67 protein-coding genes and 1 tRNA gene are annotated in these 53841 nt (G+C 62.1%); 36 read left to right on the top strand and 32 right to left on the bottom strand.

What is annotated here, in order from left to right; translation table 11 throughout:
* Nucleotides 1-337: 337 nt before the first annotated feature.
* The 4 genes from AC3WJD_RS13165 (at nt 338) to rplI (ending at nt 3043) form a co-directional block, all read left to right on the top strand.
* Entirely contained in the window at nt 338-1471 is a 1134-nt protein-coding gene (locus AC3WJD_RS13165; RefSeq protein ID WP_492747120.1) for a hypothetical protein, read from the top strand.
* A 294-nt stretch (nt 1472-1765) separates the two neighbouring features.
* Nucleotides 1766-2191 (top strand): 30S ribosomal protein S6, encoded by a 426-nt coding sequence (rpsF, locus tag AC3WJD_RS13160; RefSeq protein ID WP_492747119.1) that lies wholly within the window; start codon nt 1766-1768, stop codon nt 2189-2191.
* A 14-nt stretch (nt 2192-2205) separates the two neighbouring features.
* Nucleotides 2206-2430 (top strand): 30S ribosomal protein S18, encoded by a 225-nt coding sequence (gene rpsR, locus AC3WJD_RS13155; RefSeq protein ID WP_119759194.1) that lies wholly within the window; start codon nt 2206-2208, stop codon nt 2428-2430.
* 13 nt (nt 2431-2443) lie between these two features.
* Nucleotides 2444-3043, top strand: a complete 600-nt coding sequence (gene rplI / locus AC3WJD_RS13150; RefSeq protein WP_492747118.1) for a 50S ribosomal protein L9 — start codon at nt 2444-2446, stop codon at nt 3041-3043.
* A gap of 211 nt (nt 3044-3254) precedes the next feature.
* Here the strand turns inward: rplI and yczR are convergent, their stop codons facing one another.
* Entirely contained in the window at nt 3255-4712 is a 1458-nt protein-coding gene (gene yczR / locus AC3WJD_RS13145) for a MocR-like transcription factor YczR (RefSeq protein WP_492747117.1), read from the bottom strand.
* Nucleotides 4713-4772: 60 nt separating this feature from the next.
* On the opposite strand from yczR, the gene yczE reads away from it, so the two are divergent.
* Nucleotides 4773-5384, top strand: coding sequence for a membrane protein YczE (gene yczE, locus AC3WJD_RS13140; RefSeq protein WP_492747116.1), 612 nt, complete (start codon nt 4773-4775; stop codon nt 5382-5384).
* On the opposite strand, the gene folE is transcribed toward yczE, so the two are convergent.
* Entirely contained in the window at nt 5378-5995 is a 618-nt protein-coding gene (gene folE / locus AC3WJD_RS13135) for a GTP cyclohydrolase I FolE (RefSeq protein ID WP_492747115.1), read from the bottom strand. The two genes, yczE and folE, sit on opposite strands and share 7 nt — an antisense overlap.
* 306 nt (nt 5996-6301) lie before the next feature.
* On the opposite strand from folE, the gene AC3WJD_RS13130 reads away from it, so the two are divergent.
* On the top strand, nt 6302-9247 hold the full coding sequence (locus AC3WJD_RS13130) for a TonB-dependent receptor domain-containing protein (RefSeq protein ID WP_492747114.1): 2946 nt from the start codon (nt 6302-6304) through the stop codon (nt 9245-9247).
* Between the two features lie 621 nt (nt 9248-9868).
* Nucleotides 9869-10225, top strand: a complete 357-nt coding sequence (locus AC3WJD_RS13125; protein WP_492747113.1) for a hypothetical protein — start codon at nt 9869-9871, stop codon at nt 10223-10225.
* A 255-nt stretch (nt 10226-10480) separates the two neighbouring features.
* On the opposite strand, the gene AC3WJD_RS13120 is transcribed toward AC3WJD_RS13125, so the two are convergent.
* Nucleotides 10481-10906, bottom strand: a complete 426-nt coding sequence (locus tag AC3WJD_RS13120) for a contact-dependent growth inhibition system immunity protein (protein ID WP_492747112.1) — start codon at nt 10904-10906, stop codon at nt 10481-10483.
* Between the two features lie 322 nt (nt 10907-11228).
* On the opposite strand from AC3WJD_RS13120, the gene AC3WJD_RS13115 reads away from it, so the two are divergent.
* Nucleotides 11229-11870 carry a DUF3800 domain-containing protein gene (locus tag AC3WJD_RS13115; protein ID WP_492747110.1) on the top strand — a complete coding sequence of 214 codons (642 nt, stop codon included), beginning with the start codon at nt 11229-11231 and terminating at the stop codon, nt 11868-11870.
* A 304-nt stretch (nt 11871-12174) separates the two neighbouring features.
* On the opposite strand, the gene AC3WJD_RS13110 is transcribed toward AC3WJD_RS13115, so the two are convergent.
* Complete coding sequence (locus AC3WJD_RS13110) at nt 12175-13143, bottom strand: tyrosine-type recombinase/integrase (protein WP_492747109.1); 969 nt, start codon at nt 13141-13143, stop codon at nt 12175-12177.
* Between the two features lie 181 nt (nt 13144-13324).
* Complete coding sequence (locus tag AC3WJD_RS13105; protein WP_492747108.1) at nt 13325-13939, bottom strand: hypothetical protein; 615 nt, start codon at nt 13937-13939, stop codon at nt 13325-13327.
* Between the two features lie 98 nt (nt 13940-14037).
* Between AC3WJD_RS13105 and AC3WJD_RS13100 the strand changes: the two genes are divergently transcribed.
* From AC3WJD_RS13100 to AC3WJD_RS13040, 13 genes are all read left to right on the top strand, one after another.
* The gene (locus AC3WJD_RS13100) at nt 14038-14220 is read left to right on the top strand and encodes a helix-turn-helix domain-containing protein (protein ID WP_492747107.1); all 183 of its coding nucleotides are present in this window, start codon (nt 14038-14040) and stop codon (nt 14218-14220) included.
* 77 nt (nt 14221-14297) lie between these two features.
* Nucleotides 14298-14630, top strand: coding sequence for a hypothetical protein (locus AC3WJD_RS13095; protein WP_492747106.1), 333 nt, complete (start codon nt 14298-14300; stop codon nt 14628-14630).
* Nucleotides 14630-14989, top strand: a complete 360-nt coding sequence (locus AC3WJD_RS13090; protein ID WP_492747105.1) for a hypothetical protein — start codon at nt 14630-14632, stop codon at nt 14987-14989. The genes AC3WJD_RS13095 and AC3WJD_RS13090 overlap by 1 nt, the downstream gene beginning before the upstream one ends.
* A 158-nt stretch (nt 14990-15147) precedes the next feature.
* Entirely contained in the window at nt 15148-16185 is a 1038-nt protein-coding gene (locus tag AC3WJD_RS13085) for a hypothetical protein (protein WP_492747104.1), read from the top strand.
* Entirely contained in the window at nt 16155-16475 is a 321-nt protein-coding gene (locus tag AC3WJD_RS13080) for a helix-turn-helix domain-containing protein (protein ID WP_492747103.1), read from the top strand. Before AC3WJD_RS13085 ends, AC3WJD_RS13080 begins: the two co-directional genes overlap by 31 nt.
* A 1-nt stretch (nt 16476) precedes the next feature.
* Nucleotides 16477-16698: a hypothetical protein gene (locus AC3WJD_RS13075; RefSeq protein ID WP_492747102.1), complete on the top strand. Its 222-nt coding sequence runs from the start codon at nt 16477-16479 to the stop codon at nt 16696-16698.
* The gene (locus tag AC3WJD_RS13070; RefSeq protein ID WP_492747100.1) at nt 16695-16922 is read left to right on the top strand and encodes a hypothetical protein; all 228 of its coding nucleotides are present in this window, start codon (nt 16695-16697) and stop codon (nt 16920-16922) included. The genes AC3WJD_RS13075 and AC3WJD_RS13070 overlap by 4 nt, the downstream gene beginning before the upstream one ends.
* Nucleotides 16923-16960: 38 nt before the next feature.
* Nucleotides 16961-17686 (top strand): hypothetical protein, encoded by a 726-nt coding sequence (locus AC3WJD_RS13065; RefSeq protein ID WP_492747099.1) that lies wholly within the window; start codon nt 16961-16963, stop codon nt 17684-17686.
* A 105-nt stretch (nt 17687-17791) separates the two neighbouring features.
* Nucleotides 17792-18394, top strand: coding sequence for a hypothetical protein (locus AC3WJD_RS13060; protein WP_492747097.1), 603 nt, complete (start codon nt 17792-17794; stop codon nt 18392-18394).
* Between the two features lie 27 nt (nt 18395-18421).
* Nucleotides 18422-19183 carry a hypothetical protein gene (locus AC3WJD_RS13055; protein ID WP_492747096.1) on the top strand — a complete coding sequence of 254 codons (762 nt, stop codon included), beginning with the start codon at nt 18422-18424 and terminating at the stop codon, nt 19181-19183.
* Nucleotides 19184-19398: 215 nt separating this feature from the next.
* Nucleotides 19399-19662 (top strand): hypothetical protein, encoded by a 264-nt coding sequence (locus AC3WJD_RS13050; RefSeq protein WP_492747095.1) that lies wholly within the window; start codon nt 19399-19401, stop codon nt 19660-19662.
* 93 nt (nt 19663-19755) lie between these two features.
* Nucleotides 19756-20289, top strand: coding sequence for a DUF2939 domain-containing protein (locus tag AC3WJD_RS13045; protein ID WP_492747094.1), 534 nt, complete (start codon nt 19756-19758; stop codon nt 20287-20289).
* Between the two features lie 873 nt (nt 20290-21162).
* Entirely contained in the window at nt 21163-21519 is a 357-nt protein-coding gene (locus tag AC3WJD_RS13040) for a hypothetical protein (RefSeq protein ID WP_492747093.1), read from the top strand.
* Nucleotides 21520-21827: 308 nt separating this feature from the next.
* Here the strand turns inward: AC3WJD_RS13040 and AC3WJD_RS13035 are convergent, their stop codons facing one another.
* The 3 genes from AC3WJD_RS13035 to AC3WJD_RS13025 form a co-directional block, all read right to left on the bottom strand.
* Nucleotides 21828-25340: a hypothetical protein gene (locus AC3WJD_RS13035; protein ID WP_492747092.1), complete on the bottom strand. Its 3513-nt coding sequence runs from the start codon at nt 25338-25340 to the stop codon at nt 21828-21830.
* Between the two features lie 81 nt (nt 25341-25421).
* Entirely contained in the window at nt 25422-26123 is a 702-nt protein-coding gene (locus AC3WJD_RS13030) for a hypothetical protein (protein ID WP_492747091.1), read from the bottom strand.
* 421 nt (nt 26124-26544) lie between these two features.
* Nucleotides 26545-27573, bottom strand: a complete 1029-nt coding sequence (locus AC3WJD_RS13025) for a hypothetical protein (RefSeq protein ID WP_492747090.1) — start codon at nt 27571-27573, stop codon at nt 26545-26547.
* 206 nt (nt 27574-27779) lie between these two features.
* Between AC3WJD_RS13025 and AC3WJD_RS13020 the strand changes: the two genes are divergently transcribed.
* The 3 genes from AC3WJD_RS13020 (at nt 27780) to AC3WJD_RS13010 (ending at nt 29383) form a co-directional block, all read left to right on the top strand.
* Nucleotides 27780-28202 (top strand): thermonuclease family protein, encoded by a 423-nt coding sequence (locus AC3WJD_RS13020; RefSeq protein WP_492747089.1) that lies wholly within the window; start codon nt 27780-27782, stop codon nt 28200-28202.
* A 695-nt stretch (nt 28203-28897) separates the two neighbouring features.
* Nucleotides 28898-29053, top strand: a complete 156-nt coding sequence (locus AC3WJD_RS13015; protein WP_492747088.1) for a hypothetical protein — start codon at nt 28898-28900, stop codon at nt 29051-29053.
* A 33-nt stretch (nt 29054-29086) separates the two neighbouring features.
* Nucleotides 29087-29383: a hypothetical protein gene (locus AC3WJD_RS13010; RefSeq protein WP_492747087.1), complete on the top strand. Its 297-nt coding sequence runs from the start codon at nt 29087-29089 to the stop codon at nt 29381-29383.
* 397 nt (nt 29384-29780) lie between these two features.
* Here the strand turns inward: AC3WJD_RS13010 and AC3WJD_RS13005 are convergent, their stop codons facing one another.
* From AC3WJD_RS13005 to AC3WJD_RS12990, 4 genes are all read right to left on the bottom strand, one after another.
* Nucleotides 29781-30059, bottom strand: a complete 279-nt coding sequence (locus AC3WJD_RS13005; protein WP_492747086.1) for a beta/gamma crystallin-related protein — start codon at nt 30057-30059, stop codon at nt 29781-29783.
* Nucleotides 30060-30488: 429 nt separating this feature from the next.
* Nucleotides 30489-31004, bottom strand: coding sequence for an HIRAN domain-containing protein (locus AC3WJD_RS13000; RefSeq protein ID WP_492747085.1), 516 nt, complete (start codon nt 31002-31004; stop codon nt 30489-30491).
* A gap of 2 nt (nt 31005-31006) precedes the next feature.
* Nucleotides 31007-31504 (bottom strand): hypothetical protein, encoded by a 498-nt coding sequence (locus AC3WJD_RS12995; protein ID WP_492747084.1) that lies wholly within the window; start codon nt 31502-31504, stop codon nt 31007-31009.
* Between the two features lie 120 nt (nt 31505-31624).
* Nucleotides 31625-32815, bottom strand: coding sequence for a DUF6161 domain-containing protein (locus AC3WJD_RS12990; RefSeq protein WP_492747083.1), 1191 nt, complete (start codon nt 32813-32815; stop codon nt 31625-31627).
* Between the two features lie 107 nt (nt 32816-32922).
* Here AC3WJD_RS12990 and AC3WJD_RS12985 point away from each other — a divergent pair, with 107 nt between their 5' ends.
* Together AC3WJD_RS12985 and AC3WJD_RS12980 are read left to right on the top strand one after the other, a co-directional pair.
* Nucleotides 32923-33369, top strand: coding sequence for a helix-turn-helix domain-containing protein (locus tag AC3WJD_RS12985; protein WP_492747123.1), 447 nt, complete (start codon nt 32923-32925; stop codon nt 33367-33369).
* Between the two features lie 71 nt (nt 33370-33440).
* Complete coding sequence (locus AC3WJD_RS12980; RefSeq protein WP_492747082.1) at nt 33441-33737, top strand: hypothetical protein; 297 nt, start codon at nt 33441-33443, stop codon at nt 33735-33737.
* 249 nt (nt 33738-33986) lie between these two features.
* Here AC3WJD_RS12980 and AC3WJD_RS12975 read toward each other — a convergent pair.
* The 4 genes from AC3WJD_RS12975 to AC3WJD_RS12960 form a co-directional block, all read right to left on the bottom strand.
* Nucleotides 33987-34063, bottom strand: a tRNA-Met gene (locus tag AC3WJD_RS12975).
* Between the two features lie 71 nt (nt 34064-34134).
* Nucleotides 34135-34623, bottom strand: a complete 489-nt coding sequence (locus AC3WJD_RS12970; RefSeq protein WP_492747122.1) for a 2'-5' RNA ligase family protein — start codon at nt 34621-34623, stop codon at nt 34135-34137.
* A gap of 11 nt (nt 34624-34634) precedes the next feature.
* The gene (locus AC3WJD_RS12965) at nt 34635-36554 is read right to left on the bottom strand and encodes a potassium transporter Kup (RefSeq protein WP_492747081.1); all 1920 of its coding nucleotides are present in this window, start codon (nt 36552-36554) and stop codon (nt 34635-34637) included.
* Between the two features lie 121 nt (nt 36555-36675).
* The gene (locus AC3WJD_RS12960) at nt 36676-37116 is read right to left on the bottom strand and encodes an Lrp/AsnC family transcriptional regulator (RefSeq protein WP_492747121.1); all 441 of its coding nucleotides are present in this window, start codon (nt 37114-37116) and stop codon (nt 36676-36678) included.
* Nucleotides 37117-37251: 135 nt separating this feature from the next.
* Here AC3WJD_RS12960 and ald point away from each other — a divergent pair, with 135 nt between their 5' ends.
* Complete coding sequence (gene ald / locus AC3WJD_RS12955) at nt 37252-38358, top strand: alanine dehydrogenase (protein WP_492747080.1); 1107 nt, start codon at nt 37252-37254, stop codon at nt 38356-38358.
* On the opposite strand, the gene AC3WJD_RS12950 is transcribed toward ald, so the two are convergent.
* From AC3WJD_RS12950 to AC3WJD_RS12915, 8 genes are all read right to left on the bottom strand, one after another.
* Entirely contained in the window at nt 38337-39029 is a 693-nt protein-coding gene (locus AC3WJD_RS12950; RefSeq protein ID WP_492747079.1) for a tetratricopeptide repeat protein, read from the bottom strand. The two genes, ald and AC3WJD_RS12950, sit on opposite strands and share 22 nt — an antisense overlap.
* Nucleotides 38987-39397: a cytochrome c-type biogenesis protein gene (locus AC3WJD_RS12945; protein ID WP_492747078.1), complete on the bottom strand. Its 411-nt coding sequence runs from the start codon at nt 39395-39397 to the stop codon at nt 38987-38989. Before AC3WJD_RS12945 ends, AC3WJD_RS12950 begins: the two co-directional genes overlap by 43 nt.
* On the bottom strand, nt 39394-39921 hold the full coding sequence (locus AC3WJD_RS12940; protein WP_492747077.1) for a DsbE family thiol:disulfide interchange protein: 528 nt from the start codon (nt 39919-39921) through the stop codon (nt 39394-39396). Before AC3WJD_RS12940 ends, AC3WJD_RS12945 begins: the two co-directional genes overlap by 4 nt.
* Before the next feature lie 12 nt (nt 39922-39933).
* Nucleotides 39934-41856, bottom strand: coding sequence for a heme lyase CcmF/NrfE family subunit (locus AC3WJD_RS12935; protein WP_492747075.1), 1923 nt, complete (start codon nt 41854-41856; stop codon nt 39934-39936).
* Complete coding sequence (gene ccmE / locus AC3WJD_RS12930) at nt 41853-42284, bottom strand: cytochrome c maturation protein CcmE (protein WP_492747074.1); 432 nt, start codon at nt 42282-42284, stop codon at nt 41853-41855. The genes AC3WJD_RS12935 and ccmE overlap by 4 nt, the downstream gene beginning before the upstream one ends.
* Entirely contained in the window at nt 42281-42412 is a 132-nt protein-coding gene (locus AC3WJD_RS12925) for a hypothetical protein (protein ID WP_492747073.1), read from the bottom strand. Before AC3WJD_RS12925 ends, ccmE begins: the two co-directional genes overlap by 4 nt.
* On the bottom strand, nt 42409-43125 hold the full coding sequence (gene ccmC, locus AC3WJD_RS12920) for a heme ABC transporter permease CcmC (RefSeq protein WP_492747072.1): 717 nt from the start codon (nt 43123-43125) through the stop codon (nt 42409-42411). Before ccmC ends, AC3WJD_RS12925 begins: the two co-directional genes overlap by 4 nt.
* Before the next feature lie 143 nt (nt 43126-43268).
* Nucleotides 43269-44318, bottom strand: a complete 1050-nt coding sequence (locus AC3WJD_RS12915; protein WP_492747071.1) for a Glu/Leu/Phe/Val family dehydrogenase — start codon at nt 44316-44318, stop codon at nt 43269-43271.
* A gap of 374 nt (nt 44319-44692) precedes the next feature.
* Between AC3WJD_RS12915 and AC3WJD_RS12910 the strand changes: the two genes are divergently transcribed.
* The 8 genes from AC3WJD_RS12910 (at nt 44693) to AC3WJD_RS12875 (ending at nt 48370) form a co-directional block, all read left to right on the top strand.
* Nucleotides 44693-45193, top strand: coding sequence for a GIY-YIG nuclease family protein (locus tag AC3WJD_RS12910; RefSeq protein ID WP_492747070.1), 501 nt, complete (start codon nt 44693-44695; stop codon nt 45191-45193).
* Between the two features lie 356 nt (nt 45194-45549).
* Nucleotides 45550-45792: a hypothetical protein gene (locus AC3WJD_RS12905; RefSeq protein WP_492747069.1), complete on the top strand. Its 243-nt coding sequence runs from the start codon at nt 45550-45552 to the stop codon at nt 45790-45792.
* Nucleotides 45789-46208, top strand: a complete 420-nt coding sequence (locus AC3WJD_RS12900) for a hypothetical protein (RefSeq protein ID WP_492747068.1) — start codon at nt 45789-45791, stop codon at nt 46206-46208. Before AC3WJD_RS12905 ends, AC3WJD_RS12900 begins: the two co-directional genes overlap by 4 nt.
* Nucleotides 46198-46668 (top strand): XF1762 family protein, encoded by a 471-nt coding sequence (locus AC3WJD_RS12895; protein ID WP_492747067.1) that lies wholly within the window; start codon nt 46198-46200, stop codon nt 46666-46668. Before AC3WJD_RS12900 ends, AC3WJD_RS12895 begins: the two co-directional genes overlap by 11 nt.
* 259 nt (nt 46669-46927) lie before the next feature.
* Nucleotides 46928-47227 (top strand): hypothetical protein, encoded by a 300-nt coding sequence (locus tag AC3WJD_RS12890; RefSeq protein ID WP_492747066.1) that lies wholly within the window; start codon nt 46928-46930, stop codon nt 47225-47227.
* Between the two features lie 3 nt (nt 47228-47230).
* The gene (locus AC3WJD_RS12885) at nt 47231-47416 is read left to right on the top strand and encodes a hypothetical protein (protein ID WP_492747065.1); all 186 of its coding nucleotides are present in this window, start codon (nt 47231-47233) and stop codon (nt 47414-47416) included.
* Nucleotides 47413-48129 carry a hypothetical protein gene (locus AC3WJD_RS12880; RefSeq protein WP_492747064.1) on the top strand — a complete coding sequence of 239 codons (717 nt, stop codon included), beginning with the start codon at nt 47413-47415 and terminating at the stop codon, nt 48127-48129. Before AC3WJD_RS12885 ends, AC3WJD_RS12880 begins: the two co-directional genes overlap by 4 nt.
* Nucleotides 48116-48370, top strand: a complete 255-nt coding sequence (locus tag AC3WJD_RS12875) for a hypothetical protein (RefSeq protein ID WP_492747063.1) — start codon at nt 48116-48118, stop codon at nt 48368-48370. The genes AC3WJD_RS12880 and AC3WJD_RS12875 overlap by 14 nt, the downstream gene beginning before the upstream one ends.
* A 423-nt stretch (nt 48371-48793) precedes the next feature.
* On the opposite strand, the gene AC3WJD_RS12870 is transcribed toward AC3WJD_RS12875, so the two are convergent.
* The 7 genes from AC3WJD_RS12870 to AC3WJD_RS12840 form a co-directional block, all read right to left on the bottom strand.
* Nucleotides 48794-49147: a hypothetical protein gene (locus tag AC3WJD_RS12870; protein ID WP_492747062.1), complete on the bottom strand. Its 354-nt coding sequence runs from the start codon at nt 49145-49147 to the stop codon at nt 48794-48796.
* A complete protein-coding gene (locus AC3WJD_RS12865) occupies nt 49144-49407 on the bottom strand; it encodes a hypothetical protein (RefSeq protein ID WP_492747061.1) in 264 nt (87 codons plus the stop codon). The genes AC3WJD_RS12870 and AC3WJD_RS12865 overlap by 4 nt, the downstream gene beginning before the upstream one ends.
* 126 nt (nt 49408-49533) lie before the next feature.
* Nucleotides 49534-49758, bottom strand: coding sequence for a hypothetical protein (locus tag AC3WJD_RS12860; RefSeq protein ID WP_492747060.1), 225 nt, complete (start codon nt 49756-49758; stop codon nt 49534-49536).
* A gap of 689 nt (nt 49759-50447) precedes the next feature.
* Nucleotides 50448-51056 (bottom strand): glycoside hydrolase family 19 protein, encoded by a 609-nt coding sequence (locus AC3WJD_RS12855; RefSeq protein ID WP_492747059.1) that lies wholly within the window; start codon nt 51054-51056, stop codon nt 50448-50450.
* A gap of 20 nt (nt 51057-51076) precedes the next feature.
* Nucleotides 51077-51205 (bottom strand): hypothetical protein, encoded by a 129-nt coding sequence (locus AC3WJD_RS12850; protein ID WP_492747058.1) that lies wholly within the window; start codon nt 51203-51205, stop codon nt 51077-51079.
* Between the two features lie 169 nt (nt 51206-51374).
* Nucleotides 51375-52607 (bottom strand): hypothetical protein, encoded by a 1233-nt coding sequence (locus tag AC3WJD_RS12845; RefSeq protein ID WP_492747057.1) that lies wholly within the window; start codon nt 52605-52607, stop codon nt 51375-51377.
* A 51-nt stretch (nt 52608-52658) separates the two neighbouring features.
* Nucleotides 52659-52874, bottom strand: a complete 216-nt coding sequence (locus tag AC3WJD_RS12840; protein WP_492747056.1) for a hypothetical protein — start codon at nt 52872-52874, stop codon at nt 52659-52661.
* Nucleotides 52875-53174: 300 nt separating this feature from the next.
* Between AC3WJD_RS12840 and AC3WJD_RS12835 the strand changes: the two genes are divergently transcribed.
* Nucleotides 53175-53348 (top strand): hypothetical protein, encoded by a 174-nt coding sequence (locus AC3WJD_RS12835; RefSeq protein WP_492747055.1) that lies wholly within the window; start codon nt 53175-53177, stop codon nt 53346-53348.
* 5 nt (nt 53349-53353) lie between these two features.
* Here AC3WJD_RS12835 and AC3WJD_RS12830 read toward each other — a convergent pair.
* Nucleotides 53354-53841 (bottom strand): hypothetical protein (locus tag AC3WJD_RS12830; protein WP_492747054.1); only part of this gene is annotated, 488 nt, incomplete at its 5' end.

Raw genomic sequence — 53841 nt, 5'->3', positions numbered from 1 at the left:
TCAGTCCCTCCTCGTCCAAAGGTGGGGGGACCAGTTCTACGTGTCGCTACCGGACCAGTTTTGCATGTCGCCTGACAGCGATCATTGGCGCGCAAGCGCACAAACGTTCGCACGACAAGCCGCTATTGCGCATTCAAATGGTATGCCCCGCAGCGGTTCGAGGCCGACCTCTGCAAATATGCACGAAAGACCGCTTTTGTGGAGAGCAGCAGGACCATTTTACGGCCGGCATGTCGTCGTCACCAGACATCGCCGACCTTAACGCCGTTCTCATTTTGTTCTGTCCTACACCCCCCGTCCCGCGTTACCCTCCTCCGATTCGGGATGGAGGTACCTGATGGCCACATACGAAGCCCTTGCGCTGCCCGGGCCTTCGCCCGCCGCGCGCTGCGATGGCTGGAGCCCGGAGCGCCAGCGCGCCTTTCTCGAGGCGCTTGCCGAAACGGGGGTCGTGCGCGCCGCCTGCGAGGCGTGCGGGCTTTCGACGCGCTCGGCCTATAATCTGCGCTTTCGCGTCGACGGCACGGCCTTTCGCCTTGGCTGGGATGCCGCCTTGCTGCTCGCGCGCGCGCGGCTTGCCGACGAGCTGATGGCGCGCGCGATCGAGGGGCAGGAAGACGTGCTGATCCATAGCGAGGACGGCGTGGTGACGCGCCGCCGGCATGATAACCGTCTGGCCATGTCGATGCTTTCGCGGCTCGACCGTCTGGCCGATCCCGCGAGCGATGGCGATGCCGCGCTCGCGCGGATCATCGCCCGGGATTTCGAGGCGTTCCTCGAAATGATCTCGCGCGGCGGGGTTGAGGAGAACGCCGCCGGCCTTGCCGCTGCGACCGCCCTGTTCCTCGCCGCGCGCCGCCCCGAGGTGGCCGCGCAAATGCTCGGCCAGGAACGGTGTGAACTTCACGAAGAGGACGAGGCCGCCCCGCCCGCCGATCCGACTCCCGAAGAGGCCGTGGCGGCGCTGAGGGGCGTCTGGTGGTGCGACGTCCGTGACGAACTCAGGACCGACTTCCCGCCCCCGCCCGGATTCGACGGCGATGAGGAATACGACTTTGGCGATCCCGGCTACAACCGCACGCTGAGCGATCGCGAGGCCGCAGCGCAGAGTGCGATCAACGAGCGACTGATCGCGCCCGTCCGCACAGCCACCGCCGAGGTGCGCGACGCCTATTTCGGCTTCGTGGCCGGGCGGCCACGCAAACGCGGCGCTTGCGCCAGCGCGCCCTCACCCCGCGTCGAAACCACCGACGCAATGCCCTTTCCCGAAATTCTCCCGCCAGCCAAATATACGGCCCAGCGCGATCCGCCGGCATACGGCGTTTCCGCCGAACACGCCGAAACGCCGATCCCCGCCTGCACCCCTGCGCCATCCACCGCCGACCCGGACCTGCCTTATCGCACCGTGCGTCCTTGCCCCCGCTCGTTCGTGGCGCCCGGACGACCACCCCCTTGGGCGGCGCCGCTCTGAGCCCGTTCAAGCGCCCCGTTTCTTCCTTTCTCCGCGCCCTCTGCGACTCTGCGCGCCAAAAAAATGTTCGCGCAGAGACGCAGAGGGCGCAAAGGAAGAAAGAGGACAGCTTCCACCGAAAATCTCAGCCGCGCTGCCCTTGCCGCTTGCATTTCGCCCCGAATTCCGCCATGGGCCACCGCAGCCGGGGTGGAGAGCCAGTCTCTCCGCCCCCGGTTTGTTTAAAGAAGACAGCCGGAGGGGCGTCCGCATGGGGCGGCGTCAGCGATCGGCCAATATGAAGGAACAGCGAGCATGGCTCTGTATGAGCACGTGTTTCTCGCGCGTCAAGATCTGGCTCAGGCCCAGGTCGATGCGCTGGCGGAAGCCGCCACCAAGATCGTCGAAGAGAATAACGGCAAGGTCGTGAAGACCGAGACCTGGGGTCTCCGTTCGCTCGCGTACAAGATCGCGAAGAACCGCAAGGCGCACTATGTGATGCTCGACATCGACGCCCCCGCGGGCGTTGTCGCCGAGCTCGAGCGCCAGACCGCGATCAACGAAGACGTGATCCGCTACATGACCGTCAAGGTCGATGCGCATGAGCAGGGTCCCTCGGTCATGATGCGCAAGGGTGAGCGCGATGGCCGTCGTGGTCGTGGCGATCGTGAAGGTGGACGCGAGGGTGGCCGTGAAGGCGGCCGCGAGGATCGCCCCCGTCGTGACGCAGACAGCGAATAAGGAGCTCTGAAACCATGGCACGCCCATTTTTCCGCCGCCGCAAGAGCTGCCCCTTCGCCGCCAAGGATGCGCCGAAGATCGATTACAAGGACGTTCGTCTGCTCCAGGGCTTCGTCTCGGAGCGTGGCAAGATCGTCCCCAGCCGCATCACCGCGGTGTCCGCAAAGAAGCAGCGCGAGCTGGCCAAGGCGATCAAGCGCGCCCGCCATCTCGGCCTTCTGCCCTATATCGTGAAGTAAGGAGCGCAGGCACATGCAAGTGATTCTGCTCGAACGCGTCGAAAAGCTCGGTCATATCGGTGACGTCGTCACCGTGAAGGACGGCTTTGCCCGCAATTTCCTCCTCCCCCGCAAGAAGGCGCTCCGCGCCAACGAAGCGAACCGCAAGGTCTTCGAAGCCAACCGTGCGCAGATCGAGGCTGACAACGCCGCGCGTCGCACGGACGCCGAAAAGGCTTCGTCGGATGTCGACGGCAAGAGCGTCACGCTCATCCGTCAGGCTTCGAACGCCGGCCAGCTCTATGGTTCGGTTTCGGTCCGCGACATCGTCGAGGCACTCGAAGCCGAAGGCGCCAAGGTCACCAAGTCGATGGTCATCCTCGACCGTCCGATCAAGGCGATCGGCGTCGAGACCGTCAAGGTCGCGCTGCACCCCGAGGTCGTCGTGACCGTCAAGGTCAACGTCGCACGTTCGCCCGAGGAAGCCGAGCTTCAGGCGCAGGGCGTCGACGTGATGGCCGCGATGTTCGAAAAGGACGAGGCGGGCTTCACCGAGGAATTCGATCCCAACGCCGAGCCCGGCGAGATCGCCTCGGTCGAGGTCGAGGAAACCGAGGACGAAGCGCAGGGCTGATCGCCCTTCACGGCTTCAACGAAAAGGGACCGCCCGGCTCGCAGGAGTTCGGGCGGTTTCTTTTTGCCCGCCGCGCGTCACATGCCGCCGAGATAGAGGAACAGCGTGACGCCGAGCGTTGCGTAGGACGCGAAGAGCGGGATGATCTGTTTCAGCATGGTCCGGCTGATACACCCGCTCCGCCCGCCGCGCTGTGCGCGCGCGCACAGCGTCAGAACACCGCGCTGACCCCCATCGCGGCGTCCGCCGCCACGGCGCGCGGACGCGCATTTCCGATCGCACGATAAGCGGCCGCCAGTCTTTCGATACCCTGTTGGAGTACGGCCTCGGGCTGCGTATAGGGCAGCCGCACGAAGCGCTCGAACGATCCGTCGACCCCAAAGCGCGGGCCCGCGGTGACGCGGACGCCTTGCGCTTCGGCGGTCGCCGCAAGTGCAGTGCTCACCTGCCCCGGCATCTCGCCCCAGAGCGAAAGCCCGCCAGGCGGCAGTTCGATCCGCCAGTCGGGCAGATGGTGCCCGATCAGTTGCTGCAGCTTTGCGCGGCGCCCCCGCAATTCCGCACGCCGCGTTTCGAGATCGCCCTCGCCGCCCGCAATAAGCTCGGCCGCTGCGATCTGCTCGAGCACCGGCGTACCAAGATCGAGCGATGCGCGTACCCGCGCCAGCGCGGCGATCGTGCGTGCGCTTGCGCGGATCCAGCCGATGCGAAGGCCGCCCCAATAGCTTTTCCCCGTCGACCCCAGCGTCACCACCCACTCGCCATTGTCATGCGCTGCGACCGGTGCGGGAGTCGGCGTATCGAGCCCGAAATCCGCAAGCGTCTCGTCGATCACGAGCACGGTCCGGGTCCGCGCGGCAATGACGGCAAGTTCGGCACGATCCGCGGCGCCCATGCACCGCCCGGTCGGATTGTGGAAATCGGGCAGCAGATAGGCGAGCCGCGGGCTGGCCTGGCGGAACGCGGCGTTGAGCGCATCCAGATCCCAGCCGCGCGCGAGCAGCGCCACGGGAACAGGCCGGCACGATACGCGCTGGATCGCGTCGATGGCGTGCGGATAGGTGGGATGATCGATCACGACACGGTCGCCGGGCCCGGTGAACAGCCGCAGCACAAGCGCAAGGCCATGCTGCGCGCCGTGCGTCACCATGATCTGGTCGGGCATGGTCGGACAGCCCCGCGCGGTGTAACGCGCCGCGATCGCCGTCCGCAGCACGTCCAGCCCGACCGGCTCATAACCATGCCCCGGCAGATGCGTGGGCAGCGCGGCGAGCGCGGCGGCATAGGCACGGTGGACGCTGGCGGTGGCGGGCAGCGCCGCGATCGCGAGGTCGATCACGTCGCGCGAATCGTCATACTGCGCCGCAGCCGGACGTCCCGCGGTCCCCGCGGGCACGCTCGTGCGGCTGCCCGCCCCCTGCACACTCACCAGATAGCCCTCGTCGCGGAGGATCGCGAAGGCCGCGCTCACCATCGTGCGACTGACGTCGAGCGCCGCGGCAAGGTCGCGTTCCCCCGGAATGCGGACGTCCAGCGGCAGGCGGCCGTCGAGGATCAGCAGCCGCAATGCGTCGGCCAGTTGCCTGTAGCCCGCGCCCCCCCGCCCCGCTCCGCGCCAGGCGCCGAGCTGGCGAATCAGCGAGGCGGCCCCGATGCTTCGTCCCAACATGCGGCCATCGTGCCAAAAGTGGATATTTCAAACAATGCCAATTTGATCGATTGGCATCGCATGATGACAAGATGCCTCACCCAACTCTACGCCGGCCTGATCCTTTACGGTTTCTCGATGGCGCTGATGCTGCGCGCCGATCTCGGGCTCGATCCCTGGGACGTGTTCCATCAAGGTGTTGCGATGCGCGCGGGCTGGAGCTTCGGCACGGTGGTCAATGTCGTCGGCGCGCTCGTGCTGCTGCTCTGGTGGCCGCTGCGCCAGCGGCCGGGCATCGGAACGATCAGCAACATCGTCGTGATCGGGCTCGCGGTCGATGCCAGCCTCTATTTCCTCCCCAGCCCCGAGACGCTGCCCATGCGCTTCGCGTTGCTGCTGCTCGGCATCGTGCTCAACGGCCTTGCGGGGGGCGCCTATATCGGCGCCGGTCTCGGCCCCGGCCCACGCGACGGCCTCATGACCGGGTTCGTCCGCCGGACGGGCTGGTCGATCCGTCTGGTGCGCACGGGGATCGAAGTGGCGGTGCTCGCCATTGGCTGGCTGATGGGGGGCACGGTAGGGCTTGGCACCGTGCTCTATGCCGTCTCTATCGGCTGGCTGGTGCAGCTCTTCCTGCCGCCGTTGACGATTGCCGGGCGGCGGACCGGCCCGGCGCTCGACCTGCCTCAATAGCCCATCAGGCTCAGCACTTCCTTGCGACTGCGCTCGTCGTCGCGAAAGACCCCCATCACGCGGCTGGTGGTCATGGCCACGCCCGGGGTGCGCACGCCGCGCGCGGTCATGCACGCATGCGTCGCCTCGATGACGACGGCAACCCCATGCGGCTGGAGATTGTCCCAGATGCAGTCGGCGACTTCGGCCGTGAGCCGCTCCTGTACCTGCAGCCGCCGCGCGAAGCCGTGAAGCACCCGCGCGAGCTTTGAGATGCCGACGACGCGATCCTTGGGCAGATAGGCGATCGAGGCCTTGCCGATGATCGGCGCCATGTGGTGCTCGCAATGCGACTGGAAGGGGATGTCCTTCAGCAGCACGACCTCGTCATAGCCGCCCACCTCCTCGAAGGTGCGCGAGAGGTGCAGCGCGGGATCCTCGCCATAGCCCTGGCAATATTCCTTCCACGCACGCGCAACGCGCCTGGGTGTGTCGAGCAACCCCTCGCGTGCGGGATCATCCCCCGCCCAGCGGATCAGCGTCCGGATCGCCTCCTCGACATCCTGCGGCACCGGGATCCTGGCGGGCGAACTGACGAGATCGCCATCGGCGGGCGAAGCGGAATTGGTCATGAAACTCCCCTTGGGTTGTCACATGCGCCGCTAGCACGCGACACGCGACACGCCAAATTCACGCAGGCTTTCCTGCATCTGCACGCGCAACTGTCGCGGCGCAGCAGGAAAATGACGTTACGGCAAAGCCGCTTATTCATGACAGGTCTTGAATTGCAACTGTTTCATTGCTGCATCGGCGCTGAAACGCACACGAATCCAACACTATCCGCGGTTGACGGGGAAAATAATTGTGCAACATTCGCATGGAAAACCGCACCAAGCGGTCGGCCCGTGACAATGGGGCCAGGTGAGAGGGGAAAATTCATGACGAAGCTGGAATTGCTTGCTGCATCCGCGTTGGCGCTTGTCATCGCAAATCCTGCGGTCGCGCAGACTGCGGACGCCACCACCGATCAGGGCATTGGCGACATCGTCGTTACCGCGCAGCGCCAGGCCGAGCGCCTGCAGGACGTTCCGATCGCGGTGTCGGCTTTCTCCGCCGAGGCGCTTGAGTCGCAGCAGATCGAGAATGCCACCGACCTGCAGCTCACGCTGCCCAACGTCACCTTCACCAAGACCAACTTCACCTCGTCGAGCTTCACGATCCGCGGCATCGGCGACCTGTGCGTCGGCATCACCTGCGACCAGGCGACCGCGATCCACGTCAACGACATGCCGCTGCTTTCGACGCGCCTGTTCGAGACCGAATATTTCGACCTTGAGCGCGTCGAGGTGCTTCGCGGGCCGCAGGGCACGCTGTTCGGCCGCAACGCGACCTCGGGCGTGGTCAACTTCATCACCGCCAAGCCCGACCTGACCGCCTTCTCGGCCTCGGGCAGCTTCGAGTACGGCAATTTCGAATCGTACAAGGTCAACGGCATGGTCAACATGCCGATCGGCGACACCTTCGGCGTCCGCCTCGCTGGCTATTATCTCAACCGCGACGGCTACACGAAGAACTTCTACGACAACACCCGCATCGACGGACGCGATCTCTACGCGATCCGCGGATCGGTGCGCTGGGAGCCCAGCGCGAGCACCACGCTCGACCTGATCGGCTATTATTTCCATGAAAAGGACGATCGTTCGCGCATCCAGAACCAGCTCTGCAACCGCGACCCAACCGGTATCCTCGGGTGCTCGCCCGACAAGCTCGAGAACGAGACGACCAACGGCAACTCGACGCTGGCGGCGCTGCTCAGCTCCAACGAGTTTCTCGGCATCGCGTCGGCCGCCTCGGGCGGCGCGCTCGCGCGCTTCGGTCTCGGCAGCATCTATGGTCCCGATGTCTATGCGAACTTCGCGAAGCCCGATGGGCTCCGTAATGTGAACATCGACTTCGCACCGACCTATTTCGCCGAAGAATATCACATCATGGGCAAGCTTCAGCAGCAGCTCGGCGACACGCTCGCCCTCGCCCTGACGGGTGGCTACACGCACAACACGGTGGATTCGCGCACCGACTACAACCTCGCCGTCGAGGCGCCGCTCGCGACCAATCCCGGCCTCGCCCAGCTCAACCTGCTCGGCCGCACGGGCATCGGATCGCCCTTCGCATTCCTCGATCCCGTCCGTCGCGCACTGATCCCCAATGGTCCGGCGGGCGGCGTCTGCCAGTCCGACGCCGATCCCAACGGTGTCGGCGTCTATGGCGGCAATACGATCGGCTGCTTCGGCCAGAGCCTCGACTTCGACCGCTCCAAGCTGACCACGCGCCAATACGCGATCGAAGGCCATATCGACAGCCAGTTCGACGGGATGTTCAACTTCCTGATCGGCGCCAACTATCTCGACAGCAAGACCAAGGACAACAGCTACTACGTCAACGCCTTCGGCCTTGACTATGCGACAGGCATCCTTGGTGCCGCGAACACGGGCGGCGCCGCCTTCTTCGGAACGCCCTTCTATCGTAACGAATCGCAGGTCTTCCGCCTGAAATCCTACGGCATCTTCGGTGAAGCCTATGCCGAGTTCAGCGACCGCGTGAAGCTGACGCTGGGTCTGCGCTACAACAACGACAAGAAGTTCGTCCGCGCCCGCACCACGCTGCTCACCGACTCGCGAGGACAGTTCCCGGCGGTTCCGTTCGGCTCGGACAACTTCACCGACGCGCTGAACTATGCGCTGCTCGACTTCGACGCCAACACCCCCGGGCTGCAGGAATATGCGGAGAACCGCGTCAGCTTCGACAAGATCACGGGACGCGCGGTGCTCGACTTCAAGATCACCGATGACAACCTGCTCTATGCGTCCTACTCGCGCGGCTACAAGTCGGGCGGCATCAACCCGCCGCTGTCGCCGATCTTCGCGGTTCCTGTCAGCTTCAGCCCCGAATCCGTCGACTCGTTCGAGATCGGCTCGAAGAACACCTTCCTCGACGGCACGCTGCGGCTCAACCTCACGGGCTTCTACTACAAGTACAAGAACCTGCAGCTCAGCCGCATCGTCGCGCGTACCTCGGTCAACGACAATGTCAGCGCCGACATCTTCGGCGTCGAGGCAGAGGCGATCATCCGCCCCACGCCCGCTCTGATCGCCAATCTCGGCTTCAGCTACCTTCACACCGAGGTTTCGAACGACAAGTTCCTCGGCAATCCGCGCGATCCCTCGGGCGGGCGCTCCGACGCGGTGATCATCAAGGACATCCAGAACGCGTCGAACTGCGCGGTCATCCCGACCACCGCGGGCAACGTCGTCGGCGTCAACACCTATGTTACCGCGGTCAACACGGGCATCGGCCTGCGCGGGCCCGTCGCCGTCCCCGGCACCAACACCACCGGCGCCTTCTCGATCTGCAGCGCACTCGCCGCGACCGCCGCCAACCCGCCCGCGGCGCTCCGTGCGCTGTTCGGTGTGCCGACGGGCGCACTGCCCTTCCAGGTTCTGGGAAGCGGGGTCGAGGTCAACATCAACGGCAACGAGCTGCCGCAGGCGCCCAACTTCAAGTTCTCGGCGGGCCTCCAGTACACGCTCGACTTCGACAACGGCATGTCGCTCGTCCCGCGCATCGACATGACCTACACGGGCAACGCCTATGCCAGCATTTTCAACGACAATATCGACCGGATGCAGGGCTATGAGGTGATCAACGCACAGGTGCAGCTCAACGGCCAGGACAATCGCTGGTTCGTCCGCGCCTTCGTCCAGAACCTGACCAAGAACAACGCGATCACGGGCCAGTATGTCACTGATCAGTCCTCGGGCCTGTTCACCAACGTCTTCACGCTCGAGCCGCGCCGCTACGGCATCGCCGCCGGCTTCAAATTCTGACACGCTAAACCGTGCAGACGCTGCCTCGGTCCTCACGGACCGGGGCTTTTTTTTGTCATGCAAGACCTCGCAAAGAACCGGCTGTCCTACAGGCGCCCTGTCTGTCACCTTGAGCCAACTATGGGCTCTTTGACTGTGTGAAGAAGACCAGCGGGATATTGATCGAAAAACCCGATCAATATCGCCGCACTGATAGAGCGGATTTTTTTTCACACGCCGAACCTTCCTAACCTTCGCCGGTTTCTGGCCGTCCTCGGGGGTGCATCAGAAGCGACTCAAAAAGCCCCCAGGCGAGGCGGGGAAAGCGCGCGCTCAGGGGGCAACACGGACCATGGCCGCCGCAAACGTTAGACCGGTACTGAAGTTGACGATGATCAATGAGAAACCCTGCGTTCGTCGATACATCCGTCCGGCCATTACAATGGTCAGCGACGGGAGCAGGACCGACGGCAATGAGAAAGGCCGTAATGGGCGCGGCGGCGCCATAGCTGCGCTGGGAGCGCCCCCCACTCGCCCGCCGCAGGTGCCGCAGAACAATGGAATTGCGAATATATGCGTGCAACTCATGAGCGCAATTACTTCCCGCGTCGGTGACGGATCAGCAATGAGAGGAGTCCCATCATGGCGACTACGAAGATTCACAAGGTGCTTGGGCTGGCGCTCGCTGGCCTGGTTTTGACCAGCATGCCCCAGATGGTGGCAGCACAGGAAGGCACGCCGAAACCAGAAGGCACGAAACCGGAAGGCACGAAACCGGAAGGCACGAAACCGGAAGGCACGAAACCGGAAGGCGAGCCGAAAACAGCGATTGGGTTCTATAAAAAGGAGTGCGGTAAATTCACATTGGGGACAGGAGAGCGCAAGCAATGCTGTGAGAACAAAGATAGGCTCGCGCAATGTAAGATGAAATATAACAATACAGATTGTACAAACGCAGTATCAACCTGCAAGACTGGATTTGTTGGCGAGAAGCGCTAAGCTGAAGCGACCGGACCGCTAGCGCCGAAAGCCCCCCATTAGATCGCCCTTGAACCACGGGCGACCAACAGCAAGGCCTGCGCGATCAACGCGCAAACGATAGGCGCTGAGAACCTATGCAACTATCTGCATTACAGTGATTTTTGTGGTAGCGGAGGAACGATACCGTCTATATCGTTCGCTGCGATCATTCAGCGCTTAGCCGTAAATCTCGGGCTCACGATGTTCCGCTATGGGGCGGAGTGCGCATGGCTTTCAATTCGCTTTCAAATGGTCCGACGGCAAAGAGAGGCTTTCGCGAAAGGCATCCGTTTCATCGAATGGCTTGCTCATGGCTTTTCGATAGAGTCCGATGAATTCGGCCTGCAAGGCCGGGCGATACGCCCAAGTGCTCGTGTCCACGCGCACCAATGCCGACAGAATGTCTCCGGGATAGAAGTCGGCTACGAGCAATGGGTCTGAGCGCAGGCGCTCAACGGCAATGTCGAGAATATAAGGAATGCCAACTTGTTGGCTGACGGCGAGGCGTACCTCACTATCGCTTAGGTCGCAGAGTGGCTTCCTTCGCAGCCCATGAACACGCTGAATCATGTTCGTATCGCTGGGGTCTGGATCCCCCCAATCTTCGCCCTCGAGTTCCTGAAGCGATTTAGACAGATCTGTCAGGCCCTTGGTAGTCATTCCGCCTTGAATACAGGGAAGCCAAATGCGCGCAATCGTCTGAGGCGATCGATCATCAGTTTTCAGCGCCGTCCGCTTCACTCGCAATGTCGGACGATAGATGCAGAATCTATACGTAACCATCTGATTTACAAGGATTTTTGTGGTAGCGGAGGAGGGACTTGAACCCCCGACACGCGGATTATGATTCCTCAGTGAACCCACGGATTTTTGCGCTTTTCAGCGTTGCGTGTTGCATCGGTGTTGCGCGTCCCTTTCCGGCAGCCATCCGCTTCGCACCATTTGAAAGAGGCAATGCGGTTGGTGCCATTGGTGCATTGCAATGCATCGCGGCGTCGCTAATCCAGCAGTTATGCTTGTATTCATAGACGAAAGCGGAGACGCGGGCTTCCGCCTGGACCGGGGCTCCTCCAGCGTGTTTGCAGTCGCAATGGCCATGTTCGACGATCACGAGGTCGCACGGAGCACTTCGGCTGCCATAGATGCCGCTCGCGAGAACTGGCGGGGAATGCAGGAATTCAAATTCAGCAAGGCCAGTCGCGACGCGCGTGATGCCTTCTTTGCGGCTGTGGAGCCCTTCGATTTTCGGGTTCGCGCATTGGTCGTTCGCAAGGAGCTGATCTATTCCGGCCGCCTTCGGACGGACAAGGACGCCTTCTATCACTTCTTCGTCAAAACGATGATGAAGTTCGATAATGGGCGCCTGCGTGATGCTCGCGTCATCATCGACGGTTCAGGCGAACGCACGTTTCGGCGCGATCTCCAGTCTCATCTCAAGCGCCATACTGCGGACGGCGCGATCAAGGACCTCCGAATGAAGGACTCGCGTGGCGACCCGCTCGTGCAGCTGGCCGACATGTGCGTCGGGGCTGTGGCGAGATCCTACAGGACCGATCGGCCAGACCATGACCGCTGGCGCAGGATGCTTCGTTCGAAGCTCGACGACGTGTGGGAGTTTCGTTGAAATTGCGCTCTTCCGTCCTATCCAGCCGATTGGCTGGAACGCACACCATCCGGTGACAGTTCGGACCGGAAGAGCGACTTGGCAATTATGCATATACGCATGACGCGTTAAAATTCAACCGAATGTTGATTTTGTCGGCCGGCCGCAATCAACCATCGGCTGGCTCGAGCTCTCACTCCGCAGCTATCAGCCGGCCAACTTGCCTACCCAACAACTTCTCGTTGGAAGGCGTCGGCGATGCTCGATCCAGTGCGATGCCGCCGCGTGACCGCGCCGCCCCTCGATCAAAAATATCGCTTCGGCATCAGCCCAGCAGCGCGCGCTCAGCGTTGGCCACGATCGCCGCATCGCCAACTTCGTCTTTGATCAGGTGGCCATATGTGTCGATCGTGATCTGCACGCTCGAATGACCCATCCAAGTCTTCAGGCGCTTGAGGTCGACGCCCTGGCGGATCCAGAGACTGGCGGCCGCGTGCCTCAACGCATGGAGCGAGTAGCGCGCTTGCATCACGCAGTTCCCCTCGTCGTCCCAGATCGGCATTCCATCCTCAGCCGAGGGTTTGTAGTCGGCCACCTCCGCCTTGATCAGCAGCGGCCAAAATGCCCTGTTCATGAGGTTATGGTAGCTCCAGATGTTGCCCTCTGGCGAAGGGAAGACGAGCTCAAGTAGCGACGGCTTGCATCGGAGCTTCCATGACCGAAGCTCGGCGATGAGCTTGGGCGGAAGCGGAATGGTCCGCCGTCCCGCCTTCGATTTCGGGGGGCCCAGCTTGTTCTTCTCGTCGGCGCGGCGCTGAACCTTCAGCAGGCCGGCCTTCAGGTCGATATCTTCCCACTTCAGACCACGAAGCTCGGAGGCGCGCAGCCCGGTCAGGATTGCGGTCATCACGAACGGACGAAGGTCGTCGCCAGCGTGCTTGAGGATCGCCTTTAGTTCCTTCTGTGTGGGAATCACGATCTCGGTAGCGTCGCGGCTCGGCCGCACGACCTTTACGCCCTTGGCGACGTTCTGCGCGATCAGACCGCGTCGCTGGGCTTCGGTCAGGATCATTGAAAGGAAGCGAACTGCCCTGCCGGCGGTCGCCTTGCTGCGGCTCTCCAGCAATCGATCCTTGAACGCTTCGATCGACGGCATCGTGAGGCGGCTGAGCTTATCGTCGCCGATCAGCGGATTGATGTGCTCGTCGACTGTCGTCTGGTAACTGCGCAGCGTGCTCGACTCGAGCGCCTTCTTCTCGCCGTTCTCGATCCACAGCTTCGCGGCCGCGCGCACCGTGACAGAAGCGGAGTCGGGGGTGTGGACGCCCTGTGACACGTCATAGGCAGTCTTTGTGAGCCAAGCGTCGGCGTCACGGCGCCGCGCAAACTGTTTGAAGCGGCGCGCGCCTTTGCTGTCCTTGTAGGCGACGATCCAGGCGGTCTTCTTTTCGCCGTTGCCTGTGGTCCAGGCTCTCTTACTGACCTTTGCCATCGGCCCATTCCTTTATCGCCTCGACGAACTCGCCCTTTTGAATTCCTACTGCTGACTGAAGCATGAGGGCCGCGTCGTCGATCAGCCTCGAAATATCGATAACCGCAAGCCGGCGAAATCTGAGACCGACCGATTTCAACGTCGTTGCAAACTCATCGGCCTCTTCCCAATCGAAGCTCTTCGCAGTCACGTCATAGGCTCCGTCTTCGCGAAGTCCGGCCAATGCCATTGGATCCAGTCGGAAAAGTACTGCGTGCTCCGGTGCGTCGCGGACAGAAGTGACGTCCAAACCAAAGAGACTGCGAGTGGTCGCAAAACCAGCGGCATCAGCCAGAGCGTCGTAATCGGCAGTTAGCAGTCGAACGATGCGCTCAGGCGGCATTCCCAGTTGAGATAGCTCAAAGGCGCACAAAAGCTGCACCAGTTCCCCGGCGCCATATGCGGCACGACGGCCCTTTCCAGTGTTGATCCCTGGGGGAAAGCCCAATCGTTGAAAGTGCCGGAAACGCGAGCGAAGGGCGGCCCGCTTTGAGGAGGCCACTCCGTGTAATCCAGCAATGACGTTCTCCACGTCACCATATGCGAGGCTAATGCCCACGAATCGCTCCGAATACCAACGTTGGTTTTCTAACTTGCATGATCACTTGGCACTGTCTATCAATACCAACGTTGGTATTAATATTCATTGGAGGTAGAATGATGCTGTCGGACGATCTGCTATCCGGCGCGAAGGCTGCGGCCGACTACATCGGTATCAGCACATACGCTGTCTATCACATGGTCCAAACGGACCAGCTGCCGGCCATCAAAAAGGGTGGGCGGCTGTACTTCCGCAAGAGTGAACTGGACGCGGCTTTCCGATCGAGTGAGGCCGCGTGATGCGCCAGCCCAAGTAAGAAATTGGCCGAGACGAAGGCGGCAACCTTCGACCCGGCCTTGTTCAAATGGAGCGAACCATGAACATTTCCCCGATATCACGGGCGCCTGACGGCGTCACCCCCTCCCCTGCTCTTATGGCCCTTATCAGCCGACACGGACGGCAGAAGCTTGAAGCGTTCGTCGCGGTTGCGATCGACTTGTTCGACACACTCGACGGTGATGCCGACAGCGAGGAAAGCGACGTGCCCGAGGACGATGACCCTGCTGCCACAGACCTAGACGCTGGCGAGCAGGACGACGCCGACATTACCCTTTTGGCCTCATACGCCGTCGACCAGTCACGACCGTTGGAGCGGCCGAACGCCGTTCCCGACCTGCCCACCGTCCCGATCAACCTTCGGAGGTCGTGATGCATATCGACAACGCACAGCAAGACTTTGCCGCGGCTTGGATCAGCCTGTGGGTGCGGCTCGGCGGCACGATCCAGGCTGCTTCGACCTTTTATGGCGGCGCGGTGCCTTACCAAACTGACGACGTCACGGGCGACGAAATCGTCCTCGGCCGTCCCGAAACCAACTTCGCGGCCCGCCTCAAAGGCGTTCCCAAGCTTGATGTGGATCCCAGTCTTGAGCTCGTCGACGCGGCCGGCTGGGACGGCGCGATGCGGTTAATGCAAATCTTCGCGCGCGCCGTGCCTGGCGGGCTCGATGCAATTCGGGCACTCGTCATCGGCGATATCGATCAAGCGGAGGTCGATCATGGCGAATAACCGACGACCTCTGCCTTCGGAGGGCAGCGCTCACAGTAGCGACATTCTGCGGTTCGTTGAGGTTTCCGCGCTTCATGAACAGAGCAGCATCGCGTCGCTCCAAATCATCGTGGAAAAGCTGGAGCAAATGTTGGAGCGGCAAGACGGCATATCGCCGGATGCGCAGTTGGCTCGGCTCCGCCTGTACGCAAAGATGGCGCTGGACACTGCAGGTCCCCGGCTTGCCGCCAGTCGAACCTATCACGCACTCGCCTGCGCAGCCCGGGCGGAACTCTCCCGAGCACAACGATGACCGTCGGCGGGAAGGCCCGCAATTGCGCGCCCTGTCCCGCCACACCGCGCCACCCTGCCTCGAGGTGCACATGAGCCGTCGCAAGAGACCGACCTTGATCCTGTCGACCGCCCATCACGGCGATGTCGATCCAACATGGAAAATGCACCCGCACCTCGCGGTCAAATACAGGGATGCTGTGCTACAACTGGCGGCTTGGGCATCCCCCTCATGGACTGACCCGAACTCGCGCTACTTCAAGATCCGCGAGATCCTCGTCGACCTGAGCGAGCGCTGGTCAATTCACGACTGGCAAGCCGATCAGCGCTTCATGGCCGAACGCGCGGCATGGGCCCGAAACAAGGCGCGCGCTGCGTCGGCGGTCAGGCGATTGATCGAGGTGGCGCAAGACTGTCCTGGCCGCGATATCGAACGCGCGGTCGCCTCTTATCTCGCCGGCTGCGGCGTCCAATGGCCCGCGGACCTGAATAAGCGGGAGATCGGCGCGGAGACGATGCGGGGCGCGCTCACCCATATCATCGACATAGCGGAGTCAGACGCGTTCATGACGCGCGCGCGAGAACCGCAAATCTGGTCGGTCCAACTTCTCGGCGCCATGCATGGATCCGGCCAGCAATGCTTCTTCGGCCCGCTCGTCTATCCAAGCCCGCCGACGAAGCATCCCAGCCGGGATGTCGCGCTCGGCGTGGCGCTTGCGGACGCTGTGAGCCAGTTCCACCCCAGCAGGAACGAGCTGCCCGATATCAATTTCCGCCACAACGCTAGCGTGTCCACCGACCTACCATGGACTGCGCTCAATCTGTTCGCCGCGGCGAGCGTCGGCGGCGAAGCGGGGAGCGATTTCCAGAAGAAGGTCGCGGCGCAACTTCAGAAATGCCCGGAAATCCGCGCTCCCGAATCCTGAACATCTGCCCGAATGTTTCTTGCCACGTTCATAGTTCCCCGGGGCCATCGCGCGCATTGTTGCCACGAAGTCCGATGCCCCCGTCGAAACCAAGAGGTGATCCGATGCGAAGCACTCCCGCCCCTCTCACCGTTGGCGTCCGTGATGCGGCGGCCATGACTGGCTTGTCGAAGTCCAAGCTTTACGAATTGCTCGACGACGGCACGCTGCGACACGTCAACATCGGTCGCAGGCGCCTCATCCCTGTAGCCGCCATCCGTGAGCTCGTCGGCGAAACCGAGGCGGCCTGAGATGACGCCTGAGCCACTGAGCTTGCAGCCCGCCGTCGAGCGTAAGATTTTCATCCGCTGCCGCGGCGATGAATTCCATGTCGAGATTAGCCCGGCGGTGGACGACGAACCCGATCTCGCGGCGATTTTCCCGACATATCGGCGAGCGCGCGGCTGGGCCGGCGGGCTCAAGCTGAGCCGAGGCTGGCGCATCATCGACGAAACCTGCGGGGTGCGCGCATGAGCGGCGTCGTCGTCCCCTTCAGGCGCGCACCGCGCCGTGCATGGCACATTGCTAATCTCGACGGTGACATTTGGATCGCACATGTGTCGGGCCCTGGCGCTCCGCGCGGCGCTGAGCTCGGAACGTTGGAGAGCATCCTCGTCAAGCTTCAGGACGCATCCCGCCGCCGCGGCCTGCCGATCCTCATCGTGAACCTCGATGAGCGCCCGGCGGGTGCGGCATGACGGGGGCAGGCGCTAAGGCGCTATACGCGCCCTTGCCGATGAGGGCACTCACCGCGGGCTTGAGCGGCCTCCAACTAAGCGTGCTGTTCGCGGTCTGCGCGCACGACCGGATGAGCCTGGTCACCGGCAAAGGGCGCGGATGCACCGCGAGCAACCAACGCCTGGCCAGCCTCGTTGGGTGCCACTATTCCCGCCTCTGCGTTGCCCTGACCGACCTCGAGGAGCTGGGCTTCCTGGAGCGATCGAAGCACGGCCGCAACACGGTCTATCGGGTCATCTACAACGACGAGGATAGGTTGCTGTTCGGCAACATATCCGACGACAGGAAAGATTGCGCACCGGCAACCAATACTCAAAAAACAGGTTGCGCACCGGCAAATCAGAACACTGAAACATGTTGCGTGGCGAATTCTCAAACCCGCCAAAAACCGCCAAAAACCGACCAAGAATATATTCCCTTAAAGGGGGTAATAGATTCTGTTGAAACAGGGAAACATAGTTCCGCTGAAGCGGCGCGACGTTTGTCGCGCGATGCAGAAAGCGCGGTCCGAGAGCGCAGCGTGGGTGAAGTGCTCGGCATCCTCGAGCACAGAATGAAGCATCGGCCCGAGACCATCCTGGTTCAGCCAGTGATGGATTACCTCGAGCAGGTCATGGACGATCACGACCACAGCGACACAGAGTACCGCTGGGCTGAGCGCTTGAGCCACGAAATCTACGAAAATCACTACGATCGTGACGACGCTGCGGGGATAGCCGGATGAGCGCCTCACTGATCCGCCATCCCTCCCTGATGACCCAAACGACCCGACGATCCGGCCAACCGGTTTGGCGAATGAAGACCCCCCATTTCGACACGGAGTTAGATCATGACCATTACGATTTCCCGCTCGCCAGGCAGCAGTCGCCTTGCGAAACACCGCGCCGAAAGAGGCCTCAATCCCGGACCCATTCTCAGTCCGCGTGCCGCCCAAGGCCGTGACGTTCGCGCCAATGCGGCAGCGGCAGCCGAAATCGCCGCCTCTCCAGCCGCCATGCCTCAGGTTACCCCACCTAAATCGGCCGACACACTAACCTCCGCCAAGCAGCGCAGCGAAGCTGATCGAGCTGCCGTTGCGGACGCTGAGCGGCGGGCGGAGAAAGACCGCGTCACGGAGCGCGTCATCAAGATCGTGAAGGCGCAAATGGCGGCCGAAGATGCCGAACGCAAACGTCAGGCGGAAATCAGCGCGATGTGGGACCGAGCGATTGCGAGAACATTCGGAATCAAGGTCGCCGGTCGAGCCGAGCGGCCACAGCGCGCCGCCGATCCAAGCCAAGCGGTATGGGACAAAGCCATTGCCGCAGTTTTCCCGCCTGCGCGCTCCGCGTCGGCGACCGCTGCCGCCCCGGCCGAAATCGATCCGGTAGCGGCAATGTGGGAGCGCGCGATCGCAGCCAACAATCCCACCAATCGCGACGCGAAGAACTGACCGTCCGGAAAACCAAAGGACTGCAAAATGGAACAACTCAGCATTCGTCTCGCCATGGAGAACGCAGCCGCGCACTTGGCATCACTCGACGTCGTCGAGCACGCCGACGCTCTGGCCGAAAGTGACCGGGAGCGCACCAGGATCGGGGAAGCCATCGAAAGTTCGCATCGCCGGATCGCCGAGATCAATCAGACGATTCAGCGCGATCGCGAGCAAGGTCCCGATCCCGCTGCGGTCGCCGACGAACTTCTCGAGCATGGCAGTGTTGCCCTAGCGCTCGTCGACAGAGAGGCGCTCCAGACTGAGAAACAGGCACTCATGGCGGGCATTTCCGACCTCAACCGCCGCGAGGAAGAAGCGCGCGCCCGCGGCATGGAGCACAAAAGCGCCGCAGCGGGCGATTTCTCGGCGTGCGTGCTCGAGCTCGCCGATGCAGACGAGGCTCAGGCCCGTGCCCTCGCGAGTGAATTGGCGGCGCTGTACGCGAGCGCGGTCGCCATCTCTGCAGCTACCTCCTCAACACGCCACGATCGCCTTGCCTCAGCGCTCCGCGACGCACTGGCGAATTTGGCCAGGGAGCGCGTGATTGATCGACATGCGATTGCTGTTCCAACCGACGTCGCCAAGATGTTGGATGCGGGCCGCGCTGCAATGACGGCGCTCGGCCGAGCGTACCCGATCCAAGTCTCCTTCCCCGATACGCTACCCAATGCTGTGATCGCCATGCTGGGTGCCAGGCTGGCTACTGCCAACAGCCGCTTGGCGGCAGCGGGATTGAGAGAGGCCTGATCGAATGCTCGGCGGCGTTTCGCGAACTCCGCCGCCGAGCACAGCGCGCGGGTTTCTTCTTTCTCTCGCGCGCCGGGGCGGGCGGTTTGTCCTTGGTCCGCCCGCCCCGTTTCTAACATCTGCGAGACCGTGAGCCACACACTCGCAGGGTGTCGGGGTGATCTTGTGGCGGGTCACCCCCGCATCGTCCCCGACACTGCCGCACGAGTTTGACAATGAGCGCTGAACTCATCGAATCCTTCCGACAGCGAATTGCGAAACTCGAGGCAGAGAACATCGATTTGGCCAAGTTGCTCATCGCCAATTGCCGACCCCCGACTTTCAACGCGCGAATGATGGCGGAAGCCGCTCAAGCGGGAATGCCGGTGGAGGCATATCGACTCGACTGGATCAGAACCGAGCAAAATTTGCGCTCTCAGGCCATTCAGGTGCTTCGACGGCTCATAGCCTCAGCCGAGAAGCTTTTGCCGTCAGAATAGGCGTTAACGGCGTTCCGGAGATATTTGAACGCCATACTTGACTCCTTCGACCAACTGCCACCGAATGTGCAGCGGGCAATTTGGGGGAGTGACATGCCGAAGAAATGGCTGATCGGTGGTGCAGCGGCGCTTGTGATTGCCGCGGGTCTGGGGTGGAATTTCGGTTCGCCGTATTGGACGCTTCGTCAGATGCAGAGCGCTGCTGCCTCGAGCGATGCGGACGCCTTTTCCGATCACATCGATTTCCCGGCGCTTCGCGAAGATCTCAAAGCGGAGTTCATGGCGAAGATGGTCGAGGAAACTCAAAAATCAGGCAACGAGTTTGCCGGGCTCGGGCTGGCAATTGGCACTGCGATGATTGGGCCCATGATCGACAACATGGTCACCCCCGCCGGGCTTCGCGCCATGTTCATCGCGAACGGGCGCAGCCAGGAGGCGACGGATGAGACGCCGGCGCCATTGGGCGTCAAGGTCGGTGAGGATCCGGTGATCACGCGGTTGAGCTTCGACGAATTCAGGGTTGGATCCAAGGATGATCCCAACGCGGGCATCGTCTTCAAGCGCGACGGCCTGTCCTGGAAATTGAGCGGAATCGATCTGCCCGCGACGGTGACACCTGGAGGATAGCAATTCCGAACCGGAAAGCCGTTGACGGCTTCCTGGCTGAAAGTCTGTGGGCTACCTTCCCCAGCGTCGTGCGGGGAGGGATGCCATGGGTCGAAGCGACGGATTGGACGAGATTGCACGGCGCGCATACGAGCGACTTGAGGACGTGTGCAACGATATGGCTGAGCTCGAGCGCATGATGCTCGACCGAGCCGAGGCAACCGTCACTCGCTCACCTGGCTTGCGCGACATCGTCGACGCCGAGATTGCCAACCATCGGAACCACACCATTCAAATTGCCCTAGTGCGGTGGCACCTTGGAAATCTGTTGGCAATTGAACGAGGGGCGGGAGTGCTAGTTTTTCCGGAGGCGCCGAGCAGAAAGCACTAGCTCTGGGTTGTCGTACGTGGATAGGGGCGAGGGGAAAAAGATGAGGGACGCGTTGCTTTGGAGTGGCCGAGTTTGGATCTGGCTCATTGTCGCCACCGGCCTATCGGCGTGCGATCGCGGTCCGAGCTACAATGAACAGCATCGCACGGACGAGGAGCGGCATGCCCGTCTCAATCCGCCTGGGCGCTACCAGATGCTGGCCGCCCAAGACAACGCGGTCTTTGTTCTCGACACGGGCGACGGGAGCATCCGACATTGCCGGCCCGAACCGAGCGACAAGGGCTTTCACCCCATGGTGTGCGGTCCAGCTGCCAGCCAATAACCCACGGACTGCCCCGACCTGCGATAACGCGCCAATGAAGAGAAACTTGGCCCGGGCGGTGGCGTGATGCCCATGGCCCAGCGCATCGCACAGCGACCAATGTAGCACCGTCACCATAAACTGGATTTACGAATCAGCCGAGCCACGCATACGGTCAATGCATTCGAATCGGGAGGGATTTATGAGCATTGAAGGAATGTGGTGTCACGTAAGCGATGACGTTGACCAGGGCGGAATGGTGAACGGCGGAGTCGTGATCTTCGAAACTGGACGTCTCTTCGGCGGCGACAGCCTGATTGCGTATGTCGGCAGCTACTCAGTCGAGCAGAAGGCCGTGCGCGCCGCCATCGAAAGCTGGCCGTACAATAATGCTTTTTCGCATCTGCCCGACGTATTTGGTGAGGTCGGCGATCATACCCGTGAGACAATTTTTGAGGGCGTTCGCGTCAACGACGATGAGATCCACGGTTTTCTCTCCCGTCCGAGCGCTCCGGAAAAGTTGCCGCTGTTCTTGAAGAAGATGAGAGACCTGCCCTGATACTCCGCGCCCGTGGCGGTATCGCGGGAATGGCCCGGCTTTGGGCCGCGCTCTGCTACTAAGCTATCGCTGCGCGCGCAACGAGTGGGGATCGAACAGACGTCTCAACCTACTCACCGGTTTCGTCTGCCAGCCAAGACGACCGAAACTTGGGAGATTCGGGGTCGCCACCATTCCCACCCCACCGCGGGTGCTTCGCTCACCGACTTACCGTGGGCTGGCTCCACGGCCCTCGGCATCCTGATAAATCGCTGAAAGGTAAAAAGGCCCGCGGGAGCTCCGGAGAACGCCCGCCCTTCTTCGGGACATTAGAAGTTCAGTCGCTTGCCGCGAAACCCGCCACCGCCACCGCCGCCGCCTGAGGCGCCGCGGAGAAGGTCGTTCGTGGTCCCGACATTTCGGTTGAGGGCGGTCAGCTGCGCACCAAGGATGCCGCCGAGACGTTCGCCCAATCGATCAACCGCCCCAACGACAGGGGCCGCGGTGCTTGCCGACGATGGTGACGTCCCCGACGGCGCGAACAGGCCGGGGCGACCTGCCGAGATGCTGGAGACGTTCTCCTGTCCCGCCACCGCCGTCTTGGTGAGCGCGGTGATCTGGTCGAGCAGCGCGAAATAGTCGGTCTGCGAACCGCTGATCTGGCGCTGGATGTCAAGCAGCGTGCGCGCGGCATCCGAGAAATCATCGAAGGCGGTCGTGTCGCCGGCAGCGACGCGCGCCGCGAGCGGGTCATAGATCGCCTTCGCCGCGGACTGTCGATCCCGGAGCGAGCGACCGTTATCGCCCGTCGTGAGCTCGGCCAGGAATGCCTTGAGCGATCCGAGGATTGCTTCGTTGGCCTGTTCCACCGCGTCCTTGCGCTTGAAGCCGTAGAGCTCCTCTAGTTTGGCATATTCCTCGGTGGAAGCCCCTGCTTCGGCGAAGATCTTCTTCAACGAGGTGAATTCGCGATCGAGGTCGTCCATCGCTGCGCCGACGGGGTCCTTGATCCGCTTCAGGTCGCGGAAGACGTTCTCGAATTTAAGTGCCTTGTCGAGACCTGCTTCCAGATCCTTCGAATTCTGCAGCAGGCGCTGTGTCGATGCGCGCAGGCCCTCGATCACGCCGTCTTTGATCAGGTCCATCGTCGCGAATTTGACCGCAGCCTCGATATCCTCGCCGAAATCGATCGCGCCCTTCTTTGTTTTGGTGATGCCGCGACCGGTCGTGTCGACGCGCGCCTTGCCGTCGCGGAAGCCGATCGAGACTGAGCCACGCGACGCGTTGACCGTGCCGCCCAGCGCTTCCGCGATGCGCTCGATCGAGGTGATCGCCCCGCCGGCGTTCTCGTTGGCGGCCTTCTTGAACTTGCCCGACGAGCCCGAGAGCCCCGTCACGATCAGTTCGCCGTTCGCGCCGACACCGATCGTCGCAGAGCCCGTCTTGGTCTTCTTCAGCGCGCCGCCGACGACGCTGCCGAGCATGCCGCCGATCGCAGAGCCCAGCGGACCAAAGGCCGAGCCGATCGCGCCACCGATCTGGGCGCCCATCTTGCTACCCTTGATCCCAAAGATATCGGTGAACGCGGTCCCGATCGCGCCGCCGAACTGCGACCCGGCGAACGCGGTGCCGAGGGCCTGGCCGAGACCCGCCGTTGCCTCGCCGTTCATCCCAAAGACTTTGCCGAAAACTTTCTCAATGTCGCCGGACAGAGCTTTGCCGAATTCCGTCTGCCCCTTCATGAAGCCGCCAAGGAGGCCATCGGCGTTGCCGATTGGATCGCCGATATCCACCTTGCCGCTTCGCTTCGCCTCGTCGATCGATTGGCCGATGGCTTTCTGCGCAGTGACGGTGATGTGCTCGATCCCGTCGGCGTCGACAGAGACATTGCTCGCCGCATTGTCGTTCGCGGCCGCGGCAACCTTTCGCGCCAGAGCGTCGAACTGATCGCCAAGGGTCTTCGCGGACGCTGTCGTGGTGTCGAACGACGCCGCCGTCCTGATTGCCGCCTGGCGTGCCGGATCCTGCCCCGTGATCTGGTCCTGCAGCTTCCGGAGCGAGTCCCCGAAGAGCTTCTCGGTGAGCGTCTGCGCGAATACGCCTTTCATCGTGCGGGCAAAGTCGTTGGTGAAGTCCTTGATCGACCCAAGGCCACGGTCGGGCGCGTTGAAGATCGCCTTCTCGATGGCTGCCTGCACATCATCCACGGCGCGGAGATAGACTTGCTGGCGCTGGCGCTGGATCTCAAGCTCGCGGGAGATTGCGCGCTCGCTGGCAAGCCTGTCCGTCAGCGCTTGGGTGATGTCGCCTTGGTAGCCGGCCTGCTGCAGCGCCTTGGTGAGCTCGTCTTCGGTTTTGACGCCGATCTCGTCCATGAGATCGAGCTTGTCTTGCAACACCGCAGCCTCGAGCTCTCGTCCGTTGAGAAGTAGCTGCAGGACCTGAAGCTCGCGATCGAGCGCATCGAGCGCCTCGCCCGCAACCTTCTTGGGTCCCGCGTTCACCGCGGCTTGCGCAGCGGCGACGGCTTCCCGCAATTTCTTCGCGCCGTCATCAGTGCGTCCTTCGAATTCCTTGAGGAGCTTGTTCAGGTCACCGGTCGCTGACGCCATATCGCCGAGCAAACCTGTCCGCGGTCCAAAGCGTTCGGCGATGCGCGTGGCGGAGTCTTCCGCGCGCTCAAGCTCCGCGGCTGCCCGCTTGGCTGCACTCTCCTCTCGCCGAGCTTCGGCCGCACGGGCCCGCGCCGCGCGCTCCGCTGCCTTCAATGCCTTGTCGGAAGCTTTGGTCGCCTCGTCCGATCGCGTCTTTTCGTCGGCTCGAACTGCGACCTGCACTTTGGTGCGGGCGATAGCGATCTGGCCGTCGAGTTCAACCAATCGCCGCTCTTTGGCGGCAATGTCCGAATTGCGAGTGTCGAGACCAAGCGACGCGATGTCACCGCGCTCACCAGGAGCCGATGCGCGCACCTTTTGCACCTCGAGCATCGAACGCGCCAGGTCGAGCTCAGCCTGCGCCCTCACCCGCGTTGCCTCTGCCTCGAAGATGCGCGCGTTTGCCAGGCCGATCGCCTCGGCGCGCAGCTGGCCGGCCGAGCCGAGGGTGCGCCCCATTGCCTGGTCGAGTGTCTTGAGCGCCTCAGTCAGCGTGTCGGTCGCACCCGTTTGCGCGTCCATCGCCTTCTTGGTTGCGTCCGATTCCTTGCCGAGGCCTATCATCTGGACAATCATGGGGCCCAGCACCGCCGTGCCCAGTATGAGCGCGGTGCCCCACGGCCCGGCGATGAACCCGCCCAGCCTTCCCATGGTGCCCCCCATGGTCGTGGCGATGAACGCCGCCTGGCTCATCTGCTGGGTGAATGCGATCAGCGGATTTTGACCGCCCTGCACCTGAACCGCGAAGTCCTGAAACTGCTGCCCCATTTGCACCATGGCGAACCGGTTACCATTGACCGCGCCCGCTGCACCCACGTGCGTCCGCTCGACCAGCTGATTAGCGCCAGCAAGGCGCTGGCTTGCAGCCGCAGCCTCATTCATCTCGCGCTCAAGGCGGTCGAGATTTGCCGATTGCAGGTTCAGTCTCGAGGCATGTCGCTCGGCCTGTGTGGCCGCAGTCTCGGCCGCCCGGGCGTAGCTTGACGTGGCTCCTTCCGCCGCAACTGCGTTGCTCGCAACGGTGCGCAGCGCTGCCGCTTGAACCTGGGCGGCTTGTGCCGATGCTCGCAAGTCGTTCGCGCCCAGATCGAACATTTTGGCGTTGCCGAGTGCTCGACTGAATTCGTTCGCGATCTGCTCGCTCGTTGCCTTCGCCTTACGGCCGGCGCGTTCGAAACTTTGGTCCATTTGGCGCTCGAATTCAGGGAAGCCGCTGCCTCCATCAAACTCGAGCCTCAGAAACGCAGGAAAGGTGCTATTTTTCATGCTCTATCCCTTCGCCAATTCTTCGGCCGCCAGCCGCGGCATCTGGGCCTGTGCAGAGGCGATGATCTTGTCGACGGCGATCCGCGCGCGGCGACTGGTTGATCGGATGCCCACGAAGGCAATGATGAAGCTTCGCTCTTCACGTCCCTTGGTGATCCGTGACTTGCGGCTCAGCGCCGATCCGCGACGCCCCTGGCGAACGGTCACACTTTTGACGACGAGGAGCCGCTCCCCGCGGTTACGACCGGGAATCTCGACCAATGGACCGATGCGCGCCTCGAGGCCGCCCGTTCGGTAGCGCGCAGGGGTCATCTTGAACCGTCCGACGCGGCTCGGGATTTCCGACGTCGCTATCCACAACCAACGTGCTCGCCGAGGTTTGATCACGCTCCCCTCGGTGTAGCTTTCGATCGCGCCCAGCGTGCGTTCCGATCGGCCGCGAACGAAGATGGCGCCGCTTGCAGAGAAGCTATTGGCGCCGCGTCGCTTGATCGCACCGCCTTTCGACAAGTCCGAAGACATGCCGATCGAGTTGGAGAGCCTCCCAAGGCCGGCGCCGCGCATCGCCGTGCGGATTTCGTTCGTGGCGAGGCGGGTCGCGCGATCGGATGCGATCAATGCCGCGGCTTCCGCCTTCTGGCCGACACGCCGGCGAAAATCTGCATAGACCCGGTCGTTGGGACGCTTGAGCGATAGCCTCAACATGCGCCGGCGCCTGCAGGCTTGAGATCAGCGAAATTGGAAATCTGCATACGGCTCCGACCCGAAAAATGGGTGAGCCACACGCGTTTCGAATATCACACCCGCCCAAAAGTGCAATGCCGTCTTCGATAAATGCCTGTTTTCCGCGAGTTTTGACGCTCAAGATCTCGAACAAGAAACAATCCGGCTGCTCAGGATCTGACACAGGCCTGAAAAAAGGGGTCTCCAGCCGCTTACCTTGGGCCACCCCTCTAGGTAGGACCCGCGATATACTTGAAGGGTGCTTCGCCGCTGCGAGAGACGTTAACGGCTATTGAGCGCCTCGATGAGGGTTCGGGCCCGTATCAGCAAACGGTAGATTCCTCGACAATCACAGCCAGCGCTGCGTGGCGATGCCCCGTGTGCGCTCCGAACGCGGCGCCGATTATTGGACGTAGTCAGGGTATTCTCGAGCAATCACCGCGGCCAACGTCGCCGTATCGGCATCACCTGGTGTGTCGTACTCATCGAGCCGAGCAAAGGCGGGTGCGCTCTGATCAATCCCCTCTTTGGCGGAGAAGCTCGTAATGCCGAATGCTTTGCGATCTCCGTTGAAATCAGCAAGGATTTGGGTGTCCACCTTCATGTACTGGATCGGCAGCAGGTAAAACGAAACCTGGGCTGTGCGGCCGGCATCTGCATCGTCGCCCTTCTGAAGCAGCGCGACGCGGTGGAGGGGAATGCGGAACCCGCTGACTAAGGCATATGCCGTGCGCAGCGGCAATTCTGTGGATACCGCACTCGAGGAATCGAGCATCAAGATCGCGTTCTTACCGAGTGCAACGTATTCCTCAGCCGTTGCCGGGAAACAGATGTCGAACGAAATAGAGCGGATCGCTTGTCCCGCGAAAGGAGCCTGAGGCGACGCTGTTGCTTGGTTACTCCGTCCGGCGTCAAGCTCACGCCACGACTGGAAAAGTGCTCGATACTCGGGCGCGGGATTCGGGGTCGGCTCTGGGCCGGGGGTGGGCGTCAAAACCGGTTGAAAACTGTCTCTGGGTGTGGATGACGGATAGCTAAAGGAATCCGTGGTGCCGGATTTTCCGGTGTACGGATTTACGTTGCCTTTGGTCGACCAATTGTTGTTTCGGGAATTGTCAGGCGAAGTTCGCCGGTGTGGCGCGACATAGGTTCCGTCCTTGCGGAAGTAGCCCTTCACCCGAACCGAGCGACCTTCGGCGACCGCCGACGCTGCCAGCGCCAAGATGGCTAAAGCAAAAAGCGACTTTCGCATTGCACTCCCCCCGCAATGGGCCTGCCACAATTTGTTGCGAGAGTCGAACCACGTCACGCCTCCCGAAGAGGCGAACTCGAAACCACAGGAATAATGGCGCTGCCCGTCGAGCCTCTTTGCCGGTTCAGAATTCGCTGGCGCAGCGTGGTGGCTTTCGGGCTGCCCACCGCCGCCCGCCATGTTGCGTTTCCGCAAAGCTTCCCGAGACCGCTGGGCTATTTTGGAAATCGAGTAGCCTGGGAGGTCGGTCCAATGCTTGGCGATGTTATCGAAAACTAGCTCGAGGCAAAGAAATCTCAAATCAACCGCGCGCGAAGCATGCGCAACACCGAGTCATCGCATCACTCGGCCATTGACCGGCTTGTCCGTCTCTCTCTACTCGCCTGATGATTCTCGCAATTCTGACCACCGTTGTCGCCAATGGCGCTACCTTCACCTGCACCCCGACCCGCGTCTGGGACGGTGACGGCCCTATCTGGTGCGCCGAGGGACCGAAGATCCGACTGGCCGGCATTGCCGCACGCGAGATCGACGAGACCTGCAAGCCCGGCCACCCTTGCCCCCGATCTTCCGGCCGCGACGCTCGCGACTATCTGGTCAACCTGCTCGGCGGTTCTCGAGGTCGATCGCGTGAGGGGCACGTGCTGGTGAACGGCCCACGTTTGACGTGTGTGTCATGGGGTTCTGGCAAGGGCGACCGAACCGCGGCGAGTTGCCGTGTTGGCAGCACCGACCTGTCCTGCTCGATGATCCAGGCCGCCTATGCAGTGCGCTGGGATCGTTACTGGCGGGGGCCGCGCTGCCGTTAGTGCCATTGGCCGATTCGCGTTAATAATCGGCCGCCTTATTAGTGCGCTCACCGAGAATTCGAACGAGGCGCCATAATAAATTACGTTAGCGGCACAAATTTGCCCGTTCGCATGAGACCTCTTGTGTTTTCGGGACCCGAGGGAAGTCCATGCGCCGTCACGCGCGGCGCGCGTAAGCGAGTCATTTTGTCGACGAATTGAGTCTCTAAAGGGTCATTTACCGTCTTGTTTCGGCTCAGGACTCGTGCACAGATAAAGCGGCTCGCGGGAGACATCCGCGGACCTGCAGCGCTGACCAAACAGTGATGTAGCTGGGCACATCGATCGACGCCCTCTGGACCTCCCACGGAACTGACTCCAAATCTGTTCCGTGCCACCGTCGTCGATCGATGTGCCCATGATTGTTATGACGGCACCATCAGCGATGCAATGGCAATTGTGGGACGCATCCCACCGCTCATCGATTTCCTCATGTGGTCCTCTCGAGGCTATCCGCGGCGCCGAGCCGATATTGACGTCGAGCGCGCTGCCGATTTGCTTCAGTCTAATAGCATAACGCTCTTGCGAATGTTCCGCTTTCGTTCGCACAATGTGGAATGCACCGAATCAGCGCTCCCGACCTTCGCACTCTCATTTACGTAAAGATCCGCGCTGCCCCGAAGCTGGTCCTGAACGGGCTGCGATCGAAGCTGCCCGTGGACGGTGACAAAGCTGCCGGCGAGCTTGCGGAGCTTATCTGCCGTGAGATCGACAATGGCAGCCGCATGGTCATTCAGGCCGAAATCGTGGGGCTCGCGCCCGCAACCAGGCTCGGCGTCTGGGGCGTCGATGAGCCCGATCCGACGGCGTGACGCATGCCGGGCGACATTGCCTCACCGAACCCCTTGCGCGACCTGTTCGATGCGGCGGTCAGACATCGCACGATCAAGCTGACGTGCCGGAAATGCGGGCATGTCGGGATCTATGATCCGCATGCGCTGTGGTGGCATTTTGAGCGGCGGGGATGGAACGACAATCTGCGGCAGGTACCGCGTCGCATGTGGTGCGGCGACTGCGCGATTACGCGCCGACGCAAGATTTATGACCCGGTGCTGCAGCTGGTCGATGACGAGCCGACCGTGAACATTCTGAAGATGCCCGATGAGCGGGACTGGAAGCGGGGATGCAGTCGAAGGCGTTGATGCATGTCATGGCCGGCTTGGTAGAGCGGAGACATATTGAGCGTGAGGATAGGGATCTCCTGCCCCCCGCTTTGACCCTATCCTCACCACCCACCATTGATGTTGACACTCAGGTTGCGCCGCGCTGACATGCTGGTGAAGGGAGGCCGAATTTGCAATCTCTACACTGCTCGCAAACGCGCCGCTGAGGTAGCGCGCAACTTTGGCGCGTCCATCCCGCGCCAGTTCAACGCGGCCGAGGAGGTGTGCCCCGGCACGCCCGGAATGGTGGTCGTCGAGAACGAAGGCGCCCGCGAGTTGCGATCGATGGTCTGGGGCTACCCTCTGATCCTGAAGACGATGCGCGAGAATGCGGCCAAGCGGGGCGTCGAGCCGAGACGGAAGCCGGTCAACGTGGCTATGGTTGCACCAACCGAACGGACGAGACATGATCGTTGTCAACGCCAACAGATTTTGCGTCAGCATACGCTCCAGGCCCAAACGTCCCACCCATTTGATCTTCGTAGTCATTGTGTCTGAAGAACTGCCATTGGCCTGAAATAATCAGAAACGATGACAGCACATCATTAGAGCCTTCCAACGAAGGGCGACTCTCGCGGGTCAAGAAGCGACCTCCGCCGAAATTTACATCGGAAAACCCCATCAAAAATGGCTCTTTGTCTCCTTCAATGGACACGACGGTCTCCTCTTATTTAGGGTTACTGATCATGCGCCTGCAGATGGACGGACAGAAGATTTGCGTCATTGCGATTCCGCAAATTCGGCCAATCGAGCGAACTTCCATGTGCATCGACGCGTGAGCTATGTTGACCCCATCGGGCGACCGAACTTATGCTCAACGAATGGGGATCGCCAGCCTGAGCCACCGCGGTGGAAGACGGCGAGCGCCTATGTGCTCGGCGCCGTTATGGTCGTCTGCCTGTCGGTCAATCTGATCCGCGGCTTCATGGGCCAAGTGTAGCTGGCGAAGACCGTGATCTAAGTCACGCGCTTCCACGGTGGCCCGCGCATAGATTACGCGCGACCAGCGAGGATAGAGCCGCCCAGTTCGCCCCGGGTGGCTCTATCCTCAGCGAGGTCTCCACCGGATAAATCAGCGCGCCGATTACGCGGCCACAGTTGCGAATGCCATTGCCACGCCAACGGCGAGAAGAGGCATCGCAACAGCCACGACCAGACAGCCGCTGTCGGAATTTGCAAATCGCCCGTCTTGATCGCGAACCCTGCCAGCCGCTTCAGCTTTTGCGCGACGCGATCGCTGCTGAGCCTCGTCGAGCGGAATTGCCCCCTTGGGCACCTTCCCGTCCCACGCGATCGAGATCCGGCAACCGTAACGGGGGTAGTCCGGGAGGCCGCCGGTGAGTTCGTGGATCTGCGCAAGGTGGGGCCGCCCGGCATCCAACGCTGGTGCCAGCGAGGCGGCGTCGTCACGCCCGATGTAGCCGATCCCTTCGCCGTTCAGCGTCTCGACACGGATAGCGTTCCGATCGTAGGAATTTGCAGATTCCCGGACGAGCAGCACACGGTCACCTGGCTCGCACCGCAACAGCACGTCCTGGCGCTTCGAACCGTCGGCGTTGCGCTGCCCTTCCCCAGCTAGGGCGAAGATTTGCTTACGCACGATTACCAACCGTTATCCACGCTCACATTCCGAACCTGCGGCCGAGCGTGGGCAGTGAGGGTTACGTTCATGTCACAGGGATGACATCGAACGGTGAGCCCTCCCCGATGGGTGGCATGAGTTTGGAGAATGGTTTTTCTGCGGTTCTGGAAGCAATTCGGGCATATCAGGTGCATGGGTTCACCGTTGGCCGCCTCCTGCCTTAGTGAGTAAACCATGACACCAGTCGAACTCTCCGCCAGCTGATACCTGCCTGATTCCGTTTCCCAAACTTCGTGCTCTTTGAGCTTCGCCAAGAGCGATGCGATTTCGGCCTGCATTGTCTGCATCTCGCCCTGGGCGGCTAAGGCGCCTGCCTGAGCGGTCATAATGGCATTTTGAAGATCGATGAGTTTTGCAGCGACTTCAGATTGCACTTTGAACCCGATCATCGCTTGAACGATTTGACCGGCTTGCAACAGGCTCGAGCCAGCCGCCGTCAGCGCGCTAAGGTCCGCCATAGTCCCTCCCCTATCCCCAATTGATAGATTTGCAACATATCAAGGCGTTAACGGCTTCTGCAATGGCAATTGCCCGCGCCAAGCGTGGAGATGGTGACGAGCGAACGGTCTGGACCACATTTAGCGGGTTGGCGTGCCGAGTTTTGCAATCGTGCCCGCAACGGAAATGTCAGGTGCGTCATCCTTAACTAGTCCGTCCGAGCTCGGCCGAAACAGTGCGCTCAAAATGATCGGCTTATCGTTCTCATTTGCAACCCCCTCGTTTGTGAGCGCGAGGAACGCCTTCGTCATGACCACGCGCTCTTGCGCGTCAATTCGCAGGTGGTGCGCACTCAGGTAGAGTCGGTTGAGGAGCCTGCCCGCCCAAAACGTCAGGCCAGCCAACGTCGCTAGACCTGCAGAAACAATGAAGTAGACGCTTTGCGGGATGGCTCCCTTAGCGCCAATAAGGATTTCGGCGGCCACAAGGAAAGCAACGCCGATCACGATCCCCGCAACCGGAAAGAACAACCAGACGCGCCTAGCGGCAGTCTCCTCGTCGCCCCTATGCTCCTTCGCCTTGTCTTCCCAATATTCAACGGGGGCGCGAAGCGTCATTTCGGTTCGAAAGGATGCCTCGACCTTTCGAATGCTAGCCTCGGCCTCGGCAAAGTCTACTTTGATTTTCTGCTCTGCGACGTCCCATTTTTCCGATTTCTTTCTGAGCGCAAGGATAGCGAGCTTTTGTCCTCGGTCCATCAGCTTCGTTACAACGGATTCCTGCCGGTCGTGCGCTTTGGCGATGCGGTCTATCGCCGATTTGATGGACGCACGATAGTTGGCGCGCTCACGCTGCAGATGTTCTGCCATGCGCGATGGCTCTGCCATATATGGAAGCGAAGCGAGTATCGCTCCTCGTAGCTGATCGGGATTTGCAGCCACCGAAACCTGCATCCATCCGACCTTAAAGCCATAGGCGAAGGACGCAGCGTCATCACCCGCTGCCTCTCGGATCCGCAGAATTTCGGAACCAGTTGCACTGTCCGCCGCCAAAAGTGGGCCGCGGCCATCACCATATTTATTCTGAAGGTCGCCGAGGGCAATTGAAACAGGTTCGCCTTGTGCCCTGCTACGATGGATAAGGGTAAAGAGCTGGTCGAATGCGCCTTGAACGCGAGCGGCAACGTGATGTTGGTCAATCGGCTGCGCACCTTGAACCAGCCAATCCCATTTTGCGCGTTCAGCCGAAAGCCATTGCTCCAGATTATCCCAGCTCCGAAACTCTCGCTGATGAATGCCGTCTAGCGAGACTGTGAGCGTCTCAGTCGTCATATTCCCCCCGAACTTGAAGTCTGGCATACTGCCTCGAAACCTCAAACAAAGATATATCGACTTTTCAGCACGATGAATGCGAAGTGGCGCTCTCTCAACGGGGATCGATGCCAATGCCCTTGTCGGATCTCGCGCGGTTGATTGAGCGCCTCTCCCGCGCATTGGGGCAACGAAGCGCCGTAACTCTCACAGCGGCTGAACTCGACGTACTTGCCGCGGCCGGCGGATACGAAGCCCTGTGTGCAACGCAAGCGCGCAAATACGCGGAAGCAGCTCGCGATCGCGTCGGCCAACCCCACCGGAAACGTGACGAAGCCGTTGCGCCTGGCAGTACCCAGTCGCCAATCGCGTTCACCCCTGCGACATTGGCAGAGCATTGGGGCGTGAGCACCGGGGCAATTTATAACTTGCTTCGATCAGGCGAGCTCGATCACTTCAAGCTCGGCAGGCTTTTCCGGATCAAGGCGGAAACCGTTGCGGAATATGAGCGGCGTCAGGAGATGGCACCTGACCTAGTTGGACCTAGCCGCACGGGGGCGGATCCGCGACGATAGAGCATCTCGTTTACACCGAGAGGGTCGGTGGCTACACATCGCCTCTAGGTCTGGGATCGTGGGATTAGTGTATGACCATCGATACCTCGATGCAGAACAGCGACGCCGAGCACGACTGGTGCCCACGGATGTCTGAGGTAATGGATCTGGACCGTCGACTGTCGCGGGCAATTGAATATGGCCGCAGCATCCAATTATCAGCCGCTGAGCTCGATCTCCTCGTGATGTGGGGTGCGATCGATGTGCTGCGAAGTGCAGTGTCCGCACAGTTCAAAGCTGCAGCGCAAGAGCGGCTTGCACAACGAGCGGCCGATCAACGCACAGCGGCGGATACGAGGCCGCTAGGCACAGAAGAGATGGAATCCTGACGTCCGCGGTCAGCGTGCTTATCAATGTGAGCGGGTGAGCATCGGCTCACATTGAGCACTCTTCGCACCAGATCATAACCGGAACAGACGATCCGCGGCATGTTGCATCCATGTTGCATCGAGCATCCGGGAGCGGGAGCGAATGCATGAAAAAGCAAGCGATTCCGCCATACTGGCTGCGAAGGGCAAAACGACCACTTTTTCGGGGCAAATCGCCCGTCAAACCCGCAGAAATCTAGCGAAAATTGATGGTAGCGGAGGAGGGACTTGAACCCCCGACACGCGGATTATGATTCCGCTGCTCTAACCAGCTGAGCTACTCCGCCCCATGGGCCTCGCGCTTGGTGCGCGGACGGGCGCTATAGTAAGCGATGCACGGGTGGTCAACAGGGCTTTGCTATCCAAAGCGATGTCGCGACAATGCTTCCCACGGGCCGTTGCGATAGCGCCACGCCGCGAGCCCTGCGATCGCCAGCGAGCGCGGCGTGAAGCCGCTTTTCAGGGCCTGTGCGAGCGCCTTGGCCTCGCTTGGCGTCGCCTTGTTCTGGATGGTGACATGCGCGCGCCAGCCCGCCTGATCCTGCGCGATCAGCAGCCCGTGGAAATGCTCGGCGAGATCGTCGCGAATCTCCGCGAGCGCGGGACTTTCGACGCGCAGTGCGACGCCATGGTCGAGCTGCATGATCCCCGCGACGTACGCCGCGGGGGGCGTGACGCCTCGCGTTGCCGCGACCAGCCGGTCACGCAGCTCGGGCTCGATCGCGGGCGGCAGATGCTGGAACAGCGTCAGATGCGCGGGCACCAGATTGTGCTCCGCCGGATAGTGCGCCCGGCGCAGTCCGTCGAGCCATGCGAAATCCGCGTCCCCGAAGAACGCGGAGACGATGACGGGCGCGCCTATATCTCGACCTGGCTGCCGAGCTCGACCACGCGGTTGGTCGGCAGCTTGAAGAAGTCCATTGCGCTTTCGGCGTTGCGCATCATCCAGGCGAACAGCCGCTCGCGCCACAGCGCCATGCCCGGCCGTGCCGAGGGCAACAGCGTCTGCCGCGCGAGGAAGAAGCTGGTGTCCATCATCTTGAACTCGGGGCCGCAGCCCGTGGTCAGGCGCAGCGCCTCGGGCACGTCAGGCTCCTGCATGAAGCCATAGCGGATGACGAGGCGGTGGAAGCCATGGCCCAGATCCTTGAGCCCGCAGCGCTGCTCCATCGCGACATACGGCACATCCTCGATCTTGACGGTCAGCAGGATGATCCGCTCGTGCAGCACCTTGTTGTGCTTGAGGTTGTGGAGCAGCGCATGCGGCACGCCATCGGCGCTCGAGGTCATGAAGACCGCGGTGCCTGGCACGCGGGTCGCCGAATTTGCGGCGGAATTGACGAACACCGCGATCGGCATCGCAGCCTCGCGCATGCGGTCGAGCATGAGCTTGCGGCCCTTGGCCCAGGTTGTGAGCAGCGTGAAGGCGAACAGGCCAACGAGCAACGGGAACCAGCCGCCATCGGGCACCTTGGTCAGGTTGGCCGCAAAATAGGCGGAATCGACGCAGAAGAAGATGGCGAGCACGAGCAGCGTGATCGCCTTGTTCCAGTGCCACAGGCTGAACAGCACGACCGCGAGCAGGCAGGTGTCGATGAACATCGCGCCGGTCACCGCGATGCCATATGCCGCCGCAAGATTGCTCGACGAGCCGAAGAACAGTACGAGCAGGATCACCATCACCATCAGCGCCCAGTTGATGACGGGGATATAGATCTGACCCGCGGCGCTGGCGCTGGTGTGCTGGATGCGCAGGCGCGGGATGAAGCCGAGCTGGATCGCCTGCTGGGTGAGCGAGAAGGCGCCCGAGATTACCGCCTGGCTGGCGATGACGGTCGCGAGCAGCGCAAGGATGACGAGCGGCAGGCGCACGGCTTCGGGCGCGAGGAGGAAGAAGGGATTCTTGATCGCCTCCGTAGCTCCGGCGGGATCGAGCGAGAGGATCATCGCCCCCTGCCCCAGATAGTTGAGCATCAGCCCCGGCAGCACGAAGAACAGCCACGAGACGCGGATCGGGTTGCGCCCGAAATGCCCCATATCGGCGTAAAGCGCCTCGGCGCCCGTCACCGCCAGCACGACCGAGCCGAGCGCGAGGAACGCCAGCGTTCCGTCGGTCATGAAGAACTGGATCGCGTACCACGGATTGAGCGCGATCAGGATCGAGGGATCCTGGACGATGTGCGTAATCCCAAGCACCGCGAGTGCGAGGAAATAGAGCATCATGATCGGGCCAAAGAACTGCCCCACGCGCGCGGTCCCGTGCGCCTGGATCGAAAACAGGCCTATGAGGATCGCGACCGCGATCGGCAGCACCCAGGACTCAAAGCGCGCATCGACGGTGACGAGACCTTCGGATGCCGAGAGCACCGACATCGCCGGCGTGATCATGCTGTCGCCATAGAACAGCGCGGTCGCGAACACGCCGAGCATCACGATCGGCGCGCTCCAGCGCTTGCCCTCGGACTGGCGGTTGATCAGGGCGAGCAGCGCGAGGCTGCCGCCCTCGCCCTTGTTGTCCGCACGCATGATGATCGAGACATATTTGATCGTCACCACGATCATCATCGACCAGAAGATCAGGCTGAGCACACCATAGATGTGCAGCCGGTCAGGATCGAGCGGGTGATGCCCGGCGAAGGTTTCGCGAAATGCATAGATGGGGCTCGTGCCGATATCGCCGAACACGATGCCAATGGCCGCCACGGCCAGCTTCGCGAGAGGCTGGTCGCCATGGGCCTGCGAGGCCTCTGCCTCCGCTGCCGTTGCTGTGGTGCTCATCGAGCGTTCAGTTAGCTCGCGTCATACTGACAAAGGCCATAAAAAAGCCGTCTCTCTTTTGCCGGACAAAAGGCGTCGCGGCCCCTAGCACTTCGCATCTGCAGTATCAACTGCGCCTTCGTCACTCGTCGACCGCCAGTGTGCGGATCGGGAATTGTGTCACCAGCCGCTGCACGCCGGGCAGCGTGGCAAGGATCTCGCGATGGACGCGTTCGTAGCTGTCCTCAGCGCGAATAAGCACCTTGAGCAGATAGTCGGACTCGCCGCTCATCAGATGCGCCTCGCGGATCACCAATGTCCTGAGCAACGCATCTTCGAACGCGGCGAGCGTCGTCTGCCGCTGATCGACCAGCGTCACCGAGACGAAAACCGTCGAGGGATTGCCACGCGCCGCGGGCGACAGCCGCGCACGATAACCAAGGATCAGGCCATTCTCCTCGAGCAGCTTGACGCGGCGATGCGCGGCAGAAGGTGAAAGACCGATGCGGGTGCCGAGCCTTTCGCTTGTCACCCCCGAATCGTGCGCAAGGATATCGAGAATCTTGCGATCGATCGCATCCATTCGGATCATTGTCGACAATCTGCCCTCCCCGTCGGGAAATCTTCCCGAAACAGACTATATCAGCGGATCGCTTTGCAAACACTTCCAACGGTCGTGGCGGTATCCTGCCCGGCAAAACAGGTCAGGAGATGGATCATGAAAATCGGCGTGCCCAAGGAAATCAAGAACCACGAATACCGCGTCGGCCTGACCCCGCCCTCGGTCGCCGAACTGACCGCTGCAGGCCACGAGGTTTTCGTCGAGACGCAGGCGGGCGCGGGCATCGATTTCGAGGACGCCGACTATGTGGAGGCGGGCGCCAGCATCCTCCCCACCGCCGCCGAGGTTTTCGCCGCGTCCGGCATGATCGTGAAGGTGAAGGAGCCTCAGCCGCAGGAAATCGCGCTGCTCCGTCCCGACCACCTGCTCTTCACCTATCTCCACCTCGCAGCGGACAAGCCGCAGGCCGAGGGGCTTATGAAGTCGGGTGCAACCTGCATCGCCTATGAGACCGTGACCTCGCGCACGGGGTCGCTGCCGCTGCTGAAGCCGATGTCCGAGGTGGCGGGGCGCATGTCGATCCAGGTGGGTGCGCACTATCTCGAAAAGGAACAGGGCGGCCGCGGCGTTCTGCTCGGCGGCGTGCCCGGCGTGGCACCCGCGCGTGTCGCGATCCTTGGCGGTGGTGTCGCGGGCGTGAACGCCGCGCAGATGGCGGTCGGCATGCGCGCCGACGTCACGATCTACGACATTTCCAACGAGCGGCTGGCCGAGCTCGACATGTTCTTCGGCAGTCAAATCAAGACCGCCTATGCCTCCAAGGCCGCGATCGCTGCGGCGGTGAAGACCGCGCATCTGGTGATCGGTGCGGTGCTGGTGCCCGGCGCGGCCGCGCCGAAACTGGTGACACGCGAGATGTTGAAGACGATGAAGCGCGGTTCGGTGATCGTCGACATCGCGATCGACCAGGGCGGCTGCTTCGAAACGTCGCGCGCGACGACCCACGCGGACCCGGTGTTCGAGGTCGAAGGTGTGATCCACTACTGCGTCGCGAATATGCCCGGCGCAGTGGCGCGTACCTCGGCCTTCGCACTCAACAATGCGACGCTGCCCTTTGCCCTGAAGCTTGCAGACATGGGTGCCGAGGCCGCGATGAAGGCCGATCCGCACCTTGCCGCCGGCCTCAACGTCTCCGATAGCAAGATCCGCCATCAGGCAGTCGCCGAGGCGCTCGCCCTGCCTTATTCGCCCTGGGCAGGCTGAGGCGCAGCAGCCACCCCCATCTGCGCCCGGAGCATACCGAGTTTTGATTCAAGGTCGGCGCGCCAGGGCGCCTCGGGCGGGGTGCGGGCCAGCAGTTCGGACCAGAGCGCCTCCGCCTTGTCGAGCTGCCCAGACTGGGCGAGCGCCAGCCCCATGAAGAACGGCGGACCGGGATGCTGGGGCGAGAGCTGCGCCGCCTTCTGGAAGGCGAACTGCGCGGCGGGCGAGATCATCCCGTCGCCATGCGCGACCAGCGCATTGCCGAGGCCGACCCAGAGATCTGCGCTCTTCGGATAGGCATGGACCGCCCCCCGCATCACCGTCACCGCAGCGCGCGTTGAGCCGAGCCGTCCGTAGGTGTCGGCGGTGTCGAGCCACTGGGCCTCGGTGCCGAACTGGCCCATCATCGCCTTGCGCTGCTCGATCAGCTTGGGATCGATAGTGGCGGTATCGGCGCGCGCCTGGACGGGGCTGCCGAGCTGTCCCGGATGCCCCTGCCAGGCATAGCCTGCAAGCCCGAGCAGCAGCGCGGCACCGATCAGTTCCCAGCTCAGTCGTGGAACGCGCGCGAGGCGCCAGAGCAGCAGCCACACCGCAAGCGCCATCGCGACGATGATGACCCAGCCCATCACTTCTTCCTTCGCGTCCGCAGGCGCCCGCGTGCCAGCCATAGCCCGGCGCCCAGCAGCAGGATCGGTGCGATCCAGAGCGGCGCGGTGCCAGCGGAGAAGCCGGGCTTGTAGCTCACCCATTCGCCATAGCGTTCGACCATCCACGCGCGGATCTGTTCGGGGCTTTCGCCCCTCTGAATCCGCTCACGCACCATCGCGCGCATATCGCCCGCGATCTCGGCATCGCTGTCGGCGATCGACTGTCCCTGGCAGACGACGCAGCGCAGCGTTTCCATCAGCGCCACCGCTTTCGCTTCCTGCCTGGGATCGGGGAGTTGTGTATCGGCAAGCTTGGCGGGCGGCAGCGCCGAATCCGCCGAGGCGGCGACCGGAGCTGCGAGCAGCAAAAGGGCGAGCAGCGCCTTCACCGCGCCTTGCGCAGCTCTTCGAGGATCGTCGGCACGTGCTCGGGGCGGATGTCACCAACATGCTGGTAGCGAATGACGCCCTTGCCATCGATCACGAAGGTCTCGGGCACGCCCGCCGAGCCGAGCGCGAGCTGGACCGAGCTGTTCACGTCCGATCCGATGCGCTGGTAGGGATTGCCGTTGCGCTTGAGGAAGGCCGCGACGTCCTCGGGCCTGTCGCGGATCGCGATCGCGTCGATCGGCACGCCTTGCCGTGCCATGCCCTCGAGCACCGGCGCCTCGGCAATGCACGGCAGGCACCAGCTCGCGAAGACGTTGAGCAGCCGCGGCTCGCCCCTGCCGAAATCGGAACTCCCAAGCGCCGGACGACCGTCATAGGCCGCGGGCAGCGCGAATTGCGGCAGGGGCTTGCCGATCATCTTGGATTCGATCGTCCGATCACCGGGATTGATCAGGCCATAGGCGACGATGCCGAAAAAGAGACCGAACAGCGCCAGCGGCACCCAGAGGATTGTGCGTTTCATTGGCCCGTCATCCTAAGCATAAGCTCGGCGATCATAGGCTTGCCGCTCGCGCCGGACACGCCCGATCAACGAGAGCAGCCCGCCGAGCGCAATCATGCCGCCCCCGAGCCAGATCAGCGTCACGAAGGGCTTCCACCAGAGACGGAGCTGCCAACGGCCCTGCGTGTCCTCCTTGCCGATGACGGTATAGAGTTGCCCATCCATCCGCGTCGCGATTGCTGCCTCGCTCGTCTCGGTGGGCGGTGACGGGAACATCCGCGCCTGCGGCTTGAGCACGAAGGGCTGGCCGTCGCCACGCCGCACCGTGAGCGTCGCCTCGAGCGCGGTCCAGTTGGGGCCTGCGACGGGCTCGACAGTGTCGAGGCGGACGGTGAACGGCCCGACGGTCTCGGTATCGCCGATATTGGCCGCAATCAGCGTCTCCTTGGTGAAGGCGCTTTCGCTCGCCATGCCGGCGAGACTGACCGCGATGCCCAGATGCGCAATCACCATGCCCCAAGTGAAAAGCGGCGTGCGGCGCAGATTGCGCTTCCACAAAGGCGCTACGCTTGCCGCGGCGACGCCGCCCGCAAGTACGAGACCCAGCAGCGGAAAGATGCCCGTGCCCGGCGCAAGCAGCACCAGCGCGAGCAAGGCCATCGCACTGATCAGGATCGGCACCGCGATGCGGTTGAGCAGCGCCCTCGCGTCGTCGCGCCGCCAGCGCAGCAGCGGGCCGGCTGCCATCAGCGTCACCATGACCAGCGCGATCGGCCCGGCAGCGGTGTTGAAATAGGGCGGGCCGACCGACAGCTTTTCCCCCGACACCGCCTCGGCGGCGAGCGGATAGAGCGTACCGATCAGCACAATACCGAGAATAGCCGAGAGCATCAGGTTGTTGGCGACGAGCGCGCCCTCACGACTGACGAGGTCGAACTGCGAGCCTTCGCGCACCGTGCCGACGCGCAGCCCGTAGAGCGCGAGCGCACCGCCGATATAGATGACGAGCAACGCAAGGATAAAGCTGCCGCGCGTCGGATCGACCGCAAAGGCATGGACCGAGGTCAGGATGCCCGAACGAACGAGGAAGGTGCCCACCATCGACATCGAGAAGGCGACGACCGCAAGCATCACCGTCCAGGCACGCAGCCCGTCGCGCGTCGCGAGCACCGTCACCGAATGGAGCAGCGCGGTTGCGGCGAGCCAGGGCATAAGCGAGGCATTCTCCACCGGATCCCAGAACCACCAGCCGCCCCAGCCCAGCTCGTAATAGGCCCAGTAGCTGCCCGCGGTGATGCCCAGCGTCAGGAACACCCAGCTGATGAGAACCCAGGGACGCATGGCACGCGCGAAAGCGGCGCCCACATCGTGCGTCACCAGCGCGCCGACCGCGAAGGAAAAGGCGATCGAGATACCGACATAGCCGAAATAGAGCGTCGGCGGATGGAAGGCGAGGCCGGGATCCTGCAGCAGCGGATTGAGCCCCTGTCCTTCTGCCGCCGGCGGAACAAGCCGCGCGAACGGGTTCGAAGCGAACAGCAGGAAGGCGTAGAAACCCAGCCCGATAAAGGCCTGCGCGCCCAGCGTCGCCATCAATGTCGGCGTCTTCAGGCGTCGCTCGAACAGCGCAACCAGGCTGCCCGACAGCGCCAGGATCGTCACCCAGAGCAGCATCGACCCTTCATGGTTCCCCCATGCGCCCGCGAACTTGTAGAGCCAGGGCTTGGCCGAATGGCTGTTGGCGGCGACCAGCGCGACCGACATGTCCGATCTGAGGAACAGCCAGATCAGCATCGCGAATGCGGTGACGGCCAGCAGCCCCTGCACCACCGCGACGGGACGCACTGCGTCGAACAGCGTGTCACGGCTCCTGAGCCCGATCACCACCAGCGCGAACTGCAGCGCCGCGAGCGCAAAGGCGAGCCACAGCGCCGCCAGACCGGCTTCGGCGATCATTCTACCTTGCCCGTCTTGTGCATTTCGCCTTCCAGCTGGGGCGGCATGTAGCGCTCGTCATGCTTGGCGAGGATATTGTCGGCGACGAAGGTGCCGCTCGCGTCGAAGCGCCCCTCGGCCACCACGCCCGAATTTTCCTTGAACAGGTCGGGGACGATTCCCTTGAAACGGACGGGTACGCTGTCGCTGTTGTCGTGCACGACGAAACGGATCGTGACGCCATCGGGCTCGTGCACGATCGACCCGCCCGTCACCATCCCACCCAACCGGATCGCCTGCCCCGCCGGAACGCCCGCCTTTTTCGCGTCGGAAGGCGAATAGAAATAGGCCGCCTGGTCCTTGAGCGCCGACATGGCGAGCAGCGTCGCGCCGATGATCGCGACGAGCGCTGCGATGCCAAGCGTCAGCCGCTGATGCTTCGCCTTCACCGGTCGCGCCTCAGTTGTTCGGACAGCTTCTCGGCACTGCGCATGGCGGCCCAAGCCCAGACCGTAACACCCAGCGTTCCCGCAATGGTCAGCGCATAGGCTGCAATGATGAAGGGCCAATGATTCATGCCTGCGCCATCCGTTTCAGCCGCGCCTCGACGCGGATTTCGGCGAGGTTCGCGCGCATGCGCATCAACACGATCGCGCCGAAGAGCAGCGAGAAGCCGAGCGTGGTGAAGGCGAGCGGCCAGAGAATCCCGGCATCGATTGTCGAACCCTTGAGCGTGATGCTCGGCCCCTGATGGAGCGAGTTCCACCATACGACCGAACGGTTGATCACCGGAATGTTGACCGCGCCGACCAGCCCAAAGATCGCGGTCACGCGGCTCACGCCCCCCTTTTCCTCGCCCGCATTGGCGAGCGCAACATAGCCCAGATAGAGGAAGAGCAGCACGAGCATCGAGGTCATGCGCCCGTCCCATTCCCACCAGGTACCCCAGGTCGGGCGTCCCCAGATCGAGCCGGTGACAAGGCAGATCACGGTGAACAGCGCACCAGGTACCGCGATCGCGCGCGCCGCTACGCCCGAAAGCGGATGCCGCCAGACGAGCTGCATCAAACTGGCGATCGCGATTCCCGTCCAGCCGCCCATGCCCAGCCACGCCGCGGGCACATGCACGTACATGATCCGCACGCTCTCGCCCTGAAGATAATCGGGCGGCGTCAGGAACAATCCCGCTGCCATACCGATCGCAATCAGCAACGCCCCCGCCCAGCCGAGCCAGGAGGTCAGCGGTCGTGCGATTTTCAGGAAACGTGCCGGGTTGGCAAAACCGTGCATCGGGTAAGCGGTGGAACCTCAGTATGTTAAACGGTGACGCGACCCGCCGGCCCTGCCGGCGCGGCCTTGTGCCACCAACCGCCCCTCAAGGGCAAGAGATTCGGCCCGCCGGCCGCGAAATCGCTTGTACGGACGGACGAGGTTCAGCCCCGCCCGATGAGCCGCTTCGCGATCCGGTCGGCGACATCCGATGCCGGGTCGCCCGTCGCGGCGCTCTCGTCCCATACCTGATGCAAGCGCCCGGGGATGCGGTGGATGCGCGCTTCGACCTCCGCACGATCACCATGACCCAGATATTCGAGGCCGACATTGATGATGCCGCCCGCGTTGATGACATAGTCGGGCGCGTAGAGGATATCGCGCGCTTTGAGCCGCGCGCCGTCGTCATGCGTGGCAAGCTGGTTGTTCGCACCGCCCGCGATCACCGTCGTACGCAGCGCCGCAATCGACTTTTCGTTGAAGATCGCGCCGAGCGCATTGGGGCTGATGATGTCGGCCTCGATGCCGAGGATCTCGTCAGCCGCAACCGCGGTCGCCCCCAGTTCCTCGGCAAGCGCCCTGGCGCGATCCGCGTTGACATCGGCCAGCGTCAGCTTTGCGCCTTCGCCGGCGAGGAGGCGCGCGAGCCCGCCACCGACGCTGCCCACGCCCTGGATCGCGACGTGCACGCCCGTCATGTCGGTCTTGCCGAGGCCACGCTCGGCAGCAGCCTTGACACCAAGGAAGACGCCCAGCGCGGTAAACGGCCCCGGATCGCCGCCGGCGTTGCCGTGTTCGACGGGCAGGCCCGAGACATGGCGCGTGCTCTTCGCGATCTGCACCATGTCGGCATCGCTGATGCCGACATCCTCGGCGGTGACGTATTTGCCGCCGAGCGATTCAACCGCGCGGCCGAAGGCGGCGAGCAGTTCGGGCGTCTTTTCAGCGCCGGGCCCAGCCAGAATCACGCCCTTGCCGCCACCCAGCGGCAGATCGGCCATCGCGTTCTTGAAGCTCATGCCGCGCGAAAGGCGCAGCGCGTCGGTGATCGCCTTGGACTTGTCGGTGTAGGACCAGTAGCGCACGCCGCCCATGCCCGGGCCCAGATGCGTGCTGTGGACCGCCACCACCGCGGTCAGGCCCGCGGCCGGATCGCGAAAGAGGTGAATGCCCTCATGATCGTCAAAATCGGGATATTCCCACACCGAGTCCATCGTTGCTCACCTGACAAACTTAATTACCAGCGATGGCAATAATATTATCAATTCTCGATTGCGAGTCCGAATAGCGGATCCGATAGATTTTCACGCTCACGCGCAACGACGCAGCAATGCCGCTCGGAACAGTCGCGATGTCGGGATGGTTCGATCAGCCCGGCCCGCGCTGTCCGCTCCGGGAAAATGGGGCGATCGAGGGGACTTGAACCCCCGACCCCTGGTACCACAAACCACGTCCCCGGGCCAAGCGTGGCGGTTTTCCGTGGGGATTGCCCCGTCACCCTCTCCGGCTGATCCCGAGTCGTTCCGGCTTTGTCCGGTTCATCTGTTCAAACTGAACAGGGGAGCACTGGTTTTCGCGGGAGACCGGCATGGCTAAAGCGCATTACTGCCCCGACGCGGAGGCCGTCGTTTCTGACGAGCTTTATTTCGTCGAGCACCCGCACGGGCTGATCAAGATCGGACGCAGCCACAGCGCTAAGGATCGATTTGCAAACATTCAGACTTCGAACCCGTACCCAATTCGGCTGCTTGCGGCAGTACCCGGCAAGGGCTGGCAGGAGCCGGTGTGGCACTTTGCCTTTGGATGGCTCCGCGAGCATGGCGAATGGTTTCACGCTCACCCGTCTCTCAAGGACGCCATGAATGCGGCCGTCCGGGGCGAGGAATGGATAGCCGTTCTAACCCCGCCGCCACAAATCTTTCTCCGTGGCAAGCGGGATATCATTCAGGCGTGCATGGCAGAGCTAGGCGCAAGCATGCTCGACGCGGCCGCATATGTCTGGCGCGATACGGTCGCCGACGTTGAAGAGGCGCTTGAGAGTAAACTGCACTTAGTCGCCCACCTCACCGGGAGTCATCCCCATGTCTGAGACCGGTGGGAAGGTGGGGCTGTCGGAGGTCCGTAAGCGCGCCTGGGAAACTCGACGCGCGAAATATGGGCCTCGCGGACATGCCGGCAGCTACAGCCGAGGATACTTCGGCGGTGCAATGGTTGCGCTGATCGTTCGCCTGTACGCGGAAGGAACGCTGTCGGAAGGTCAGGCGGCAAGGGCGACCGGGCTCGATCGCATCACCTTGCGGAAAATGGCAGACGCCACCCCTTCCCCCTCTCAGGAGGAGGGATGATGTCCGACCGCGCCATAAACCTGCACTGCGCCCGGGTCTATCTCCGTGAGGCTGCGGCACGTCGATCCACGCAACCGGATTACGCCCGCACGCTCCTGCAATGGGCAGCGAACGCACGCCGCAGGGCACAGCAATGCAAACCGGAACAGGGGGAGTTGTTTTTATGACGGACAATCAATTGATCAGCTTCGGACGCATTATTGCAAACGCGATGGACGAGATAGCCCACGCGGCCAGCGATCTTCCAGAATGGGCGGAGGTGGAAGAGTTTTCCACGGTGATCACCCGCAGGGACACGGGTGAAGACTGGACGATCATTGTTCGGAAGGGTGCATCGGCATGACCACCAGAGAACGTCTCGTGGAGGCGGCTGCGGGTGATAAGTCACGCATCCACATATGCAGCTTCACCGATGGGCGAGACTACACCATCCGCGTCGGCGGGCGAGTATGGTTCTTCGAATGGAGCGATCGCTTCGGCCCGCTGTTCGTCGGCGCCCGTGGTCAAGAAGTGGACAATTCCCGCATTGCCACGGCAGCGTTTCGGGCTGTCTCCATTTGGAAACGGCAAGGAATGCGCACTGAACCGCTGGCCGGGAAGCTGAGAGCAATATGGGATGAGCCGCCTGCCGCGACATATGTCCGCCGGGGTCGCCTGATCGTCGATTGCATAGAGCCGGAGGGGTTCGATCCTGACTTTTCGAAAGTCACCTACGTGGATGCCTCCACCCTCAACAAGGAAAAGACCGATGCAGAGTGATGCAGCATCGGCGCGCGTCCGGCTCAAGATAGCCCCTTGCGATTTCGAGTTCGCGGCGGATTTCGTGCGCGAGCATCATCGCCACCACACGCCGCCAGTCGGGCACAAGTTCAGCTTGGCCGCCATGCTTGACGAGGAATGTGTTGGCGTCGTGATCGTCGGAAGGCCGGTGGCGCGTCGTCGTGATGATGGCCGAACGCTTGAGGTGACGCGGCTCTGCACAACTGGTCACAAGAACGCGTGCTCGTTCCTGTACGGCGCAGCTGCAAAGGCCGCCTTCGCGCTCGGGTACAGCCGGATCGGGACATACATCCTCAAGAGCGAGCCAGGCACCACGTTAAAAGCTGCGGGCTGGAAACTCATGGGTGAGACGCCGGGCAAAAGTTGGAGCGTCCCAAGCCGCCAGCGCACCGACAAGCACCCGATCGAACCGAAGCTTCTATGGGAGTCAGCAGCATGACCAATAAACCCTCCCTGCCCGTAGAGCAGGATGTCGCGGGGATAGCGCGGGGGCTGACGAAGGCGCAGCGGCGTGTCGTAAACAGGATGCCAATTGATAGTTGGAGGCGCGGCACGAATTGGGCTCCGGAGCATGAACTGTTCGAAATGACTGGTCTAGGGCTGTTAAACTTGAAGCGCCTTGGGAGGCCAGCAAGATTTCAGCTTACCCGCTGCCTCGGCCTAGCCGTCCGCGCTCACCTTCAGCAGGAGAACCCTCAGTGACCCACCCCACCACACAGGCCGAGGCGCTGGCGAAAAACATCGTCACCGAAGCGATGGACAACGCGCACGCATTCGATCCGGGCGAGGTTGTCGTTCCATATGGTGAAGCCATGCGCGCTCTGGCCGCCCTCTCCCGCCCCGCTGTCGAGGATTGGCGGGAGTTGCTGGACGCACTTGAGCCTAAATCGACGTGGGGTGAAACAGAGCGCACGCAACTGGCTTACGAAACCGGCTTTCATCACGCCATCGAAGCCATCCGCACCGCGCTCCCAACCCCACCGCAGCAGAAGGACTGAGAGATGAGCGGTCCCTGCATTTCACACAAGCTGGGCGGCATTTGTCGCGATGGTTTCCCGACCACGGCTGGATGCGTCGGCCAATCGAACAAGCCGCCGCATTGTCTCAACCCGGACTTCACGCCGCCTCACCTGATCGACGAAACCGGCCTGCCAAGACTTGCTGAATACCGGAGGATCAAGCCATGACCGACCCGATCAAACAGGCGCAGAACATGTTCTGCAACACATGCGGCTTCTATGGCCCCACAACCAAGGATGGCACGCATCTGCGACCAAAGGACGGCCAGCACTGCAATTACTCCGCCGCCCTCACCGCACAGCCGCCAGCGTCGAGCGGGGATCGGGGCGAGGATTACCCGAACAGAGACCGGCCTATGATAATCGATGGGCACGCTTGTCAGGATCGCATGAACGGACACGACATTTGTATCAGACCGAAAGGGCACGACGGTCCGCACGACCATTGGGACGAGGAAAACGTCGACATCCTTGCGCTTGAACCCGACATGGACAAAGCCATGCGCGCCGCTGTCGCAGCTTCGACCGAGCACCGCTATTACCCGGAACCCAAGGGGGAGGACGGTGAGGGGCTGGTGGGGATGCTGCGCTACCTCCGCTCGCAGCCCAACAGCAAGCGCAGCAACGATGACATTGATGATGCGATCGAGTGCGCAGAAGAGGTCATCGAAGCCCAAGAACGGGAGATAGCGCGCTTGCGGGAGGCGTTGGCCGATCACAACGAACGCCTTCGCACCGCTGTCGCTATCGCCGACCGCGAGGGCAAGGACACCAACTGGCTGGCGTTCCGTGGCCAGTGCCGCTTTACGCTCGCGGAGCATCACGACACGGTGAACGAAGCCCGAGACGCACTCAAGGAGCAAACCCATGATCGCCCATGAAGATGATATCGCAGCGAGTTTCCGGGCGCAGCTTCCCAACGACGGTGACAGCGGTACATCCTGTTTCGTTGACGCCGCAAGCCTTCGCTGTCTCATCGATCACATAAGTCGTCTTGAGACGGCGTTGGAGAATATTGCGATAGAGGCGGAAAGGCCGAACGGACATTGGGTGCACCTGAAACGCGTGATCGGCATCAACGCCCGCGCAGCCCTCCGCAGCGGCGATCATCTGGGAAAGTAGCTGCGGCGCGACCGGGAGATGCCCAATCCATACGCCGCAGCATACTACGCCCGGCGATCAACCCGGGCGACCGCTGCGCTAGTGACGCTGGCGGTTTTCAAGCCCGATGCCGAAGCAGAGCGGGATCATCGTTCGGTGTCTAATCCATAGACCCCATTTACATAGCAAAACCCACGGATTCCGCAAGCTATTTCACGCACGCCGTCAATTGAGCGCGAAGCTCCAGACCCCATGCGCGAAGGTCAAGCGCCGATGCCGAGATGATCGCCACGTCAATCTCCGCATTGCCTGTCAAGTCTGACTTTACATGCGGCGGCTCGGGAGGGATGGCCTCCGCCTTCACGCACGCTACGGGGACTGCAACCTTGAGCGGCGGCTTCCCGGCACAGCCAGCGAGCAGCACGAGGGCGATAAGGGCATACCTCACAGTTCCGCCTCCAGAACGAGTGAAGGGGTTGCGCACTGCCCTGATGGCTCGTGGGAGCGCGCGTAGGCCCTCAGCTTCTCCGCTGTAGCCCGTGCCGCCTCATTGGCCTTGCGCTGCGCCCTGAGCGCGTCCTGAGCGGCTTTCTCGCGCCTGTCCCCGTCTGCCTTCAGTTCGTCTATCGATGCCTGGCACAGTTCACGCGCGGCGGATTCGGCCGCCAGTTGGGTGCGCATCTTGTCCAGACGCTTGCCCTGCACGACATTCACCGCGATCAGGCCGGCGATCACGAGGCACAGGAAGCCAAGCCCGAGCAGCTTCCAGTTGCGGGCGGCGAATAGAAGTGCGGTCATGTCCGCGGCGCCTGCGCTTCGGCTTCAATGCTGATCAGATCCATTGCGCCCTGATGATGAATTGCGCAGATCGTGTAGAAGCGGTTACGCGCATCATCTGACGCGCTGATCTCCGTCAGGTGACGCGGGAGCCATTCCCTGTCCCCGCGCACCAGTGCGGCGAGGCTCTGCCGACACACCGGCATGATATCGCCAATTTCGGGAAGCGGGGACGCGGCAGCGGGAGCCGCAGCGAGTGCGAGCGCAAATAGCAGCTTCATTTTGGGAACCTCAGAGGCTGTAGAGAAACCGGGCAAGGGCGACCAACGCCCAGATGCAGAGCGAAAGGCCGCCGATCGTCAGCAGACCGAAGGCGAGAAGGAGCAGCTTGAGCGCGCGTTCAGAGATCATTCCGCGCTCTCCGTCTTCTGGCGGTAGTAGATCCATCCGGCAGCACCCGCGAAGATCGCAGCGCAGCCAGTGCCGACATTCAGGGGATCAAACGGAGCGCCCTTGTAGAGCGAGTAGAATACACCGCCCCAGAAGCAGATGACCGATATGAACGCGGACAGGCGGGCAATGTCGAGCGCCTTGTTGCCGCCCGTGAACAGGAGATCCTTGATCAGCTTCATTTGCTTTTTCTCGCACGTTAAATTATACAAGGTTCATGGAATTACATCGCACGCGGAAGCTTGATTCAGTCCGGTTTTCCCCGGGAGATGTCGTTGGGCAATTGACCGTTTTACGGATCGCTGGGACGAAGCATTTCAGGCGCGGGGTTGCTGTGGTGCTAGAGTGCCGGTGCACTTGCGGGCGCGTCGTCAATCGCGATCGGCAAGTGCTGATTAAGTCGCGAAACCCGTCATGCGGAGAGGGCTGCCAAAAGCCGGGGACGCGTCCGCGCGGTGTATCCCGAGAGGCGCTTTACAAGCTTTGGTGGATGATGATCGACCGATGCACCAGCCCGAAAAACAAATCATGGCCAGACTATGGGCAGCGTGGGATTGTTGTTTGTGACCGATGGCTTACGGGCGAAGGCGGGTTGACTGGCTATGAGTGCTTCAAGGTGGATATGGGAGAACGCCCGACAGATGGGCTGACAATTGAGCGACAGAACGCGGATGGCCCCTATTCTCCCGAGAATTGCGTATGGGCCACTCGAACGGCTCAAAGTCGCAATCGCCGGTCACTAAGGTTGGAGACGATTGAGGGGCGAACGCAGCCCGTATCGGCTTGGGCGGAGGAATACGGAAAGCCTTACTTTGCCGTGATCGCGAGACTGAATCGTGGCTGGCCTATTCACAAAGCGCTGACCACCCCATTACGCGCAGCGGCTTCCGGCAACTAAGGCATCCTGAAACTTCACCGCGTGCTGCGCAATATCCGCCGCACGATCCATGCCGTTGATTATGCGCCTTGCCTGCTCAAACTCATCGAATGAGGCGGGATCGTTGGCGGGCAGGAAATGCTTGAGCGTGCGTCCGGTAAACCAGCCCTCAAGCATTCCTCTCAGCATTATGTCCGCTGCGCGCTTCGGATGCATGGCAAGGTCAGGGTTGGCGACGAACGGAGCGCCAAGCTCTTCTTCTGCCTTCGCGTAGTTCACTCGGCCAGTTAGTTGTACGTACCCCCGGCCCGCGTACTTTATGCCGTCCCCCGCCCTGAGATTGCCAAGCTCCTTAGCCTTCGCCGGACGTGCGCCATTGATGTCGTACATCCGGAAAAAATACGACGGCCCGCCGTACTCGCGGATCGGCTGCATCGTCCCCGCTGTCTCGTGATAGGCGGTCGCGAGGGCGTAAGCGGTATAGGCAAGCGGTTGCCCCTCGAACGTGTCGAGAATGGCGTCGCAGCCGTCAACCTCACCCTGCGAAAGCGTAGGGCCAAGGATGGACGACCGCATAACCGCGTAGAAGGCGGCACGGTCCATGTTTCACCTGTCTGTTGGAGCTAGACCCACCACTCCTTGGCGGGCTTCATCGTCTTCACGCATTGCGGGAGAATTTCGGGCTCGCGAACAGCACTCGCCCATGCAGCGGCGCACAGCACGCCGAGGACGAAGCCGACGAAGTACCTCATTGCTTCAGCGTCGCCTTCAGGCTCCCCCGCTCCCCGTAATCGAGGTAGAGAGTGCCCGGATCAGACCCGAACCATGTGATGTATTCGAGGGGGCCTTTGCCCTGTGCGTCAGCCCACGTTAGAAATTTAGCGGGAAGTTCCTCACGGGTTTGGACGCCTTGAGTCCAGCTCATGCGGCAAACGCGCGCATGACAGGCGGCACGTAATGCGTCTTGTCGTTGGCAAGGATGATGTCGCGAACCTTCTCAATCGGCAGCCTGAAGCGATCCAGTTCACCATATGTCCGCGAGCGCATCACAAGGCTCATTGCCTGCTTTGACCGCCACCCGCCGTCGTTGGCGTACTTGTCGCGCGGCGCGAGGTTGTTCCAGCTTTCGTAGACCGCGCCGGTCAGTTCTTTGCGCTGCGAATGGTGGACGTGACCACCGTCGATATAGCGGAAGGAGCTTTCGCCCCAATCCAGCGCGAAGTCTTCCGCCATGATCTTCGCGAGGTTTTCTGGCCTGCACTTGTCGCCGTGATGGATGAGCACGAACGACTTGCCCATGCGGTAGCCAATGAAGGGGCTGGCGTTGTTCAGGACATTGACCCGCCCCGTGCTGCCGTAGACCGCCTCAACAAGCGCCGCGATCCAGATATCATTCGATCGGCTGTGGTTGCCTTGGTTGGCGATGTAATCGACCGTGCGGGTCTTGGTCAGCGCGCGCTCGACGATGAAGCGGGTGATCCGGATATAGGCGCGGATCATCTTCCAATAGCGGGTGTCGAAGTCCACGCTGTGCTTGCTGGCTTCAGTCAGCGCCGCAAACGTTTCATAGTGTGTGCCGTCGCCAAGGTCGTTGATGACCATGCGCTCGCAATTGGGCGCGCGGTCGATCAAGTGGGCAGCGGCGGCGCATATCTCTTTCTCGGCTATCGAGATGTCAAAGTTCGCGCCGGTCTCTGCCTCGCTGGCAAGCATCCCGATATGAGCGTCCCCGATTTGCAGCCACGGCACGATATCGGTTTCATCGGCAACGGGCGCGGGGCCGATGTTAAGCGTGATCGGATCGGATCGGATTCCCTCGATCGCTTCCGATACGCGCTCGTAATACTGCGCTTTCAGGGGCTCGGTAATGAGCCAACCACCAGCGGGATTGCCGTCCTTGTCGAAGCGCGCGGAATGCCGCTTGACGACGAAGCCGGCGGGCGCGGCGCCATCCATGTTGGAGGCTTCCGGCGCATACCCCTGTAGCGCCGCCTTCTTCTTGACGGCTTTGTGGATGGCGGAAACCGCGCCGACGTTCAGGCCAAGCGCCAGAGCGGCGGCTTTTGCGCTGCCTAGCTCGTCAAGCTTCTCCAATGCGAGGCGTTGTTTTTCCGTACAATATTCGTACAGCTTCGGGTCAACATGATGTGACACGACGCCTCCTGTCTTCAATGTCGGGGTGTAAGGTGACGCGTTACGCTACTGTCACTCGTCCTTGGAACGGTATCCGTGCACGAAGCGGTCGATCAGCCTCACCAGATACCAGGCTGCCGTCAGGATCAGCACGAGGCAGGTCAGGATCGGAGCAAGCTGTTGCGCGAACTGTGACAAGGCCCCGGTCCAATAAGCTATGAGGGTGACGAAGCTTGACCCGCCAGCGAGCGCGTCGGTTGCGTGCTTGTTCATGCTATCGAGCGTCATGCTGGAGCCTGCATGTTGTTTCCTTTGAGGGGGTTGCGGGCGCTTCGATTGTGAGGCATGGATGCGCCGTGGGGGGAGAGGCTACACGCATGGATAAGTGGATTTACGCGAATCAGCGCCAGTTCGCGGGCGGACTGGTGTCGCTGAACGTCGTGCTGTTCGTTACGCTGCTCATAGTTGCGTCATGACAAGCAATCGGGACCGGGCGCGCAAGCAGTTGCTGCTGTCTCTCATTATCGGGCTGATCGTGTTGGCGCCGCTGCTCGCCCTGTTTTTCACGAACATGAACCGAGGACTGAAATGAAGACAGCACTCGCCATTGCCGGCGTCGTATCGCTCGCCGGAATCAGCTATCTCACCACCTTTCTGGTGATTCCCGTCGCGGCGCTTTGCGCCATGGTCGGGTATAGCCACGGCTACAGGGACGGCCTCAACGAGGTTGACCGCCACGTCCAGCGCACAAGGCCGATCTAGCCAGCTCACGCGGTCGTCCCGTCCACGATAATTCCCTCGACCGCGAGGGCAGTGAGCAGGGAAGCAAGCGCCGCGTTACCCCCGCGCGAACCGGTGACAGTCTGGATTGCCGCTGCGCGCTGGATCATGCGCTTCACCCCGCCCGAAGTACGCAGATAGAGGTTGCCGTCAGCGCTATCGACGAATTGAAGCTGTGACCCCGCTGCGGGCGAACCGGGATCACCATTGCCGGTCTGCAGGAACAAGCGCTGGATGTTCAGGATCGCGAAGCCGTTGGCGTCAATATTTTCCTGCGCTGGCGTCTGCAGGAAGTTTCGCGCGCCGCCTGCGGTGGTGTTGCCGGTAAACCTGCCCGTCGATGTGTTGTAGTTGACCGCGCCAACATCGCCCGCTGATGCCGTGTTATAGGGGATGATGAGATGGCCCTTGCCCATGCGCGGGGCAGTCGCGCCGGACTGAAAGACATCGAACTTGTTGTTCGGATAGGTCGCAA

The organism is Sphingobium sp. FW306-1B-F04DB (assembly GCF_058781925.1).
The sequence above is the reverse complement of the archived record's forward strand: the minus strand, read 5'-3'. Positions and strand labels throughout refer to the sequence as shown.

Excerpts from the sequence above, each read along its gene's own strand:
- AC3WJD_RS13165 (WP_492747120.1), top strand. The coding sequence starts at position 338 with ATGGCCACATACGAAGCCCTTGCGCTGCCCGGGCCTTCGCCCGCCGCG.
- rpsF (WP_492747119.1), top strand. The coding sequence starts at position 1,766 with ATGGCTCTGTATGAGCACGTGTTTCTCGCGCGTCAAGATCTGGCTCAG.
- rpsR (WP_119759194.1), top strand. The coding sequence starts at position 2,206 with ATGGCACGCCCATTTTTCCGCCGCCGCAAGAGCTGCCCCTTCGCCGCC.
- rplI (WP_492747118.1), top strand. The coding sequence starts at position 2,444 with ATGCAAGTGATTCTGCTCGAACGCGTCGAAAAGCTCGGTCATATCGGT.
- yczR (WP_492747117.1), bottom strand. The coding sequence starts at position 4,712 with ATGTTGGGACGAAGCATCGGGGCCGCCTCGCTGATTCGCCAGCTCGGC.
- yczE (WP_492747116.1), top strand. The coding sequence starts at position 4,773 with ATGATGACAAGATGCCTCACCCAACTCTACGCCGGCCTGATCCTTTAC.
- folE (WP_492747115.1), bottom strand. The coding sequence starts at position 5,995 with ATGACCAATTCCGCTTCGCCCGCCGATGGCGATCTCGTCAGTTCGCCC.
- AC3WJD_RS13130 (WP_492747114.1), top strand. The coding sequence starts at position 6,302 with ATGACGAAGCTGGAATTGCTTGCTGCATCCGCGTTGGCGCTTGTCATC.
- AC3WJD_RS13125 (WP_492747113.1), top strand. The coding sequence starts at position 9,869 with ATGGCGACTACGAAGATTCACAAGGTGCTTGGGCTGGCGCTCGCTGGC.
- AC3WJD_RS13120 (WP_492747112.1), bottom strand. The coding sequence starts at position 10,906 with ATGACTACCAAGGGCCTGACAGATCTGTCTAAATCGCTTCAGGAACTC.
- AC3WJD_RS13115 (WP_492747110.1), top strand. The coding sequence starts at position 11,229 with ATGCATCGCGGCGTCGCTAATCCAGCAGTTATGCTTGTATTCATAGAC.
- AC3WJD_RS13100 (WP_492747107.1), top strand. The coding sequence starts at position 14,038 with ATGATGCTGTCGGACGATCTGCTATCCGGCGCGAAGGCTGCGGCCGAC.
- AC3WJD_RS13095 (WP_492747106.1), top strand. The coding sequence starts at position 14,298 with ATGAACATTTCCCCGATATCACGGGCGCCTGACGGCGTCACCCCCTCC.
- AC3WJD_RS13090 (WP_492747105.1), top strand. The coding sequence starts at position 14,630 with ATGCATATCGACAACGCACAGCAAGACTTTGCCGCGGCTTGGATCAGC.
- AC3WJD_RS13085 (WP_492747104.1), top strand. The coding sequence starts at position 15,148 with ATGCGCAGTTGGCTCGGCTCCGCCTGTACGCAAAGATGGCGCTGGACA.
- AC3WJD_RS13080 (WP_492747103.1), top strand. The coding sequence starts at position 16,155 with ATGCCCGGAAATCCGCGCTCCCGAATCCTGAACATCTGCCCGAATGTT.
- AC3WJD_RS13075 (WP_492747102.1), top strand. The coding sequence starts at position 16,477 with ATGACGCCTGAGCCACTGAGCTTGCAGCCCGCCGTCGAGCGTAAGATT.
- AC3WJD_RS13070 (WP_492747100.1), top strand. The coding sequence starts at position 16,695 with ATGAGCGGCGTCGTCGTCCCCTTCAGGCGCGCACCGCGCCGTGCATGG.
- AC3WJD_RS13065 (WP_492747099.1), top strand. The coding sequence starts at position 16,961 with ATGAGGGCACTCACCGCGGGCTTGAGCGGCCTCCAACTAAGCGTGCTG.
- AC3WJD_RS13060 (WP_492747097.1), top strand. The coding sequence starts at position 17,792 with ATGACCATTACGATTTCCCGCTCGCCAGGCAGCAGTCGCCTTGCGAAA.
- AC3WJD_RS13055 (WP_492747096.1), top strand. The coding sequence starts at position 18,422 with ATGGAACAACTCAGCATTCGTCTCGCCATGGAGAACGCAGCCGCGCAC.
- AC3WJD_RS13050 (WP_492747095.1), top strand. The coding sequence starts at position 19,399 with ATGAGCGCTGAACTCATCGAATCCTTCCGACAGCGAATTGCGAAACTC.
- AC3WJD_RS13045 (WP_492747094.1), top strand. The coding sequence starts at position 19,756 with ATGCCGAAGAAATGGCTGATCGGTGGTGCAGCGGCGCTTGTGATTGCC.
- AC3WJD_RS13040 (WP_492747093.1), top strand. The coding sequence starts at position 21,163 with ATGAGCATTGAAGGAATGTGGTGTCACGTAAGCGATGACGTTGACCAG.
- AC3WJD_RS13035 (WP_492747092.1), bottom strand. The coding sequence starts at position 25,340 with ATGGACCAAAGTTTCGAACGCGCCGGCCGTAAGGCGAAGGCAACGAGC.
- AC3WJD_RS13030 (WP_492747091.1), bottom strand. The coding sequence starts at position 26,123 with ATGTTGAGGCTATCGCTCAAGCGTCCCAACGACCGGGTCTATGCAGAT.
- AC3WJD_RS13025 (WP_492747090.1), bottom strand. The coding sequence starts at position 27,573 with ATGGCGGGCGGCGGTGGGCAGCCCGAAAGCCACCACGCTGCGCCAGCG.
- AC3WJD_RS13020 (WP_492747089.1), top strand. The coding sequence starts at position 27,780 with ATGATTCTCGCAATTCTGACCACCGTTGTCGCCAATGGCGCTACCTTC.
- AC3WJD_RS12995 (WP_492747084.1), bottom strand. The coding sequence starts at position 31,504 with ATGGCGGACCTTAGCGCGCTGACGGCGGCTGGCTCGAGCCTGTTGCAA.
- AC3WJD_RS12990 (WP_492747083.1), bottom strand. The coding sequence starts at position 32,815 with ATGACGACTGAGACGCTCACAGTCTCGCTAGACGGCATTCATCAGCGA.
- AC3WJD_RS12985 (WP_492747123.1), top strand. The coding sequence starts at position 32,923 with ATGCCAATGCCCTTGTCGGATCTCGCGCGGTTGATTGAGCGCCTCTCC.
- AC3WJD_RS12980 (WP_492747082.1), top strand. The coding sequence starts at position 33,441 with ATGACCATCGATACCTCGATGCAGAACAGCGACGCCGAGCACGACTGG.
- AC3WJD_RS12965 (WP_492747081.1), bottom strand. The coding sequence starts at position 36,554 with ATGAGCACCACAGCAACGGCAGCGGAGGCAGAGGCCTCGCAGGCCCAT.
- AC3WJD_RS12960 (WP_492747121.1), bottom strand. The coding sequence starts at position 37,116 with ATGGATGCGATCGATCGCAAGATTCTCGATATCCTTGCGCACGATTCG.
- ald (WP_492747080.1), top strand. The coding sequence starts at position 37,252 with ATGAAAATCGGCGTGCCCAAGGAAATCAAGAACCACGAATACCGCGTC.
- AC3WJD_RS12950 (WP_492747079.1), bottom strand. The coding sequence starts at position 39,029 with ATGGCTGGCACGCGGGCGCCTGCGGACGCGAAGGAAGAAGTGATGGGC.
- AC3WJD_RS12940 (WP_492747077.1), bottom strand. The coding sequence starts at position 39,921 with ATGAAACGCACAATCCTCTGGGTGCCGCTGGCGCTGTTCGGTCTCTTT.
- AC3WJD_RS12935 (WP_492747075.1), bottom strand. The coding sequence starts at position 41,856 with ATGATCGCCGAAGCCGGTCTGGCGGCGCTGTGGCTCGCCTTTGCGCTC.
- AC3WJD_RS12925 (WP_492747073.1), bottom strand. The coding sequence starts at position 42,412 with ATGAATCATTGGCCCTTCATCATTGCAGCCTATGCGCTGACCATTGCG.
- ccmC (WP_492747072.1), bottom strand. The coding sequence starts at position 43,125 with ATGCACGGTTTTGCCAACCCGGCACGTTTCCTGAAAATCGCACGACCG.
- AC3WJD_RS12915 (WP_492747071.1), bottom strand. The coding sequence starts at position 44,318 with ATGGACTCGGTGTGGGAATATCCCGATTTTGACGATCATGAGGGCATT.
- AC3WJD_RS12910 (WP_492747070.1), top strand. The coding sequence starts at position 44,693 with ATGGCTAAAGCGCATTACTGCCCCGACGCGGAGGCCGTCGTTTCTGAC.
- AC3WJD_RS12905 (WP_492747069.1), top strand. The coding sequence starts at position 45,550 with ATGGGCAGCGAACGCACGCCGCAGGGCACAGCAATGCAAACCGGAACA.
- AC3WJD_RS12900 (WP_492747068.1), top strand. The coding sequence starts at position 45,789 with ATGACCACCAGAGAACGTCTCGTGGAGGCGGCTGCGGGTGATAAGTCA.
- AC3WJD_RS12895 (WP_492747067.1), top strand. The coding sequence starts at position 46,198 with ATGCAGAGTGATGCAGCATCGGCGCGCGTCCGGCTCAAGATAGCCCCT.
- AC3WJD_RS12885 (WP_492747065.1), top strand. The coding sequence starts at position 47,231 with ATGAGCGGTCCCTGCATTTCACACAAGCTGGGCGGCATTTGTCGCGAT.
- AC3WJD_RS12880 (WP_492747064.1), top strand. The coding sequence starts at position 47,413 with ATGACCGACCCGATCAAACAGGCGCAGAACATGTTCTGCAACACATGC.
- AC3WJD_RS12875 (WP_492747063.1), top strand. The coding sequence starts at position 48,116 with ATGATCGCCCATGAAGATGATATCGCAGCGAGTTTCCGGGCGCAGCTT.
- AC3WJD_RS12870 (WP_492747062.1), bottom strand. The coding sequence starts at position 49,147 with ATGACCGCACTTCTATTCGCCGCCCGCAACTGGAAGCTGCTCGGGCTT.
- AC3WJD_RS12865 (WP_492747061.1), bottom strand. The coding sequence starts at position 49,407 with ATGAAGCTGCTATTTGCGCTCGCACTCGCTGCGGCTCCCGCTGCCGCG.
- AC3WJD_RS12860 (WP_492747060.1), bottom strand. The coding sequence starts at position 49,758 with ATGAAGCTGATCAAGGATCTCCTGTTCACGGGCGGCAACAAGGCGCTC.
- AC3WJD_RS12855 (WP_492747059.1), bottom strand. The coding sequence starts at position 51,056 with ATGGACCGTGCCGCCTTCTACGCGGTTATGCGGTCGTCCATCCTTGGC.
- AC3WJD_RS12850 (WP_492747058.1), bottom strand. The coding sequence starts at position 51,205 with ATGAGGTACTTCGTCGGCTTCGTCCTCGGCGTGCTGTGCGCCGCTGCA.
- AC3WJD_RS12840 (WP_492747056.1), bottom strand. The coding sequence starts at position 52,874 with ATGACGCTCGATAGCATGAACAAGCACGCAACCGACGCGCTCGCTGGC.
- AC3WJD_RS12835 (WP_492747055.1), top strand. The coding sequence starts at position 53,175 with ATGAAGACAGCACTCGCCATTGCCGGCGTCGTATCGCTCGCCGGAATC.